General features: G+C 62.8%; 61 protein-coding genes and 1 pseudogene (2 of these 62 cut by a window edge). 26 read left to right on the plus strand and 36 right to left on the minus strand.

Annotation, left to right across the window (positions count from 1 at the left end; genetic code table 11):
* On the plus strand, positions 1 to 179 hold the 3' portion of the coding sequence (locus AC0L3E_RS08835; RefSeq protein WP_127270146.1) for a CcdB family protein. Its footprint begins 121 nt before the window's first position; the window shows 179 of its 300 coding nt (coding positions 122-300); its start codon lies off the left edge, out of view; its stop codon occupies positions 177 to 179.
* A gap of 11 nt (positions 180 to 190) precedes the next feature.
* Here the strand turns inward: AC0L3E_RS08835 and AC0L3E_RS08840 are convergent, their stop codons facing one another.
* On the minus strand, positions 191 to 1,816 hold the full coding sequence (locus AC0L3E_RS08840; protein ID WP_127270144.1) for a hypothetical protein: 1,626 nt from the start codon (positions 1,814 to 1,816) through the stop codon (positions 191 to 193).
* Between the two features lie 75 nt (positions 1,817 to 1,891).
* The gene (locus AC0L3E_RS08845) at positions 1,892 to 3,190 is read right to left on the minus strand and encodes an adenylosuccinate synthase (RefSeq protein ID WP_127267133.1); all 1,299 of its coding nucleotides are present in this window, start codon (positions 3,188 to 3,190) and stop codon (positions 1,892 to 1,894) included.
* A gap of 207 nt (positions 3,191 to 3,397) precedes the next feature.
* Between AC0L3E_RS08845 and AC0L3E_RS08850 the strand changes: the two genes are divergently transcribed.
* Both AC0L3E_RS08850 and AC0L3E_RS08855 read left to right on the plus strand, forming a co-directional pair.
* Positions 3,398 to 4,303, plus strand: a complete 906-nt coding sequence (locus tag AC0L3E_RS08850; protein WP_473604626.1) for a DMT family transporter — start codon at positions 3,398 to 3,400, stop codon at positions 4,301 to 4,303.
* 151 nt (positions 4,304 to 4,454) lie between these two features.
* A complete protein-coding gene (locus AC0L3E_RS08855; protein ID WP_127327665.1) occupies positions 4,455 to 4,919 on the plus strand; it encodes a DUF2231 domain-containing protein in 465 nt (154 codons plus the stop codon).
* 56 nt (positions 4,920 to 4,975) lie between these two features.
* Here AC0L3E_RS08855 and serA read toward each other — a convergent pair whose 3' ends face one another.
* The 5 genes from serA to glmM all read right to left on the minus strand — a co-directional run bounded on the left by serA (position 4,976) and on the right by glmM (position 11,457).
* Positions 4,976 to 6,577 carry a phosphoglycerate dehydrogenase gene (gene serA, locus AC0L3E_RS08860; protein WP_127267135.1) on the minus strand — a complete coding sequence of 534 codons (1,602 nt, stop codon included), beginning with the start codon at positions 6,575 to 6,577 and terminating at the stop codon, positions 4,976 to 4,978.
* A 67-nt stretch (positions 6,578 to 6,644) separates the two neighbouring features.
* Positions 6,645 to 7,820: a phosphoserine transaminase gene (locus tag AC0L3E_RS08865; RefSeq protein ID WP_127267136.1), complete on the minus strand. Its 1,176-nt coding sequence runs from the start codon at positions 7,818 to 7,820 to the stop codon at positions 6,645 to 6,647.
* Positions 7,821 to 8,022: 202 nt separating this feature from the next.
* Positions 8,023 to 8,787 (minus strand): outer membrane protein, encoded by a 765-nt coding sequence (locus tag AC0L3E_RS08870; RefSeq protein ID WP_127267137.1) that lies wholly within the window; start codon positions 8,785 to 8,787, stop codon positions 8,023 to 8,025.
* Positions 8,788 to 8,996: 209 nt separating this feature from the next.
* Positions 8,997 to 9,833, minus strand: coding sequence for an outer membrane protein (locus AC0L3E_RS08875; protein ID WP_127267138.1), 837 nt, complete (start codon positions 9,831 to 9,833; stop codon positions 8,997 to 8,999).
* Positions 9,834 to 10,104: 271 nt separating this feature from the next.
* The gene (gene glmM, locus AC0L3E_RS08880; protein ID WP_127267139.1) at positions 10,105 to 11,457 is read right to left on the minus strand and encodes a phosphoglucosamine mutase; all 1,353 of its coding nucleotides are present in this window, start codon (positions 11,455 to 11,457) and stop codon (positions 10,105 to 10,107) included.
* Positions 11,458 to 11,824: 367 nt separating this feature from the next.
* Here glmM and AC0L3E_RS08885 point away from each other — a divergent pair, with 367 nt between their 5' ends.
* Together AC0L3E_RS08885 and AC0L3E_RS08890 are read left to right on the plus strand one after the other, a co-directional pair.
* Positions 11,825 to 12,661, plus strand: a complete 837-nt coding sequence (locus AC0L3E_RS08885; protein WP_473604627.1) for a hypothetical protein — start codon at positions 11,825 to 11,827, stop codon at positions 12,659 to 12,661.
* A gap of 242 nt (positions 12,662 to 12,903) precedes the next feature.
* A complete protein-coding gene (locus tag AC0L3E_RS08890; protein ID WP_128306858.1) occupies positions 12,904 to 13,356 on the plus strand; it encodes a hypothetical protein in 453 nt (150 codons plus the stop codon).
* Positions 13,357 to 13,604: 248 nt separating this feature from the next.
* Here AC0L3E_RS08890 and ftsH read toward each other — a convergent pair whose 3' ends face one another.
* From ftsH to ybgC, 10 genes and pseudogenes are all read right to left on the minus strand, one after another.
* Positions 13,605 to 15,533 carry an ATP-dependent zinc metalloprotease FtsH gene (gene ftsH / locus AC0L3E_RS08895; protein ID WP_023811859.1) on the minus strand — a complete coding sequence of 643 codons (1,929 nt, stop codon included), beginning with the start codon at positions 15,531 to 15,533 and terminating at the stop codon, positions 13,605 to 13,607.
* Positions 15,534 to 15,658: 125 nt separating this feature from the next.
* A complete protein-coding gene (gene tilS, locus AC0L3E_RS08900; protein ID WP_128306859.1) occupies positions 15,659 to 17,053 on the minus strand; it encodes a tRNA lysidine(34) synthetase TilS in 1,395 nt (464 codons plus the stop codon).
* Positions 17,054 to 17,110: 57 nt separating this feature from the next.
* Positions 17,111 to 18,220 (minus strand): tol-pal system protein YbgF, encoded by a 1,110-nt coding sequence (gene ybgF, locus AC0L3E_RS08905; protein WP_127327632.1) that lies wholly within the window; start codon positions 18,218 to 18,220, stop codon positions 17,111 to 17,113.
* A gap of 224 nt (positions 18,221 to 18,444) precedes the next feature.
* Positions 18,445 to 18,951 (minus strand): peptidoglycan-associated lipoprotein Pal, encoded by a 507-nt coding sequence (gene pal, locus AC0L3E_RS08910; protein WP_013529149.1) that lies wholly within the window; start codon positions 18,949 to 18,951, stop codon positions 18,445 to 18,447.
* A gap of 356 nt (positions 18,952 to 19,307) precedes the next feature.
* A pseudogene (locus tag AC0L3E_RS08915) lies at positions 19,308 to 19,574 on the minus strand (four helix bundle protein); the annotation flags it as partial.
* A gap of 36 nt (positions 19,575 to 19,610) precedes the next feature.
* The gene (gene tolB / locus AC0L3E_RS08920) at positions 19,611 to 20,921 is read right to left on the minus strand and encodes a Tol-Pal system beta propeller repeat protein TolB (protein ID WP_127270138.1); all 1,311 of its coding nucleotides are present in this window, start codon (positions 20,919 to 20,921) and stop codon (positions 19,611 to 19,613) included.
* A gap of 40 nt (positions 20,922 to 20,961) precedes the next feature.
* A complete protein-coding gene (locus AC0L3E_RS08925; RefSeq protein ID WP_127380662.1) occupies positions 20,962 to 22,119 on the minus strand; it encodes a TonB family protein in 1,158 nt (385 codons plus the stop codon).
* Between the two features lie 7 nt (positions 22,120 to 22,126).
* Entirely contained in the window at positions 22,127 to 22,579 is a 453-nt protein-coding gene (gene tolR, locus AC0L3E_RS08930; RefSeq protein ID WP_023811855.1) for a protein TolR, read from the minus strand.
* Positions 22,580 to 22,589: 10 nt separating this feature from the next.
* Positions 22,590 to 23,300, minus strand: coding sequence for a protein TolQ (gene tolQ / locus AC0L3E_RS08935; RefSeq protein WP_013529145.1), 711 nt, complete (start codon positions 23,298 to 23,300; stop codon positions 22,590 to 22,592).
* Positions 23,301 to 23,721: 421 nt separating this feature from the next.
* Positions 23,722 to 24,192 carry a tol-pal system-associated acyl-CoA thioesterase gene (gene ybgC, locus AC0L3E_RS08940; RefSeq protein WP_473604628.1) on the minus strand — a complete coding sequence of 157 codons (471 nt, stop codon included), beginning with the start codon at positions 24,190 to 24,192 and terminating at the stop codon, positions 23,722 to 23,724.
* 57 nt (positions 24,193 to 24,249) lie between these two features.
* Here ybgC and AC0L3E_RS08945 point away from each other — a divergent pair, with 57 nt between their 5' ends.
* Entirely contained in the window at positions 24,250 to 25,500 is a 1,251-nt protein-coding gene (locus tag AC0L3E_RS08945) for a glycoside hydrolase family 5 protein (RefSeq protein WP_128306862.1), read from the plus strand.
* Positions 25,501 to 25,602: 102 nt separating this feature from the next.
* On the opposite strand, the gene ruvB is transcribed toward AC0L3E_RS08945, so the two are convergent.
* The 7 genes from ruvB to AC0L3E_RS08980 all read right to left on the minus strand — a co-directional run bounded on the left by ruvB (position 25,603) and on the right by AC0L3E_RS08980 (position 30,003).
* Positions 25,603 to 26,640 carry a Holliday junction branch migration DNA helicase RuvB gene (gene ruvB / locus AC0L3E_RS08950; RefSeq protein ID WP_128306863.1) on the minus strand — a complete coding sequence of 346 codons (1,038 nt, stop codon included), beginning with the start codon at positions 26,638 to 26,640 and terminating at the stop codon, positions 25,603 to 25,605.
* A gap of 43 nt (positions 26,641 to 26,683) precedes the next feature.
* The gene (gene ruvA, locus AC0L3E_RS08955) at positions 26,684 to 27,304 is read right to left on the minus strand and encodes a Holliday junction branch migration protein RuvA (RefSeq protein WP_013529140.1); all 621 of its coding nucleotides are present in this window, start codon (positions 27,302 to 27,304) and stop codon (positions 26,684 to 26,686) included.
* Between the two features lie 27 nt (positions 27,305 to 27,331).
* On the minus strand, positions 27,332 to 27,751 hold the full coding sequence (locus tag AC0L3E_RS08960; RefSeq protein WP_127320885.1) for a type II toxin-antitoxin system VapC family toxin: 420 nt from the start codon (positions 27,749 to 27,751) through the stop codon (positions 27,332 to 27,334).
* Positions 27,729 to 27,998: an AbrB/MazE/SpoVT family DNA-binding domain-containing protein gene (locus AC0L3E_RS08965; RefSeq protein ID WP_027162524.1), complete on the minus strand. Its 270-nt coding sequence runs from the start codon at positions 27,996 to 27,998 to the stop codon at positions 27,729 to 27,731. The genes AC0L3E_RS08960 and AC0L3E_RS08965 overlap by 23 nt, the downstream gene beginning before the upstream one ends.
* Positions 27,999 to 28,054: 56 nt before the next feature.
* The gene (gene ruvC / locus AC0L3E_RS08970) at positions 28,055 to 28,564 is read right to left on the minus strand and encodes a crossover junction endodeoxyribonuclease RuvC (RefSeq protein WP_127320884.1); all 510 of its coding nucleotides are present in this window, start codon (positions 28,562 to 28,564) and stop codon (positions 28,055 to 28,057) included.
* Positions 28,565 to 28,639: 75 nt separating this feature from the next.
* Complete coding sequence (gene rcdA / locus AC0L3E_RS08975) at positions 28,640 to 29,173, minus strand: protease adaptor protein RcdA (protein ID WP_127320883.1); 534 nt, start codon at positions 29,171 to 29,173, stop codon at positions 28,640 to 28,642.
* A 449-nt stretch (positions 29,174 to 29,622) separates the two neighbouring features.
* Positions 29,623 to 30,003 carry a hypothetical protein gene (locus AC0L3E_RS08980; RefSeq protein ID WP_127268487.1) on the minus strand — a complete coding sequence of 127 codons (381 nt, stop codon included), beginning with the start codon at positions 30,001 to 30,003 and terminating at the stop codon, positions 29,623 to 29,625.
* A 323-nt stretch (positions 30,004 to 30,326) separates the two neighbouring features.
* Between AC0L3E_RS08980 and AC0L3E_RS08985 the strand changes: the two genes are divergently transcribed.
* On the plus strand, positions 30,327 to 30,878 hold the full coding sequence (locus tag AC0L3E_RS08985; protein ID WP_128306864.1) for a DUF2269 family protein: 552 nt from the start codon (positions 30,327 to 30,329) through the stop codon (positions 30,876 to 30,878).
* A gap of 32 nt (positions 30,879 to 30,910) precedes the next feature.
* On the opposite strand, the gene AC0L3E_RS08990 is transcribed toward AC0L3E_RS08985, so the two are convergent.
* The 3 genes from AC0L3E_RS08990 to AC0L3E_RS09000 form a co-directional block, all read right to left on the minus strand.
* Complete coding sequence (locus tag AC0L3E_RS08990) at positions 30,911 to 31,681, minus strand: sulfite exporter TauE/SafE family protein (RefSeq protein WP_473604630.1); 771 nt, start codon at positions 31,679 to 31,681, stop codon at positions 30,911 to 30,913.
* A gap of 119 nt (positions 31,682 to 31,800) precedes the next feature.
* Positions 31,801 to 32,529: a class I SAM-dependent methyltransferase gene (locus tag AC0L3E_RS08995; RefSeq protein WP_128306865.1), complete on the minus strand. Its 729-nt coding sequence runs from the start codon at positions 32,527 to 32,529 to the stop codon at positions 31,801 to 31,803.
* A 63-nt stretch (positions 32,530 to 32,592) separates the two neighbouring features.
* A complete protein-coding gene (locus tag AC0L3E_RS09000) occupies positions 32,593 to 33,072 on the minus strand; it encodes an Lrp/AsnC family transcriptional regulator (RefSeq protein WP_127268483.1) in 480 nt (159 codons plus the stop codon).
* A 134-nt stretch (positions 33,073 to 33,206) separates the two neighbouring features.
* Here AC0L3E_RS09000 and AC0L3E_RS09005 point away from each other — a divergent pair, with 134 nt between their 5' ends.
* The 9 genes from AC0L3E_RS09005 (at position 33,207) to AC0L3E_RS09045 (ending at position 41,184) form a co-directional block, all read left to right on the plus strand.
* Positions 33,207 to 34,112 carry a DMT family transporter gene (locus tag AC0L3E_RS09005; protein ID WP_127268482.1) on the plus strand — a complete coding sequence of 302 codons (906 nt, stop codon included), beginning with the start codon at positions 33,207 to 33,209 and terminating at the stop codon, positions 34,110 to 34,112.
* A gap of 134 nt (positions 34,113 to 34,246) precedes the next feature.
* On the plus strand, positions 34,247 to 34,894 hold the full coding sequence (locus tag AC0L3E_RS09010; protein ID WP_127272276.1) for a thiamine phosphate synthase: 648 nt from the start codon (positions 34,247 to 34,249) through the stop codon (positions 34,892 to 34,894).
* Between the two features lies 1 nt (position 34,895).
* Positions 34,896 to 35,936, plus strand: a complete 1,041-nt coding sequence (locus AC0L3E_RS09015; RefSeq protein ID WP_127270840.1) for a tetratricopeptide repeat protein — start codon at positions 34,896 to 34,898, stop codon at positions 35,934 to 35,936.
* A gap of 173 nt (positions 35,937 to 36,109) precedes the next feature.
* The gene (efp, locus tag AC0L3E_RS09020; protein WP_013529127.1) at positions 36,110 to 36,676 is read left to right on the plus strand and encodes an elongation factor P; all 567 of its coding nucleotides are present in this window, start codon (positions 36,110 to 36,112) and stop codon (positions 36,674 to 36,676) included.
* Positions 36,677 to 36,761: 85 nt separating this feature from the next.
* Positions 36,762 to 37,562 (plus strand): inositol monophosphatase family protein, encoded by an 801-nt coding sequence (locus tag AC0L3E_RS09025; RefSeq protein WP_013529126.1) that lies wholly within the window; start codon positions 36,762 to 36,764, stop codon positions 37,560 to 37,562.
* Positions 37,563 to 37,668: 106 nt separating this feature from the next.
* On the plus strand, positions 37,669 to 38,355 hold the full coding sequence (trhA, locus tag AC0L3E_RS09030; protein WP_164898423.1) for a PAQR family membrane homeostasis protein TrhA: 687 nt from the start codon (positions 37,669 to 37,671) through the stop codon (positions 38,353 to 38,355).
* A 104-nt stretch (positions 38,356 to 38,459) separates the two neighbouring features.
* Complete coding sequence (locus AC0L3E_RS09035; protein WP_027037204.1) at positions 38,460 to 39,485, plus strand: MotA/TolQ/ExbB proton channel family protein; 1,026 nt, start codon at positions 38,460 to 38,462, stop codon at positions 39,483 to 39,485.
* Between the two features lies 1 nt (position 39,486).
* Positions 39,487 to 40,518 carry a peptidoglycan -binding protein gene (locus AC0L3E_RS09040; protein WP_127327624.1) on the plus strand — a complete coding sequence of 344 codons (1,032 nt, stop codon included), beginning with the start codon at positions 39,487 to 39,489 and terminating at the stop codon, positions 40,516 to 40,518.
* Between the two features lie 237 nt (positions 40,519 to 40,755).
* A complete protein-coding gene (locus AC0L3E_RS09045) occupies positions 40,756 to 41,184 on the plus strand; it encodes a hypothetical protein (RefSeq protein WP_127380653.1) in 429 nt (142 codons plus the stop codon).
* Positions 41,185 to 41,259: 75 nt separating this feature from the next.
* Here the strand turns inward: AC0L3E_RS09045 and AC0L3E_RS09050 are convergent, their stop codons facing one another.
* The gene (locus AC0L3E_RS09050) at positions 41,260 to 41,613 is read right to left on the minus strand and encodes a DUF1304 domain-containing protein (RefSeq protein WP_473604631.1); all 354 of its coding nucleotides are present in this window, start codon (positions 41,611 to 41,613) and stop codon (positions 41,260 to 41,262) included.
* A 141-nt stretch (positions 41,614 to 41,754) separates the two neighbouring features.
* Here AC0L3E_RS09050 and AC0L3E_RS09055 point away from each other — a divergent pair, with 141 nt between their 5' ends.
* Complete coding sequence (locus tag AC0L3E_RS09055) at positions 41,755 to 43,242, plus strand: carboxypeptidase M32 (RefSeq protein WP_473604632.1); 1,488 nt, start codon at positions 41,755 to 41,757, stop codon at positions 43,240 to 43,242.
* A 30-nt stretch (positions 43,243 to 43,272) separates the two neighbouring features.
* Here the strand turns inward: AC0L3E_RS09055 and AC0L3E_RS09060 are convergent, their stop codons facing one another.
* Complete coding sequence (locus AC0L3E_RS09060) at positions 43,273 to 45,072, minus strand: ABC transporter transmembrane domain-containing protein (RefSeq protein WP_128306870.1); 1,800 nt, start codon at positions 45,070 to 45,072, stop codon at positions 43,273 to 43,275.
* 206 nt (positions 45,073 to 45,278) lie between these two features.
* Here AC0L3E_RS09060 and rpmE point away from each other — a divergent pair, with 206 nt between their 5' ends.
* Together rpmE and AC0L3E_RS09070 are read left to right on the plus strand one after the other, a co-directional pair.
* Positions 45,279 to 45,500 (plus strand): 50S ribosomal protein L31, encoded by a 222-nt coding sequence (gene rpmE / locus AC0L3E_RS09065; RefSeq protein WP_023811830.1) that lies wholly within the window; start codon positions 45,279 to 45,281, stop codon positions 45,498 to 45,500.
* A gap of 101 nt (positions 45,501 to 45,601) precedes the next feature.
* A complete protein-coding gene (locus AC0L3E_RS09070; protein WP_128306871.1) occupies positions 45,602 to 46,102 on the plus strand; it encodes a hypothetical protein in 501 nt (166 codons plus the stop codon).
* Between the two features lie 9 nt (positions 46,103 to 46,111).
* On the opposite strand, the gene AC0L3E_RS09075 is transcribed toward AC0L3E_RS09070, so the two are convergent.
* Complete coding sequence (locus tag AC0L3E_RS09075; RefSeq protein ID WP_128306872.1) at positions 46,112 to 46,753, minus strand: TetR/AcrR family transcriptional regulator; 642 nt, start codon at positions 46,751 to 46,753, stop codon at positions 46,112 to 46,114.
* A gap of 104 nt (positions 46,754 to 46,857) precedes the next feature.
* Between AC0L3E_RS09075 and AC0L3E_RS09080 the strand changes: the two genes are divergently transcribed.
* From AC0L3E_RS09080 to AC0L3E_RS09090, 3 genes are read left to right on the plus strand one after another with little or no spacing between them, the layout of a single operon-like run.
* Positions 46,858 to 47,691 (plus strand): NAD(P)H-binding protein, encoded by an 834-nt coding sequence (locus AC0L3E_RS09080; protein WP_292334542.1) that lies wholly within the window; start codon positions 46,858 to 46,860, stop codon positions 47,689 to 47,691.
* A 1-nt stretch (position 47,692) separates the two neighbouring features.
* Entirely contained in the window at positions 47,693 to 48,172 is a 480-nt protein-coding gene (locus AC0L3E_RS09085; protein WP_473604633.1) for an anthrone oxygenase family protein, read from the plus strand.
* A gap of 21 nt (positions 48,173 to 48,193) precedes the next feature.
* Complete coding sequence (locus tag AC0L3E_RS09090) at positions 48,194 to 48,343, plus strand: glycine zipper domain-containing protein (RefSeq protein WP_292565232.1); 150 nt, start codon at positions 48,194 to 48,196, stop codon at positions 48,341 to 48,343.
* Between the two features lie 18 nt (positions 48,344 to 48,361).
* Here the strand turns inward: AC0L3E_RS09090 and AC0L3E_RS09095 are convergent, their stop codons facing one another.
* From AC0L3E_RS09095 to AC0L3E_RS09105, 3 genes are all read right to left on the minus strand, one after another.
* Positions 48,362 to 48,700, minus strand: coding sequence for an Rdx family protein (locus AC0L3E_RS09095; protein WP_127269210.1), 339 nt, complete (start codon positions 48,698 to 48,700; stop codon positions 48,362 to 48,364).
* The gene (locus AC0L3E_RS09100) at positions 48,697 to 49,446 is read right to left on the minus strand and encodes a YebC/PmpR family DNA-binding transcriptional regulator (RefSeq protein WP_023811824.1); all 750 of its coding nucleotides are present in this window, start codon (positions 49,444 to 49,446) and stop codon (positions 48,697 to 48,699) included. The genes AC0L3E_RS09095 and AC0L3E_RS09100 overlap by 4 nt, the downstream gene beginning before the upstream one ends.
* A 206-nt stretch (positions 49,447 to 49,652) precedes the next feature.
* Positions 49,653 to 49,976, minus strand: coding sequence for an ArsR/SmtB family transcription factor (locus AC0L3E_RS09105; protein WP_127399198.1), 324 nt, complete (start codon positions 49,974 to 49,976; stop codon positions 49,653 to 49,655).
* A 52-nt stretch (positions 49,977 to 50,028) separates the two neighbouring features.
* On the opposite strand from AC0L3E_RS09105, the gene AC0L3E_RS09110 reads away from it, so the two are divergent.
* The 4 genes from AC0L3E_RS09110 to AC0L3E_RS09125 are packed head-to-tail and all read left to right on the plus strand — an operon-like array spanning position 50,029 to position 51,855.
* The gene (locus tag AC0L3E_RS09110) at positions 50,029 to 50,511 is read left to right on the plus strand and encodes an SRPBCC domain-containing protein (protein ID WP_127411812.1); all 483 of its coding nucleotides are present in this window, start codon (positions 50,029 to 50,031) and stop codon (positions 50,509 to 50,511) included.
* A 45-nt stretch (positions 50,512 to 50,556) separates the two neighbouring features.
* Positions 50,557 to 50,949: a VOC family protein gene (locus AC0L3E_RS09115; protein WP_473604634.1), complete on the plus strand. Its 393-nt coding sequence runs from the start codon at positions 50,557 to 50,559 to the stop codon at positions 50,947 to 50,949.
* A 49-nt stretch (positions 50,950 to 50,998) separates the two neighbouring features.
* Positions 50,999 to 51,361 (plus strand): hypothetical protein, encoded by a 363-nt coding sequence (locus AC0L3E_RS09120; protein WP_292334552.1) that lies wholly within the window; start codon positions 50,999 to 51,001, stop codon positions 51,359 to 51,361.
* Positions 51,362 to 51,387: 26 nt separating this feature from the next.
* A complete protein-coding gene (locus tag AC0L3E_RS09125; protein WP_473604635.1) occupies positions 51,388 to 51,855 on the plus strand; it encodes an SRPBCC family protein in 468 nt (155 codons plus the stop codon).
* Positions 51,856 to 51,871: 16 nt separating this feature from the next.
* Here the strand turns inward: AC0L3E_RS09125 and AC0L3E_RS09130 are convergent, their stop codons facing one another.
* From AC0L3E_RS09130 to AC0L3E_RS09140, 3 genes are all read right to left on the minus strand, one after another.
* Entirely contained in the window at positions 51,872 to 52,633 is a 762-nt protein-coding gene (locus AC0L3E_RS09130; RefSeq protein WP_127269216.1) for a TerC family protein, read from the minus strand.
* A 74-nt stretch (positions 52,634 to 52,707) separates the two neighbouring features.
* A complete protein-coding gene (locus AC0L3E_RS09135; protein ID WP_127270387.1) occupies positions 52,708 to 53,532 on the minus strand; it encodes a TIGR00282 family metallophosphoesterase in 825 nt (274 codons plus the stop codon).
* A gap of 69 nt (positions 53,533 to 53,601) precedes the next feature.
* Positions 53,602 to 53,979, minus strand: partial view of a 5-formyltetrahydrofolate cyclo-ligase gene (locus AC0L3E_RS09140; protein WP_127270386.1) — the 3' portion only. It continues 210 nt past the right edge of the window; only the last 378 of its 588 coding nucleotides appear in the window; its start codon lies beyond the right edge, outside the window; the stop codon is at positions 53,602 to 53,604.

Here is a 53,979-nt window from a genome sequence, read left to right on the forward strand (position 1 = left end):
CCCCGGTTCCTGGTCGCCGATTAAACCCGACCTTCACCATAAACGGCAAAGATCATGTGATGGTCACCCAGTTTATGTCAGCCTTCTCTGCCTCGGAATTGCCGGATCCAGAGGGAAGCCTTTCCAGGCACCACGACGACATCGTCGCCGCGCTCGACATGCTGTTCCAAGGCTTCTGAACTGCTCCTTCTCAGCCAGCCGTCTTGGCCTGCCAGGCCTTGATCGCCTCGTCGAACACCTTCTCGCCGGGAATGCCCTTTTCCATGGTCAGCAGTGCCCGCCGTCCGGTCTTGTAGACGACCGGTACGTCGATCCAGTCCTGGCCGCGAAGCAGGGTCATGTTGGCGTCTTCGTCGGCCTTGGTATCGTTGAGCGCGACGAGGAAGAAGCCGTCGGCGATCTTCGCCGGAATGCCGATCAACGGGCTGCCGGCATCCTGTTCCGAACCCTTCATGGCGACGCGCAGGATGTTGTCGACACCGCCGCCCTCGAAACCGTCGGGCGTCAGGAAGATCATCTCGATGATATGGCTGGCCGGCAGTGTCTGATCGGTGTTGCGGCGGATGGTCATGCGCAACTGGATGTCCTTGCCGGGAATGGTGGCCTCGGCACGGATCGCCGGCTCCGGCGGCAGGTCGCCACCGGGCGATTCCTGCACCAGCGACCAGACGATATTGCCGGGCTCGGCGGAGCCCTGGGCGGTGCTGGTGCGCTCCTCGTAGAAGATCGCCTTCTGGCCGACAGGCAGAGCGGTTTCCGCAGGCGCAGCTGCCGGTGCGGGCGGCGTGCCGGCAGCATCGGGCGGCGCTGCCGGGGCAGCTCCGTTGGCAGGCGGCGTTGCGGGGGCGGCACCTGTAGCGGGGGGCGCTGCCGCGGCAGGTGTGCCTGCGGCCGGAGCGGAAATCGCCGGTGCGTTCGTCGCCGAGGGCGGCGTGGTCAGCGCGGCGACCGATTCGCCTTCGCCGATGCCGCTTTGGCCACCGGCCGGACCCGGGTCGACTTCACTGCCCTGCGGCGTCAGCCGCTGCGTGAATTTCGTGCTTTCGGCCTCCGTGCCGCCAGCCGCGGGCGCCGGAGGCGTTGCCGCGGCATCGGTTGCCGGCTTGGCAGGCGCTGGTTTCACCGGCTCGGTCTTGGCGACCTGATTGCCGCCAAGCCCAAGCATTTTGCCGAAGGCATCCTTGTTCAGCCAGATTCCGTAGCCGCCGCCGGCTACGACCAGAAGAGCGACGACGGCCGCGATCAGCCCACCATAGCTGCGCTTGCGCTCGGCGGGACGCAGGCGCTGGAAGGTGTCCGACACCGGCTCTTCGTCGCTGGAAAAGACATCTGCCTCGTCCTCCGCCTCGTCGGCATCCATACCTGGAAGAGGCGTGTCGGCGCGAGCCGGCTGGGAAGGCGCCGGCGTCGCCCTTTGCCAGCTCGGCTCGACCTTGGCGGCAGGTGGTGGCGCGGGCTGATAAGATTCAGGCTTTGCAGCGGGCGGTGCGGGCCAGGCCGATTCAGCCTTGGCCGGCTGCCGTGTATGGCTCGGCTGATTCTTGTTGCGATCGATCGACGAAAAGATGTGTTCCAGCTCCGCCAGCGGATCGGTCTCCGGCAGGCTCTTGGCATAGTCCCGCTCGACACTCGCGATCGCGTCTTCCAGCGAACGCATCTGCGTGGCTATGGCTTCGGCGGCCGGCGGCGGCGAATATTCCTCAAGCTTCTTCGCCAGCATGGTGCGAACGCTGGCATAGATGCGCGTACGCTTTTCCGGCGTCTCGTCGCCATGCTTGCCGAGCGCCTTTTTCAGAATAGCAACGTAATCTGCCATGCTTCAGTCGACCTGTATTTTGTTTCCGCGCCGGCCCCCGCAAATCGGCCGCGATGCCCGGAAAGGCTTCAGAAACTAGTCTTGAAACGGATCGGTCACAAGTATCGTGTCGTCCCGTTCCGGGCTGGTGGAAAGGAGTGCGACCGGGGCGCCGATCAGCTCTTCGATGTAGCGGACGTATTTGACGGCCTGGGCCGGCAGATCGTTCCAGCTGCGCGCGCCGGCAGTGGTGCCTTTCCAGCCCTCGAGCGTCTCGTAGACCGGTTCGACACGTGCCTGCGCGCCCTGGCTGGCCGGCAGATAATCGATCATTTCGCCGTCGAGACGGTAACCTGTGCAGACCTTGATCTCGTCCAGCCCGTCAAGCACGTCGAGCTTGGTCAGCGCGATTCCCTTGATGCCGTTGACAGCGACGGCCTGGCGTACCAGCACCGCGTCGAACCAGCCGCAGCGGCGCTTGCGGCCGGTGACGACGCCGAATTCATGGCCGCGCGTGCCGAGGAATTCGCCGACTTCGTTCTTCTGCTCGGTCGGGAACGGACCCTCGCCGACGCGTGTCGTATAGGCTTTGGTGATGCCGAGCACATAGCCGATGGCGCCTGGGCCGACGCCGGAGCCGGCGGCAGCCTGTCCGGCAACCGTGTTCGACGAGGTCACGAACGGATAGGTGCCGTGGTCTATGTCAAGCAGCGTGCCCTGCGCGCCCTCGAACAGGATACGCTCGCCAGCCCGGCGCTTGTCGTCGAGGATCTTCCAGACCCGGTCCATATAGGGCAGGATGTCGTCGGCGACCGAGGTCAATTCCTGCATGATCGCGTCATGCGTGACTTCCGCATGGCCAAGCCCCCGACGCAGCGCATTGTGGTGCGTCAGCAGCCTGTCGACCTTCACGGGCAGTGTTTCCAAATCCGCCAAGTCCATCACCCTGACCGCGCGCCGGCCCACCTTGTCCTCATAGGCGGGGCCGATGCCACGACGGGTCGTGCCAATCTTCGTCCCGGAATTGGATGCGGCGTCCTCACGGAATCCGTCCAGCTCCCGATGCAGGGACAGGATAAGCGCTGTGTTTTCGGCTATTTTCAGGCGATCCGGTGCGACTTCGACACCTTGCGCCTTGAGCTTGGCCACCTCGGCGACGAAAGCATGCGGGTCGAACACGACGCCATTGCCGATGATGGACAGCTTGCCCTGGCGCACGACGCCCGACGGAAGCAACGACAGCTTGTAAACCTTGCCGTCGACGACCAGCGTATGGCCGGCATTGTGGCCGCCCTGGAAACGCACCACGACATCGGCCCGCTCCGACAGCCAGTCGACGATCTTGCCCTTGCCTTCGTCACCCCACTGCGAGCCGACGACCACCACATTGGCCATGTTTCTTTTCCCTTGAGACGCCGCCAAGCGGCTTGAATATGGTTCGAAACGACAGGCCTCTATAACGTCAAGACCTCGCGAGCGCGACCTTTCTTTGCCGTCGAAAATGCCCTGAGGCACAACAATTTTCGGCTTTGACATCATTTACTTGGGCGAGCGAGGGCAATAGGCCGGCAAACACCGCAGCTCCGGCGACTGGAATCCCGCATGCATCGAAGCGCCTACATATTCCTGCTGCTCACCACCTTGCTCTGGGGCGGAAATTCGGTGGCCGGCAAGCTGGCGGTCGATCACGTTTCGCCGATGACGCTGGTCTTCCTGCGCTGGGTGCTGGCCGTGGCGATCATGCTGCCCATCGGCTGGAAGACCATCCAGAAGGACTGGCCGGTCGTCCGCAAGCACTGGTTCGTGCTGGTCGCCCTCGGCGCCAGCGGCTTCACCCTGTTCAACACCATCTTCTACACGGCGCTCAACTACACGACAGCAATCAATGTCTCGATCGAACAGGCGGCGATGCCGATCCTGATCATGACTGCCAATTTCGTCTTCTTCCGCCTGCGTGTGAACTGGGCGCAGATTGTCGGCGTCGTGCTGACCATCGCCGGCGTGATCCTCACCGCCTGCCATGGCGACCCGCGCCGGCTGTTGACGCTGGAACTCAATTTCGGCGATGCCATCATGCTGGTCGCCGTGTTTCTCTACAGCGGCTATTCGGTCGGGCTGCGGCTGAAGCCGATCATGCACTGGCAGAGCCTGATGCTGGCCCTGTCGGTTGCGGCACTCGTCACTTCGCTGCCGTTCTTCCTGTGGGAGGTCGTCGCCGGCAAGGTCATCATGCCCGATGCGCGCGGCTGGACCGTCATCGTCTATACGGCGATCGGCGCCTCCGTCGTTTCGCAGATCTTCTACATCAGAGGCAACGAACTGATCGGCGCCAACCGCGCCGGCCTGTTCATCAATCTGGTGCCGATCTTCGGCACGCTGCTGTCGGTGCTGATCGTCGGCGAGACGTTCCACCTCTATCAGGCACTGGCTTTGGTGCTCGTGCTGGGCGGCATCGGGCTTGCCGAATACAGCGGGCGCAAGATGGCGGTGGCGGACCACCGCAGATGACATGTGGCGGCTGACGCTCTCCCCGTTGCAGCGATTCACGCGAACAGCATGGATCTAGCCAATGGCCCGGAAACAGCGGCATAAACCCTGCCGCGTCCTCACTTGGAACATTTCACCTCCAGCGGAGTTTGAACGGCAGGGAGGCGACATGATGAGCCCCAACCCTCGCAGCACGGCAAGCATTGCCGGTCACCCTATCCATCCCATGCTGATTCCGTTTCCGATTGCCTTTTTTGTCGGCACCTTCGTTTGCGATCTTATCTTCTGGCGAACAGCCGATCCCGGATGGGTCACCGGGTCGCTTTGGCTTCTCGGCGCAGGCCTGATCATGGCAGCCCTGGCTGCGCTTGCTGGCCTGACGGATGTTCTCGGCGATGTTCAGATCCGCAATCTCACAACGGCATGGCTCCATGCCGGCGGCAATGTACTCGTCGTGTTGATCGAGCTTTACAACTGGTACTCGCGGTATGCCGGCGGAGCGGCGGCCGTGATGCCAACCGGCATCGTCCTATCGATGATCGTGGTTCTCATCCTGCTGTTTACGGGCTGGAAGGGTTGGGAACTGGTCTACCGACATCGCGTGGCTGTCTCCGATGGATCCGACGAGTTGACCTGAACCGGCCGCCGCGGCGGCCGGCCTCAACGAGGGGGTCGGCGACCGCCTGTCCTCGATCACATCGCGTTGATGTCGAACTGCAGCCGCTTGGCCGAGTCGATCGACTTATGCGCCTTGACCTTTTCCAGCACGGCCTCCGGGAACGGGGCGTCGAGATAGAGCAGCGCTATGGCATCGCCGCCCGGGCGGTTGCGGCCGAGCTGGAAGTTGGCGATGTTGACGCCGTTCTCGCCGCAGACGGTGCCGAGCAGGCCGATGATGCCCGGCGCGTCCGCATTGGTGGTGTAGAGCATGTGCTGGCCGACCTCGGCATCGAGGTTGATGCCCTTGATCTGGATAAAGCGTGGCTTGCCATCCGAGAAGCATGTGCCGGCGATCGAGCGCGTCATGTGCTCGGTCTTCACCGTAAGCTTGATGTAGCCGTCGAACACGCCCGATTTGTCGCGCTTGACCTCGGCGACGATAATGCCGCGCTCCTTCACCATGATCGGCGCCGACACCATGTTGACGTCGGAGACCTGAGGCCGGATCAGCCCGGCGAGTGCGGCGCTGATCAGCGCGCGCGTATTCATCGTCGCGGTCGAGCCGTCGAACAGGATCTCGACCTCCTTGATCGGATCCTCGGTGACCTGGCCAACGAAGGCGCCGAGCACTTCGGCGAGCTTGACGAAGGGCTTCAGCCGCGGTGCTTCCTCGGCGGTGATCGACGGCATGTTGATGGCGTTGGAGACGGCGCCCTTGATCAGATAGTCGGCCATCTGCTCGGCAACCTGCAGCGCGACATTCTCCTGGGCCTCAGTCGTCGAGGCGCCGAGATGCGGCGTCGCCACCACATTCTCCATGCCGAACAGTTCGTTGTTTTCGGCCGGTTCGACCTCGAAGACGTCGACGCCGGCGCCTGCCACCTTGCCGCTCTTCAGCGCCGCGATCAGGTCGGCCTCGACGACCAGCCCGCCACGAGCGCAGTTAATGATGCGCACGCCCTTCTTCATCTTGGCGATCGCCGCGGCATCGATGATGTTGCGCGTCTTGTCGGTCAGCGGCGTGTGCAGGGTGATGAAATCGGCGCGGGCGAACAGTTCGTCGAGCTCGACCTTGTCGACGCCAAGCTCCTCGGCACGGCTGTCCGACAGGAACGGGTCGAACGCGATGACGTGCATCTTGAGGCCAACGCCGCGCGTCGCGACGATCGAACCGATGTTGCCGCAGCCGATGACGCCCAGCGTCTTGCCAGTGATCTCGACGCCCATGAATCGGTTCTTTTCCCATTTGCCGGCATGGGTCGAAGCGTTGGCTTCCGGTATCTGGCGGGCAAGCGCGAAGATCATCGCCACCGCATGTTCGGCTGTCGTGATCGAATTGCCGAACGGCGTGTTCATCACGATGATGCCCTTGCGGCTTGCCGCCGGGATATCGACATTGTCGACGCCGATGCCGGCACGGCCGATGACTTTGAGATTGGTAGCGGCGTTGATCAGTTTTTCGGTGACCTTGGTCGCCGAGCGGATGGCGAGGCCATCATACTGGCCGATCACTTCGGCGAGCTTTTCCTTGTCCTTGCCGAGATCGGGCAGATAGTCGACCTCGACGCCACGATCCTTGAATATCTGCACGGCGGTGGGGGAGAGTTTGTCTGAGACGAGAACGCGGGGCGCCATGGCGGCCTCCTTGAAATGGATTTGATCCTAATGGGAATGGGCGGCCCGAAGGCCGCCGCGAATGATCTCAGGCCGCCGCTTTGAGCGACGCCTTCTGCGCGGCGAAGGCCCAGTCGAGCCAGGGCAGCAGCGCCTCGAGATCCGACGTCTCGACCGTCGCGCCGCACCAGATGCGCAGGCCGGGCGGTGCGTCGCGATAGGCACCGATATCGTAGGCGACGCCTTCCTTGTCGAGCACCGACACCAGCCCCTTGGCGAAAGCCGCCTGCCCCTCGGCGTCGAGCGCGGACACGTCCGGGTCGGTGAAGGACAGGCAGACGGACGTGTTCGACCGTGTCGCCGGCTGGACGGCGAGATGACCGAGCCAGGAGGATTTGCCGACAAAGCGATCGAGGACGGCCGTATTGGCATCCGCCCTGGCGATCAGCGCGTCGAGACCGCCGGTCGACTTCGCCCAGTTGAGCGCATCGAGGTAATCCTCGACGCACAGCATCGAGGGGGTGTTGATGGTCTCGCCCTTGAAGATGCCTTCGATCAGCTTGCCGCCCGAGGTCAGGCGGAAGATTTTCGGCAGCGGCCATGAAGGCTTGTAGGTCTCCAGCCGCTCGACGGCGCGAGGCGACAGGATCAGCATGCCGTGAGCGCCCTCGCCGCCCAGCACCTTCTGCCAGGAGAAGGTGACGACATCGAGTTTTTCGAAGTCGAGCCTCTGCGCGAATGCGGCGGAAGTCGCATCGCAGACGGTCAGGCCCTTGCGGTCCGCGGGAATGAAATCGCCGTTCGGCACGCGCACGCCCGACGTGGTCCCGTTCCAGGTGAAGACCACATCGCGGTCGAAATCGATCTTGGTGAGATCAGGCAGTTCGCCGTAGCCGGCTTCGATCTTGCGCACGTCGGCGAGCTTCAACTGCTTGACCACGTCGGTGACCCAGCCGGAGCCAAAGCTCTCCCAGGCGACCATGTCGACGCCGCGCTCGCCGAGCAGCGACCACAGCGCCATCTCGACGGCGCCGGTGTCCGATGCCGGCACGATGCCGATGCGGTAACCCGCCGGGACCTGGAGAATTTCCCGCGTCAGCTCGATCGCCTGTTCGAGCTTGGTCTTGCCGATCTTGGCGCGGTGGGAACGGCCGAGCGCGGCATTGTTCAGCGCCTCGACCGACCAGCCGGGACGTTTTGCACAGGGACCTGAGGAAAAATTGGGGTTTGCCGGACGGAGTCCGGGCTTCGTATGCGTCGTCATCGTGGTCTATCCTTCCAGATAGTGGCCCCTCGTTGGGGAGGGGTGGCCCACGGACGGCGATATGCGTTCAGACTTCAGGCGTCAAGAGGAAAGTTTTTGTCGCTGTCGGGATACCGGCGATCCCCGATCAGGATGTCGTGACTTCAAACGCAAACGGCGAACCCCGAAAGATCCGCCGTTCTGATCCACATGCTCGCTGCGCCTACCAGAGATCGTAGCGCAGCCCAAGCTTGACCTGATGATTGCTAATCCCCTTGCGGATCGGATAGGAATCTAGGCTCTCGGCGGCTACATATTCGGCGTCCGGGGCGGAGAAATACTGATAGCCCAGGTCGACGGAAACGTTCTTCGATACCTGATAGGCGAGGCCCGCATTCAGCGTGTAGGCCAGCGAGTACTGGGTCTTGCTGTCACTTACAGCAAAATCGTCCGTGTCGTCGCCATTGTCGGTGAAATAGCTTGCCGACAGGGTGCGCTTGCTGCGGACGATGCCGATACCGGCGCCGAGATAGGGTGTGATGCCGACATAGGTGCCAAGATCGACATAGCCGTTGAGTATGCCCGACAAGGCGTAGTTCTTAAGGGATGCCGACGCTACGGTCGGCTCTGCGGCAGTCGCTGAATCGTCATAGCCGACGCCGATCTCGTTGCCGGGCAGATAGCCGAGATTGAGGTCGGCGCGCAGATAGTCGTTGAAATGGTAGCCGAAGCCGATGCTGGCAAAGATCGGATCTTCCTTGTCGCTGAAGGCAGCGGTTTCGGTGGCGAAATCATGATTGTCGAAGCTCTTCTGCGCCAGATAGGAGACGTCGCCGCGCAGATACCAGCCGGAACCGACCTCGACCGGGACGTAGTCGGGCGCCTGGTCGACATAGATCGGCGGATCGTAGTCGGCCGCGTGCACCGGCGTCAGCGGCAGGAAGGCCAGTGCACCGAGCGCCAGCGCCATACGCGATGTAAGTTTCATGGTCCCCGACTCCCGAATTTGGCGCAGCCCGCAATTCGCAGCGGCAGCCATCGTTTCAAGGAGCATTGTTAACCATAGTGGTTAAGTGCCGGTTAAGGCTAACAGAGCGTTAGCGAATTCATTTCCCCTGTCGATTCCAGGCGGCCCAACGAAAAACCGCCCGGCTGAGGCCGGGCGGTTTGTGAAGAATGCAAGTAATGTAGATGCTGTTACTTGGTGTAGATCGGCTCGGGTTCGGGCTGGTAGGCAACGACCGGCGCGGCGCAACCGTTGCTGCCACCGAACTGGTAGCGCAGGCCACCGCGCACTTCGTGCGTGTTGATGCCACGATCGAAGCCGGGACCGGAGCTGGTGATGTTCCAGTCGAACATGCGGCCGCCCTGAATATGGGAGAAGCGGTAGCCGGCATCGAGAATGATCTTGTCGGTCAGGCAGTACGAAGCGCCGGCCATCAGACCGTAGGCGAAACGCCAGCTTGATCTGCCGGGATTGAACTCGGTGGTGTTCGGGTCGTAGACATCATCCCACTTGACGCGGGCGCCGCCGATGCCGGCGCCAACGTAAGGCGTGATGCCATGGTAGGTGCCGAGATCGACATAGGCGTTGGCAAGCAGCAGCAGGGCGCTCATCTTCGAAACTTCGGTCGAAGTACCGTTGATGTCCGAGGTGCCGCCGTTGAAGTTCGACTTGAACCAATAGTCGGCCGTCAGGTCGGTCCGGAAGTGGTCGTTGATCTTGTAACCAACGCCGGCACCGAGCGAGAAACCGCCCTTGAGCTTGCCGAAATCGAAACTTCTGGTGCCGGGCGTGACCGTACAGTTACAGGGATCGACGGTGTAGGTCATATAGTCGATGCCGCGCACGGTCGACTTGTGATAATCGATATCGCCGCGGATATACCAGCCGCCGACCTCGACCGGCTGCTCGTAGATGGCCTGAGGCGGAGCCTCTTCAACCATCGGCTCCGGCAGATCGGCCGCGAACAACGGCCCTGCCAACCCTGCGAACAGGAAGGCGAGCAGGGCCTTTCTTGCTGTCTTGAACATGCTTGTCACCCCTGAGAAGCTCGGAACGGCGAACCCGCCCGAAATGCGATTGGCTTTCAGTCGTGGATAATGAATTGCAAAGGTTAAAAGGCGTTTAACCCTGTTGCTTAACCACGAATCTCGAAACTTCTAGGGATAGGCGCGAGATTTACGGACACCGAACAAAGTGGCGGCTGACAAGAAAAAGCCCGCCGAGGGGCGGGCCTTGGACCGGTTAAGGGAGCGCGGCGCGCCTGGTTGTCAGATCCACGTCCTGCTGGACGCGCTGGGATCAAGCGGCGCTGCGCGTTTCCGAGATGATGTCCACTATGCCATTGACCACGGACTCGACCAGTTGCGGGTCGTCGCCTTCGGCCATCACGCGGATCAGCGGCTCTGTCCCTGATGGCCGGATAACCAGCCGTCCGGTCTTGCCGAGGCGGTTGCGGGCGTCTTCGATGGCGGCCTTGACCGGCGCCTCCTCAAGCGGCTTGCCGCCGGAAATGTGGACGTTCTTCAGGAGTTGCGGCACGGGTTCGAATTTCTTCGACAGTTCGCTGACCGGCCGCCCCTGCCGCTTGATGCAGGCGAGCACCTGCAGCGCCGAGACCAGGCCGTCGCCGGTCGTCGAAAAGTCGGACAGCACGATATGACCCGACTGTTCGCCGCCGACATTCAAGCCATGCGCACGCATATGCTCGACGACATAACGGTCGCCGACCTTGGTGCGGTGCAATTGCAGCTTCATGTCGCCGAGGAAGCGTTCGAGGCCCAGATTGGACATCACGGTTGAGACGACACCACCGCCGGCAAGCCGCCCGCTCTGGTGCCAGGATTCGGCGATCAGCGCCATGATCTGGTCACCATCGACGATCGCGCCGTTTTCATCGACGATAACGACACGATCGGCGTCGCCGTCGAGCGCGATGCCGATGTCGGCGCGCACTTCGTGCACCTTCTTTTGCAGGCCGGCCGGATGGGTCGAGCCGCATTCCTTGTTGATGTTGAAGCCGTTGGGCTCGACATTGATGGCGACGACTTCGGCGCCCAGTTCCCACAGCGCCTCGGGCGCCACCTTGTAGGCCGCGCCATTGGCGCAATCGACAACGATCCTCAAGCCGGCGAGCGACATCGAGCGCGGCAAGGTGCGCTTGGCGAATTCGATGTAGCGGTCATGCACCCCGTCGACGCGCTTGGCGCGGCCAAGCCCGTCGGAATCGGCGAGCGCCAGTTCGATATCCTTGTCGAGCATGCTCTCGATGCGCTCCTCGATTTCGTCGGAGAGCTTGTAGCCGTCGGGTCCGAACAGCTTGATGCCGTTGTCGTAATAGGGGTTGTGCGAGGCCGAGATCATGACGCCGATATCGGCGCGCAGCGAACGCACCAGCATGGCGACAGCCGGCGTCGGGATCGGGCCGAGCAGGAACACGTCCATGCCGGCGGCACAAAGACCGGCGACCATGGCATTCTCGATCATATAGCCGGAAAGCCTGGTGTCCTTGCCGAGCACGACACGATGTCGATGGCTGCCGCGCTGGAAGGAAAGGCCGGCGGCCATGCCGACCCGCATAGCGATTTCAGCCGTCATCGGAAACTTGTTGGCGCGTCCGCGAATGCCGTCCGTGCCGAAATAATTCCCTGCCATGCTAGTCAGCTTCCTCGACGTTTCTTCCCCGGCACGTCATGCCACAATTGGCCAGGGCGCTATGATCACATTGTGTGATTATACGTTACCAATCCTTAGAAAACCATTGTTGTGCACTGCACACATGTGGCCGCAACCTGACATGCCCAGACTGCCATGTTGCAATATACAAGTCATGCGAGCCCTTCAGCGCGGATGCACCAGGAAAATCTTGCTTTGGACCAGGCAACAAACAACGATTTCATCACCTTATCGGGAGAAACCGGTTTTCGGCGATATATACGCCACTTAGCATCTGGCGCAACCGCCCGTTGAGCGATATTGATTTGCAGGGACGTATCATGGGCTGCTGCAACGGAGAAACGCTATGCTCATCCACCGACTTGCCACTTTGACCGGCCTCGCCGTCGCGACCTTGTTCCTGGCCGCGCCAGCCAACGCACTGACGATGGCCGAGTGCAGCACGAAATACAACGCCGCCAAGGATGCGGGGACACTCGCCGGCGCGACCTGGAACCAGTTCCGCAAGGCTCAGTGCGGCACCGACGCCGCCGCGACGACCGCCGCCAAGCCGGCCGATACCACGAAGGCTGCCGAGACGAAGCCGGCCAAGGCGGCCAAGGCTGCCGCCGCTGCGGACGACAGTACGGCCAAGGGCCTGACGGCGAAGGAATGCAGCACCAAATACCAGGCGGCGAAGGCTGCCGGCACGCTGAACGGCATGAAGTGGAACGACTTCCGCAAGTCCGAATGCGCCGCCGGTGCATCCGCCGCTGCCGCCGCCAAGCCGGCAACCACCAAGGCTGCCGCGGCCCCCGCCGACGGCAAGGGTCTGAGCATGGCCGAATGCAGCACCAAGTATCAGGCCGCCAAGACGGCCAACACGCTGAAGGGCATGAAGTGGAACGACTTCCGCAAGACCGAATGCGGCGCCGGCGCATCGGATGACGACACGGTGCCGGCCGCCGACGAGGCCAGCTACACCAAGGAGCCGGCGAAGCCGACGACGGCTGCGCCCAAGGGCGTCAAGTTCCCGTCCGCGATCTCGGCGAAATATGCCAGCGAGACCCCCGGAAAGGGCCGCATGCACACCTGCCTCGACCAGTACTATGTCCTCAAGGACGCCAACGCGCTCGGCGGCCTGAAGTGGATCCAGAAGGGCGGCGGCTTCTACAGCCTGTGCAATGCCAAGCTGAAGGGCTGATCGCTTAGCCATAGTCTCCAAACAAAGGCCCGCGCATCGCAAGATGCGCGGGCCTTTTTTGTTGCGCGAAGACGCACGCTGCCTTGCTCGCATCTGCATGTCGCCGGGCTGCTGGCATCATCAATTCGCCTACACTGCCCACCGCCAAGCTCATCGGTAGTCCGTAAAGATTCTGGTTGAACATATAGAGAACAAACCATATACAAAAAGACGCCAAACTTATTATCAACCAGGAGGGTCTTATGCACACTTTGAAATTGGCGGTATTGGCTGCGACCGCATTTGTCGCTTGGAGCGTCGCCCCCGCAAGCGCACTGACGATGAAGGAATGCGGCGAGACCTATCGAACAGCCAAGGAAGGCGGCACTCTGAACGGCATGGACTGGACGGCTTTTCGCAAGGAGAAGTGCGCGACATCAGCAGCGGACAGTGTCAGCGAGGATACGGTCAAAACCGAGCCGCAGACGAAAAAGGAAACCAGCGCGGCGGTCGCCCCCACTGTAGCGCCCGCGGGCGTGACATTCCCGACCACGCTGGCCGCCGAGTTCAAGACCGAAAAGCCCGCGAAGGCGCGCATGAAGACCTGTCTGCAGGGCTACCATGGCAACAAGGACGCGGGCACGTTGAACGGCCTTCGCTGGATCCAGAAGGGCGGCGGTTATTACAGCCTGTGCAATGCCAAGCTGAAGAGCTGAGCGACAAGGCATCTGAAGAAGAGAAGGCCTGCGAACCGCAGGGTTCGCGGGCCTTTTTGTTGCCTTCGAGGGCACGCCAGCGGCGACGTTGCCAATCTCCCCCCTTGCGGGGGGAGATTGGCTATCACCTAGGCTTTCGCCAATCGTCACCGTCGCAGATGCGAGGTCGCGGACAACTCCTCCTCAACGCCAAAAACAAAAAACGCCGCGGAGCAAGCCGCGGCGTTCGATGAAATCAGTGGTCAAGCTCAACTCGATGGCTGCGGTTCCATGCCGCCTTCGGGCTCAGGACCCTTCTTTCGCCGGCCGCCGGACTTCGGCACGGCCGAGCCACGGCTGGGCGGCGTGTCGTCGCCAAGGTCGCGCGCAGGCTTGTGGCCGGCGATCAACTGCTTGATCTCCTCGCCGGACAGCGTCTCGTATTCCAGCAGGCCCTGCGCCAGCGCGATCCATTCCTTCTTCTTCTTGGTCAGGATGGACTTCGCCGACGAATAGGCCTCATCGATCAGGCGGCGCACTTCGGCATCGATGATCTGCGCCGTTTCTTCCGAGACGTTCTGCGTGCGGGCCACGGAATGCCCAAGGAACACTTCTTCCTGGTTGTCGCCATAGGCGACATGGCCGAGCTTGTCGGAAAAGCCCCAACGCGTGACCATGGCGCGCGCCAGCTTGGTCGCCTGCTCGATATCCGAAGAGGCACCCGAGGTGATGTTTTCCTTGCCGAACTTGAACTCCTCGGCGACGCGGCCGCCCATCATGATGGCGAGACGCGAGATCATGTATTTGTAGCTCATCGAATAGCGGTCGCCTTCGGGCAACTGCATGACCATGCCGAGCGCGCGACCGCGTGGGATGATCGTGGCCTTGTGCAGCGGATCGGCCGATGGCACGTTGAGCGCGAGAATGGCGTGGCCGGCCTCATGGTAGGCGGTCAGTTCCTTCTCGGCCTGGGTCATGGCCGACGAGCGGCGCTCGGCGCCCATCATGATCTTGTCCTTGGCGTCCTCGAATTCGGCCATGGTGACGAGGCGCTTGTTGCGCCGTGCCGCCATCAGCGCGGATTCGTTGACAAGGTTCATCAGGTCGGCGCCGGAAAAGCCCGGCGTACCGCGCGCGATCACCTTGAGGTCGACATTGGGCGCCAGCGGCACGTTGCGCACATGCACCTTGAGGATCTTCTCGCGGCCGACGATGTCAGGGTTCGGCACCACGACCTGGCGGTCGAAGCGGCCTGGCCTCAGGAGTGCCGGGTCGAGCACGTCGGGCCGGTTGGTGGCAGCGATCAGGATGATGCTTTCGTTGGACTCGAAACCGTCCATCTCGACCAGCAGCTGGTTCAGCGTCTGCTCGCGTTCGTCATTGCCGCCGCCGAGGCCGGCGCCGCGATGACGGCCGACAGCGTCGATTTCGTCGATGAAGATGATGCAGGGCGCGTTCTTCTTGGCCTGGTCGAACATGTCGCGGACGCGGCTTGCGCCGACGCCGACGAACATCTCGACGAAGTCAGAACCGGAAATGGTGAAGAACGGCACATTGGCTTCGCCGGCAACCGAGCGGGCGAGCAGCGTCTTGCCGGTTCCCGGAGGGCCGACGAGCAGCACGCCGCGCGGAATCTTGCCGCCGAGCCGCTGGAATTTCTGCGGATCGCGCAGGAACTCGACGATCTCCTCCAGATCTTCCTTGGCTTCGTCGACGCCGGCAACGTCCTGGAAGGTGACGCGACCATGGGCTTCGGTGAGCAACTTGGCCTTCGACTTGCCAAAGCCCATCGCGCGGCCGGAGCCGGACTGCATCTGGCGCATGAAGAATATCCAGACGCCGAGGATTAGGATCATCGGCAGCCAAGAGATCAAATAGCCGAACAGCGAATTGGAACCGTCTGTTTCAGGCCGCGCATTGATGGTGACGTTCTTGTCCTGCAGCCGCGAGACCAGCGAAGGATCGCCGGGCGAATAGGTCTGGAAGCCGCTGGCATTGTCGGTGTAGGTGCCGCTGATGCGGGCGCCCGCGATGGTTACCGTCTTGACCCGGCCCGCCGCGACATCCTGCAGGAACTGCGAATAAGGCACATCGCTGGAAGCCCCTCGCGTCTGCGGCGTCTGGAACAGATTGAACAGGGCTATGAGCAGGACCGCTATGATCGCCCAGAGCGCGAGGTTGCGATAGTTCGGATTCATCAATTGTCCCGTTGGCGTCCGCGGGGCGGACACGCGTCATAAGAGGAAACTTGCGCCTAACATAGGGAGAGCACCTCCCCTTGCCAAGCATAACAGCACGTCTGGGTTAAGCTTTCGCGCAACCATCAGCCGGCACTATGGCCGCTGAAAGGCAAGGGCGGGACCGGGGCCGCGCCAATCAGCCCGGCGACGGCCTGCGCCGGCGCCAGGTCGAACGAAGGCAGGAAGCGGGCAAAGGGGGTAACGACCGGCCGCACTTCCATCATCGCAGACTTCAGTCCATATCCAGGCAAACCAAGGCATTCCCCGGCGTGCCACAACGCCGGTTCGGCCGCGAGCGCGGCGCGCATCAGGCTCGGCGGGGCTTTTCCTTGGCCCGTCGCCAGCCGCTTCGCCGCTGCCATGCCTAGCGGGGCAATCAACAATGCGCTGCTGCTGTCGTTCAATGTGATGCGCCGGCGGCCATCCCACATGGTGCTGCCAGTAAGGGTTGCGGCGGCGGGCAGGCCGCGCGCCTCGCGGCGCAGGAAGATGCCGGAGCGCCGGGAATCGACAACCGTCCGCGACAATGTGGCGCAAAGAAATCCAGCCCTCAGCCGACCGAACAGAGCCTCGCTGCGGGCCTGATCCGGCAAGAAGGCAATTCCGCCGGTCATGGCCAGCAGGATACGCAACGCATAGACGGCCGCTCGCTCGTCGCCTGTGTTCAGCAAGAGCGGATCAAGACGAATGAGCCCGCAGGACAGCCTGGTCGCGAAATCGCCGATCAAACTTGCGGCGGCGAGGCCGAGTTGACTGCGCGCGCGGCCCTCATGCGCGGCCAGCGCCAGTGCATCGTCGATGCGCTGCGCACCGTTGCTGTCGGCAAGGGCGGCCCGCACACGCGGCCGCTCGAAGGCCGCGTCGATATTGGTGGGGTCGTCGGCCCAGCCGACATTCTCACGCCGCAGGACGTCGCGCAGCGCCTCGCGCCGCAACCCGAGAAGCGGCCGAACGATCCACTCGCGCCAGTCATACAAGGTGGCCGGCGCCATGCCGGCAAGTCCCCGGCCTGCCATTTCGGCATGGCCTTGGCCCCCGTCCCGCGCCAATCCTTCTTCGCGCGCTTGCCGCATCAGCACCGTCTCTGCCTGGTCATCGGCGGTATGGCCGGTGAGGATCAGGCCGATGCCTTCGGCTTGTGCCGCCTCGGCCAGCAGCCGGTAGCGCGCCTCGCGAGCAGCCGCGGGCAGGCCGGTCGATGGCTTGGGGCCCGACCATGTCAGGATGCGGTGTGAAATTCCGAGTCTGGCGCACAGCTTCGCCACTGTTTGCGCTTCCGCAGCCGAACCGGACCGCAAACCGTGGTCGATCGTCACCGCAAGCAGCCTGGTTGCCGGCGCCGTGCAGTCGAGATGGTGCTTGAGAAGAAGGAGCAGGGCGGTCGAGTCGCTGCCGCCGGACACGGCCGCAACAGCGCCGCTGGTAAAATCGATATGCGAAAAAGGGTTAGTCGAAAGGTCCGGCTCGTTGTCGAGCATAATGCATGTCGCCCAAAAGTGATCCCGGTTTCAGGACAACGACATGTAGGACAAGGATCAGCAGGCAGCCAGAGCCTTCTCCTGCTTGACGCGTTCCTTGAGCGCACTGGAAATATCGGGGTAGCGCTTGCCGACCTCGCTGAAGGTGGCGCAGGCAACGTCATGCTGCTTGAGGCCGACCAGCGACACGCCGAGCTTCAGCAACATGTCGGGAGCTTTCTTGGCCTTGGGGTAGTCCTTGCTGGCGGCAAGGAACGTCTCGGCCGCGTCGCGGTATTTCTGCTGGCCGAGCAATGACTCGCCCAGCCAGTAATGCGCGTCCGCCGCCTTCGCATCCTTGGGGAAGCGGGCGATGTGATCGCGAAAACCTTGCTCGGCGGTGCCGTAGTCGCCCGAGAGGATGAACTGGTAGGAGTTGCGGTAAAGCTCTTCCGGGTTGTTGGTGGCGGGCAACGCCGCGACCACCGTATCGGATTTTCCGGCCTTGGGCGCCGCCCCGGCGACTGGCGCGGTGTCCTGCGCCGGCGCGGTCGATTGCGTGTTGCCGCCGGCATCGATCACATTGCCGTTCTTGTCGACGGTGATGGTGCCGAAATTCTTTTCCGGCGCTCCCGTACCGGGAATAACCTTTCCGGGGTCGCCGTCGGGAGATTCGACGATGACATCCTCGACCGTCTTGCCGCCTGCCGATTGATCGTTGGCGGGCGCGGCGCCGGCATCGGCCGGCGCCCGTATTGCCGGGGCCGCCGCCACATCGTTGTCGGTGCCGGTGGTGGCGTCCGATTTCTTCTGCGCCGGCGGCTGCCCGCCTTGCGTGCCGCCGCCTTCCAGCTGCTGGAAGCGGAATTCATTGTCTTCCTGCTGCTTGCGGATCTGCTCCTGCATCTGCAGGACCTGGAAATTGAGTTCCTCGATCTTGCCGTTCATCTGCCGCAGCTGCTCTTCCAGGCTGGTGACAGCGGCAGGATCGGATTGCACCAGCTGAACCTGGTCTGGTTTCTTCTTTTGACCGAAAAGGCTGGGCAATTCGATACTGGGAAGATGGAAGGTAAAGCCGCTGTCGGTTGATTGCCCCGTGCCGCTCGCCCCGGTGCCGCTGGCCAGGGCGGTGACGCCTGATAGGAGCAGCAGCGCAAGCGTGCCGCTCAGAACCGATCTCAAATGCATGTGCCTCTCGCAGTGATTTCGTTAGCTTGTTCGCGCCTTCCAATCAGCATGGGACCAGCCAAGCGCCCTCGGCTCATAGCAGGAGCCGAGACTTCGGCCAAATTTTGTTTCGGGCATCCGGATGTGAAAAAGGCGGCCCCCAGGGCCGCCTTTCGCACAGGTATGTTGCATTTTTACCGCTAGACGGCCGCCGTTCTTGACGCGCCGGTCGGCTGCATGATGCTTCAGGAGCCAGCGCCGCTAAGCGTGGTGACCGCGCGGCGGTTCTGCGACCAGCAGGAGATGTCGTCGCACACCGCGACCGGACGTTCCTTGCCGTAGGAAATGGTCTTGAGACGGCTGGCCGAAACGCCCTTGGCAACGAGGAAGTCGCGGGTGGCGGCGGCGCGGCGGGCGCCGAGCGCCAAATTGTATTCACGTGTGCCGCGTTCGTCGGCATGGCCTTCGACGACGATGGCATACTGCTTGTACTGGTTCAGCCACTGCGCCTGGCGCGAGAGCGTCGTCTGCGCGTCGGCACGGATCGAGGTCGAGTCCGTATCGAAGAAGATGCGGTCGCCAATGTTGACGGTGAAGTCCTGCGCCGATCCGGGCGTCGCCGCGCCGGCGCCGTTAAGGCCAAGATCGGCCGCGTTGTTCGGCGTCTTCTTCGAGGCGCAACCTGCGATGGCGAGCATCGCCACCAGCGCGATCATGACCGGGTTTCTGGTAAGTGCTGCAATACGGCCCATGCCGCCTCTCCTTCGTATTTCGAGTGATCTAATTTGAGTGATTTCGTTGATCACCCAGTAACCACGTTTGGGTTAACCGGCATTCAAGAAACACGGTTAATTTTGCTTTAAGCTGCCCGTCCGCAGCCCGTTGGCCTGAAGCCACATTTCACGCGGACCCTAGGCGTAAATACGGCCAAAACGCGACAAAGAGATGGAAATGAGGAATTGAAGAGTTGGGGAATTGAGGAACTGAAGAGAGAATTCACTTCAGCTTTTCTCTCAGATTGATCAGCATGCCGTAGATATGGGGCATAGGATCGCAGCCAATCGTCGTGTTGTGCCTGGCTGATGTATCCAAGGTCGAACGCATAGGAAATCCACGTCTCCACCTCGCTGCATGACCCCATTGCCATCGAAATGAACCGCGCGAATTCGGGTTTGGAGTGAGTCTGCTTGGCAAATCCCTCAGCCAAATTGGCGCAGATTCCTTTGCTGGAGCGACGCAACTGATCAGCCAGTGCGTATTGCTCCATTTTCGGGAAAGCGAGCGTAGCTTTATGGACGTCAAGAGAAATCACATAAGCGCGTTTGTATACCTCTAGATCCTTCGCGCGATTAATGTAGCCGCCCGCCTTCTCCATTCTTCAGTTCTTCAATTCCCCAGTTCCTCAATTCCTCTATTCAAGCAGCGGCGACCAGGCCGGGTCCGAAGCGAAGTTCGCCGTCGGGATCGATTGCTCGTTGCGTCCGGTCAGATCGACCGAAACCAGTTTGGGGCCGCCGGCGGAATCGCGGAAGAACATCAGCACGCGGCCATTCGGCGCCCAGGTCGGCCCCTCCTGCTGGAAGCCGGAGGACAGGATGCGCTCGCCCGAGCCGTCGGTCTTCATGACGCCGATCTGGAATTCGCCGCCGGTCTGCTTGGTGAAAGCGATGAGGTCCCCGCGCGGCGACCATACCGGCGTCGAATAGACGCCGTCGCCAAAGGAAATGCGGGTCTGGCCCGAGCCGTCGGCTCCCATCACGTAGATCTGCGCGCGGCCGCCACGGTCGGAGGTGAACACCACCTTGCTGCCATCGGGCGAATAGGACGGCGAGGTGTCAATGGCGGTCGAGTTGGTCAGCCTCGTCGTCGAGCGGCTGCGCAGGTCCATGGCGAAGATGTTGGAATTGCCGTCGTCGCGCAGCAGGCTCATGATCACCTTCTGGCCGTCGGGCGAAAAGCGCGGCGCAAAGGTCATGCCCGGAAAGTTGCCGACCAGTTCGCGCTGCCCCGTTTCGATCTGCAGCAGGTAGACCCGCGGCTGGCCGCTTTCATAGGACATGTAGGTGATTTCCTGCCGGTTCGGCGAGAAACGCGGCGTCAGCACGATCGACCTGCCGTCCGAGAGATAGCGCACATTGGCGCCGTCCTGGTCCATGATCGCGAGGCGCTTCTTGCGCGCATTCTTGGCGCCGGATTCGTCGATGAAGACGACGCGGGTGTCGAAATAGCCTTTTTCGCCGGTCAGCCGCTCATAGATGGCGTCGGCGATGATGTGGGCGACGCGCCGCTGATTGGCGTCGTTGGCGAAGAACTGCTCGCCAGCCATCTGCTGGCCGGCAAAGGTATCCCACAACCGATACTGGGCGCGGATGCGGCCGTCGGCTTCCTTGCTGACGCTGCCGGTGACCAGCGCCTGCGCGTTGATCACCTTCCAGTCGTCGAAGCGCGGTGCTGCATCGGGGTTGGTGATCTTCTCGATAAAGGCGCTCTTGTCGATCGGCGCGAACAGACCCGAACGCTTCAAATCGGCGGTGACGATCTGCGAAATCTGCGCCCCAAGCGCGTCGCCGCCCTGGAAATCCGTGATGGCGATCGGCAGCGGCTCGACATTGCCCTTGTTGACGTTGAGCTCGACCAGCGCCAGCGCCGGCAATGTGCTGGCAGCGGTCATGCCCATCGCCATTGCTGCGACCATCAGGAGCGGCTTGAGGATTGATTTCATGTCTTCTCGCTTCTCGTACTGATTTCCGGATACCCGGGCCTTAGAGGCCCAGCATCTCCCTTGGATCGAAGGTGACGCGGACGTCGGCCCAGATGTCCTGCTTGCCGGCGGGAACTTGCAGGCCAGTGACATCGCATTTTTGCACCGCACGAACGGCACTTTCGTCAAACTGGCGGTTTCCGCTCGACGTTTCGACCGCCGGGCGTCCATCCAGCTTGCCGGAGCCATCCAGGTTGAACCGCACCACGACGACGAAGTTCTCGGAACCTTCAAGGCCCGCGGGAAGGGTCCAGCAGCCGCCAAGCTGGCTTTCCAGAGCACCCATTTCGGACCTGGAAAGCTTCTGGCCCTGATCCTTGTCGCCGCCGAGCGACGCCTGCTGGGTCGAGCGCTTGGCGCCACCGCCGGATGGTTTCTGCTTGTCGAGGAGCGCGGAGATCTCGTCGGCGTTGAATTGCTTGTCATCGGACTTCGGCTTCGACGACGCTTCCTTGACCGGCTTGTCGGCGTTCTTGCGTTCCGGCGCCTTGGCGCTTTCGGCCTGCGCCGGCTGCGGCTTCGGCCGCGCTTCCGGCGCGGGAGCGGAATCCGGCAGCTGCGTCGCCTCGGCGGGCGGCTCCTGCGCTATGGCTTCAGCGACGGCGTCAGGCTTGACCTCGGGCGTCGGATCGATGGCAGCAGTCTTGTCCTGCGGTGGCGGGGTTGGCGCCGGCTTGGCCGGTGTCGGCTTGGGGTCGGCCTGCTTGACCGGCTCGGGCTTGACCTCTTCCTTGGGCGTCGGCGCCGGCGCCACTTCCGTTGCCGGGGTGGGCTTGGGCTTCTCCTGCGGCTTCGGCACGTCCTCGGGCTTCGGCTTTTCGATCGGGGTCGGCGCGGGCGGCGGAGCCGAGGTCATGTCGACGGGCTTCGGCTTGGCTTCCGGCGTTATCGGCTTGTCGGTGTCGACGCTGTTCTCGCCGACCTTCTGCGCGTCCGGAACGATGTCCGGGCGCTGCGTCGGCACAGGTGCCGGCTTTTCATGCATCACGGCCTTCTTGTCGCCCTGCAACGTCTGCGCAATGGCTTCCATGGGCACGATATCGACCGCCACCGACTCGACGTCGGACGACGGAAGTGCCGCCGGCGCCGTCAGCGTGAACAGGCCGAAGGTCAGCGCCGCCGTATGCAAGATCACCGATGTGGTGAGGCCGGTCTTCATCGCGCGTCTATTGGTCCTGTTCCTGCAGTGAAACCAAGCCGATGTTCTTGTAGCCAGCGGCCGAAATGCGGGCCATTACCTTCATCGCCGTGCCATAGTCGGTGGACTTGTCGCCGCGGATGAAGATGCGCTCCTCATAGCCGGTCTTCGAGATCGCCTGCAGCTTGGCCACCAGCTCCTCGATCGGGATCTCGGTTTCCTGCAGATAGATCTGGCCGGCGGCGTTGATCGAGACGGTGATCGGCTGCGTGTCGGCATTCATCGCCTTGGCCTGCGTATCCGGCAGGTCGATCGGCACGCCGACCGTCAGCATCGGTGCGGCGACCATGAAGATGATCAGCAGCACCAGCATCACGTCGACCATCGGCGTGACGTTGATCTCGGACATCAGCGCATGGTGACGGCCGCGCCGCCTGTGGCCGCGCCCGCCGCGTCCTCCCATGCCCATGGACATACCCATCTGCTACTCCTCAGGCCTTGGGGGCCACTTTTTCATCGATTTGGCGCGAGAGTATGGCGGAGAACTCGTCGGAGAACCCTTCCATGCGCACGGCTATCTTGCTCGCGTCGGACGACAACTTGTTGTAGGCGATGACGGCCGGAATGGCGGCCAGCAGGCCGATGGCCGTCGCCAGCAGCGCTTCGGCAATGCCGGGCGCAACCACGGCGAGACTGGTGTTCTTGGAGCCGGCGATCGCCTGGAACGAGGTCATGATGCCGATGACGGTGCCGAACAGGCCGATGAAAGGTGCCGCCGAGCCGGTGGTGGCGAGGAAACCGAGGCGGCCTTCCAGCTTTTCCATCTCGCGGGTCAGCGCCAGGTCCATCGCCTTGTCGATGCGGGTCTGCAGGCCGAGCGGCGACTTGGCGCCCTTCTCGAAACTCTTCTTCCACTCGCGCATGGCCGCGACGAAAATGGCGCCCATGCCGGTGGTCTTGCGGTCGGCGAGCGTGCGGTAGAGCTCCTCCAGCGACTGCCCCGACCAGAACACCTGTTCGAACCGGTTGAGCGCCAGCCGCATGCGGGCATAGGAAACCAGCTTGTCGACGATGATCGCCCAGGTCCAGACCGAGGCGCAGAGCAGGCCGATCATGACCAGCTTGACAACCCAGCTGGCCGAAACGAACAGCGACCAAACCGACAATTGCGCGCCCGGGTCGGCGAGTGCGATATTTTCCATCGTTACGTCCTTAAGATTTTCCGGGCGAAGCTGGCGGCTGGCCCCTGGCATCCCTTGTGGTCGGTTCGCACGAAGCTACCGGAACAACCCCAAACTGTGCCGTTATCGGCCTTTTCGGGGCAAATATTGGTGAAAGGAAGGCGTTCGATAACGCCAATCTTCACCAATCTCTTCATGAACCGTTATGGTTAAGGATGGGTTAGTATATAAGGCGCGGCGCATTGCCACGCCCAATGGCAAGGCCATCAATTCAATGGCTGCGCCTAGGGTGTGCTGAGATTCAGGTCAGGCCAAGCCGAAAACGGTAGATCCCGAGAACCGGAGCGGAGCGTACTTTTCGTACGTGAGCACAGTTCTACCGCGATGCGGTAGAACGGGGAAGCGCAGGAGCTGCTGTTTGCAGGTCGGCATCACCTGAATCTCAGCACACCCTAGGCATGAATGCCGCCACCCATTCTCTGGGAAAACGCCTTGGGCGGCCATTCTCACCGATGATCGCCGCTTCGACCTTGGCCTCGACCAGCAGTTCGTCGCCACGCTTGAGCTGCTGCGCCATGAAGATGCGCGCGCCGGAAATCTCCTCGGTGCGGGTGTCGACCGTCAGGATGTCATCGATGCGGGCGGGGCCGCGAAAGTCGATCTCCATGCGGCGCACCACCCAGACTATTCTTTCGCCATGCCTGCCATCGGCAAGCTCTGTGTGGTGCACGCCGGTCAGCCGGAGATAGTCGGAGCGACCGCGTTCGAAGAATTCGAGATAGCGCGCATGGTAGACGACGCCGGAGAAATCGGTGTCGGCATAATAGACCCGCACCATCAGCCGGTGGCCGAACGCCGTCAGCGCGCCGGAAAGCCCGGCCAGCAGCGTCGCCGATTCACCATGATCGCCCATTGCACTTCCTTTTTCAGCCCCGACGAGGCACCAGTTTCCCGCGGAACATAACATCGGATGGCACTGTTGACGGCGATGATCAAGAGTTTGACGGCGGCGCTGTTCGTGCTCGTGGCTTCGGCGCTGCCTGGCCAGGCCGCGACATTCTCGATGAAGCGCGGCCTCAACCTCGACCAATGGGTCACATGGCCCGGCGAAGACCAGTGGGGCGACGCCAAAGCCATCCTGCCCTATCCGGAATGGCGGAAATTCCTTGGGGAGAACGACCTCAAGGCGCTGAAGGATGCCGGCCTCGATTTCCTGCGCATGCCGGTCGATCCTTCGCCTTTCCTATCCGACCAGACCGTGGCCTTGCGTGACGACCTCTATGCCAGCGTGCTGGACTCCGTGCGCATGATCAACCGCGCCGGCCTGAAGGTCGTCGTCGACATGCACCTGATCCCTGCCGGCGGCAGCCGCAAGATCGGCATGGCGCAAGTGATGGACGACCCGCGGACCTTCGACGCCTATGTCGAGATGGTCCGCAAGATGGCCCGCACGCTGGCCGGCGAAGACCCCACCCAGGTTGCCTTCGAGCCGATGAACGAACCGATCGTCGACTGCGACAGCGACGGCACCAGCCTGTGGCCGGACCGCCAGCGCAAACTGTTCGCCGCGGCGCGATCCTCGGCGACGAAACTGACACTAGTGCTGACCGGCGCATGCTATTCCGCGGCGAACTCGCTGGAAAAGATAGATCCGAAGACGATCCCTGATGACAATGTCATCTGGACATTCCATTCCTACGATCCGTTCCTGCTCACCCATCAGGGAGCGACCTGGGCCGGCGACTTCATCCCCTACGTGACCGGCCTGCCTTACCCGCTGAGCGCGGTGCCCAAGGCACAGCTCGACGTGACGCTCGACACCATCCGCGCCAGGATCAAGGCCGAGGCGCCGTGGACACGGCAGAGCGGCCTGCTTGCCTATCTCGACGAACAGGTCGCCAGCATGGACAGCCTCGACAAGCTGCTCGGCTTGATGGATGCGCCGTTCAAAAAGGTCGAGGCATGGGCGAAGGCCAACGGCGTCAAGCCGGAAAACATCTCGCTGGGCGAGTTCGGCATGATCCGCCAGGAATATGGCAATTCCTATGTGATGCCCGCCGAGTACCGGGCCGCCTATATCAGGGACATGATCGGGCGTGCCGAAGCACATGGCTTCTCATGGTCGGTGTGGAGTTATGGCGGCGCCTTCGGCATCGTCGACGCCTTCAATGACGACAAGGCCGAGCCGGATGTGATGGACGTGATCCGCGGGCTGCATTGATCGCTCAGCCAAGATCGACCGAGAAGATTCCGGGCGCATTCAAAAAACGTACCGACGCAATGCTGAGCCAATACCCGAGACGACGGGCGGCGCACTGGAAAATTACTCTTCCTGGAACAGGTTGATCTGCTGCTGTGCCAGATCCTTCGGCGCGTCGATGCCGAGATGGCGCCAGGCATTGGCCGTCAGCATGCGGCCGCGCGGTGTACGCTGGATGAAGCCCTGCTGGATCAGATAGGGCTCGATGATGTCCTCGATGGCGTCGCGCGGCTCGGACAGGCCGGCGGCGATCGTCTCGATGCCGACCGGCCCGCCGCCGAAATTGCGCGCGATCATGCTGAGATACCGCCGGTCGAGCGCGTCGAGGCCGAGCGCATCGACTTCCAGCCGGGTCAACGCCTCGTCGGCGATCTTGCGGTCGACATGGCCGTCGCCGGCCACCGAGGCGAAATCGCGCACGCGGCGTAAGAGCCGGCCGGCGATGCGTGGCGTGCCGCGCGCACGCCGCGCGATTTCCAGCGCACCGTCGTCGCCGAGCGGCATCTGCAGGATGCGCGCGCCGCGCCGCACGATCTGCTCCAGTTCCTCGACCGTGTAAAAGTTGAGCCGCACCGGAATGCCGAAACGGTCGCGCAGCGGATTGGTGAGCAGGCCGAGCCGCGTGGTGGCAGCGACGAGCGTGAAGCGGGCAAGGTCGATCTTGACCGAACGCGCCGCCGGTCCTTCGCCGATGATCAGGTCGAGCTGGAAATCCTCCATCGCCGGATAAAGGATCTCCTCCACCGCCGGGCTCAGCCGGTGGATCTCGTCGATGAACAGCACGTCGCCTTCCTCGAGATTGGTCAGCAGGGCGGCAAGATCGCCCGCCTTGGCGATGACCGGACCCGAGGTCGAGCGGAAATTGACGCCGAGTTCGCGCGCCATGATCTGCGCCAGCGTCGTCTTGCCGAGACCGGGCGGCCCGACGAACAGCACATGGTCGAGCGCCTCGTTGCGGCCCTTGGCGGCCTCGATGAACACTTTGAGATTGGCCCGCACCGCCGCCTGGCCGACGAAATCGTCGAGCGTCTGCGGCCGCAAGGTCTGCTCGGCATCCTCACCGCGTTTTTCCGGCGCAATCAGGCGGGGCGACAGGCTCATGACGCCTTCCTTGCACACGGCAAGGAGCTGAACAAGCGACGGTTCACCGCGCCAGTTCCTTCAGCCCGAAGCGGATCAGCTTTGGCGCATCGGCATCCTCGCCCGCCGTCTTCAGCGCCGCCGCCACAGCATTGGCGGCGGTGTCGCGCGAATAGCCGAGATTGACCAGCGCCGAGACCGCGTCGGTGATGGGCGCGGATGCCACGCCGTCACCGAGTTCCTGTTTCAGGCCGATGGTGCCCGAGGCGGTGCCGGCGTAGGCCGGCGCCTTGTTCTTCAACTCGGTGACGATGCGCTCGGCCACTTTCTTGCCGACGCCGGGCGCGCGCGAAACCATGGCAATGTCGCGCAGCGCAATGGCGTTGGCGAGATCCGCCGGCGCCAGCGTCGACAGGATGGCCAGCGCCACCTTGGCGCCGACGCCCGGAACATTGTTCATCAGCAGCCGGAACCACTCGCGTTCCAGCACCGACTGGAAGCCGTAGAGGCGCAGCATGTCCTCGCGGACATAGGTCTCGATAAACAGCACCACCGCTTCGCCCGGCGAAGGCAACGCCGCCAGCGTGCGCGCCGAGCAATAGGCGACGTAGCCGACGCCATGGATGTCCACGAGGCAATGATCCTCGTCGACCTCGTCGAGCGTGCCCTTGAGCTTGCCGATCATGCCAGATCTTTCATGGAAGATAGGCCCTCATGGGTGCGTTTCAGGAGAGATGATGTCGAGGTCGGGAAAATAGCTGCGGTAGCGAGCAGCGTCGCGGGTCAAAAGACGATGTCCAGCGACGGTCGCGTGAGCGCCGATAAAGAAATCAGGCAAGGTTCTTTCCCTGACGCCACCGGCCCGGCGATAGCGGGAATGCGTGACGCCCGCAAGGAATGCCGCGTCCCAAGGTACAAGTTCGCGATCCATCCCAAGCATGTCGACTGCTTTTCGAAGCGCCGTTTCCGTCGCGATCAACGGCGCCAACTCGGACCAGACGATCGTATTGACCACCAACGCGCCGTCGCGGCGGCAGGAGGCGATTGCCGATGCCGACCATCCTTTCAGCGGTCCGGCTGGACCCCAAACGTCGATCAGGACATTTGTGTCAATCAACGTCGAGATCTTCACGCGGCCCCCTCAACCACTCCATGTACTGATCGGTGGTCATGCCTCCCAGATCCAACGTCCCCTCCATCCGGTCGAGGACATCGCTGAACCTGCGCAATTTCTCTTCCTGGGAGAGGTTCTCGTTGACGGCAACCAGCCGAACGCCCTCGTCGGTGGCCACGAACTCCACCTCGGAGCCCGGGGCGATGCCCAGACGGTCCCTTATCGGCTTGGGGATTGTGACTTGCCCCTTGGTGGTCACGCGCATGGTAATACCTCTGCGGTATTACTTATCCCTGCAGCGTGAACAAGTCAAGAACGTAGCTAGCCGGCCAGCGCCATCCTGTAGGCCACGCTCTGCCGGTGATGCGCGTGGCAGATGGCGATGGCGAGCGCATCAGCGGCATGTTCGGTATCGAAGACGGCTTTTGGCAACAGCACCTTCACCATCATGTGGATCTGCTTCTTGTCGCCATGGCCGACGCCGATCACTGCCTTCTTGACCGCGTTGGGCGCATATTCGGCAACGACGAGACCCGCACGCGCCGGCACCAGCATGGCGATGCCGCGCGCCTGGCCGAGCTTCAGCGTTGCCACCGCGTCCTTGTTGACGAAGGTCTGTTCAACCGCCGCCTCGTGCGGCATCGCGCTGTGCAGGATTTCGGCGAGCCCGTCATGCAGCTGGCACAGCCGCGTTGCCAGCGCCGCCTTATCCTCGGACTTCACGGTCCCGGAAGCAATGAAGCGCAGCGAATTGCCGAGGCTTTCGACGATGCCCCAGCCGGTGCGTCGAAGCCCAGGATCGATACCGATGATGCGAATCGCTTCCGCCATTTGCCGACTTTACCTCCGGCCCACAGCGATGCCAGCGAAATGTGAACAAACCGGAAACAGAAGACAGACCGTGGTCTAACCCCGAGCGAAAGCCGTGTTGAGCAGGCTGATCTGGTCGGAAACTGGATTGAGGCGGCGAGCCATCGGTTGCATGTCGACCAAGGCGCCCGAGCCATAGATCTCCTCGTCCATGCGGCGCACCAGTGCTTGCAGGCGCAGCGAGCGGGTGACGAGATCGAGGAAATCCTCGGGCAACTCGGCCCAGCCGGCGGCTTCGTCATGGGCGGAAGCGGTGTCGAGACGCACCTTGGACTTTTCCGACGCGACCTGGTCGCGGGTCATCTCGCCGGAATTGGCGGCGCGCTGCAAAAGCAGCCAGGACGCAACCTGCATCAGCCTGGTGGTCAGCCGCATCGATTCGGCCGCATAGAGCGTGGCGCCCAGCCGCGACAGTTTCTTTGCCTCGGCCCGGCCCTTGCCGTCGAGATATTCGGCGGCCTGTTCGACCAGGCCCATGCCTTCCTGGTAAAGCGGCTTGAAGGATTGCGAGAACACCCGGCGCTCCGCCAACTTGACGGTTTTTGCACTGCCCTTCGAAGGCTCGTTCATTGATACGCCCCTGCACTTGCAACCGGCCGATTCGGCTCCCTGCCGATACACCCGGAACCCTATCTGACTGAAGCTTGAAAATGCGCTTCGTCACCGGCGAAGGCAAGCACATGTTTAACAGAAGGTTAACGGCGAGCCGCCATTGGGCGGCCCCGCTGAGACGCGGACAAAAAGGGAAATGAAGACAAAAAAAGAGCCGCGGATAAGGCGGCTCTCAGGAGTTTAACAGGGAGGCGTCAAACAAAGTGGCTCCAACCACTCGGTAAGAATCCAGATCACTGGATGAACATAGTAAACACCTGTAAAGCTTAATGAAGCCTTAACGGCGCGGATGTTTTTTGACCGAACGCCGCCATACTGTGCCGTAACAGGACAGCATCTCCTGCGTCAGGCTAGCTCAGGCTGTCCTCCAGATCGCCGGCACAGCCTCACCTTACCCCAGGTCCAGCTCAGGCCGTCTTCCAGATCGCCGGCAAGGCGATGAAGGCGAACAGCAGCATGGCTGCGTAGAAGCCCATCGAGGAGGCCGCCACCAGCGGTTCGATCGCGGCATTGCCGGCAAGCAGGAAATAGAGGCCGATCAGCAGGCCGATGCCGCTGATTGCGGTCAGCCAGAAATGAACGGTGGCGAGCGTCTTCTGCCCGATGGCAGGGAACAAATGGTAGAAGAAGGCGAAGACCGCCGACATCAGCCATCCGGCCACCATCGTGTGGGCGTGAGTCGGCATCTGACCGTGATCCTGGCTGATCGACATGTGCAGGCCGAGCGCCATGCCGCACAGCGAATAGATGACGGCCAGTGTGAAGAAATTCCGTGCTACCCCTTGCATGCCTGTCCCCCGAATTGCCTTTTCCCGTTGTGGGAATGGGTTGATCGTCAGGCGATTGTTGTCGCCACCGGGCTCCCGGCGTTAGCGCGCTAGCATCGGCGATGTTTCCGGACGATGTCGCGCCGACCCCCCTGACGATTCGTACATTAGCAGGAAATCAGATAGCGCGTTCACTATCTCAGCCGCTTCTTCATTGCCTGAAACAGATCCGGTTTTTTCGCGACATCGTTCCGAAACAGGCGCCACGCTAAACGCCCGCTCCTCTGACGGCCGGCGCAAATCAGCGCCGCCGCAACCTGACCGGAACACTGCAGGAGCAACCCATGGACTGGTACTCGATCGTCAAATTCCTCCACGTCACTACCGCCATTCTGTGGGTCGGAGGCGGCTTCGTGCTGTTCCTGCTGGGAATGCTTGCCGAGCGGGCGGGCAACATAGAGGAAAAACTGCAGGCAATGCGCGCCAGCGGTCAGCTGGGCGGCAGGTTCTTCGCGCCGATGTCGATGCTGACGCTGATTTTTGGCCTCATCATGTGCTGGTTCTGGGTCGGCTTCTCCGACCTGTGGATCCTCATCGGCCTGGCCGGCTACGCCACGACCTTTTCGATCGGCATGTTCATCTTCAAACCGACCGGCGAGCGCATGGGCGCAATGATCGCCAAGGAGGGCGTCACACCAGAGGTTCTTGCCATCGGCCAGCGTATGATGAGCGCGGCGCGCTTCGACTATGCCGTGATGGTGGTCATCATTGCCGACATGGTGCTCAAGCCGACCGTGCATGACATCGGCATCCTTGCCGGGATGGTGCTGGCCGTCTTGATCGGCGCCACACTGGCCTTTGGCGCCAACCGCCGTCTCGTGCCGAGCGCTGCCTGACCCTGATGACGGGCGGCGGCGCAGCCGCCTTTCTACATCAGACCTGCGATGCCATCCCACAGCAGCTTCAGTGCAACGACCGCGACGGTTGCATAGGTGAAGGGATAGAAGGTTTCCGGCCGCATCCGCCGCACCAGCCAGGCCCCGGCAATGGTCGACAGCGGCGCCAGCGGCATCAGCACCGCCGATGCCGTCAGATTGGCGGTGTCGAACTGGCCGAGCGCGAAATAGGGCACCAGCTTCAGCGCATTGGTGGCGGCAAAGAAGATCGCGGCGGTGCCCGACAGAACCTTCGGATCGAGCCGGATCGGCAAGGCATAGACCTGGAAGGGCGGGCCGCCGACATGGGCGACGAAACTGGTGAACCCGGCGACCGTGCCCCAGACGGCGGCGGCCACGCGGTTGGGCACGGCAGCGTGATCGGCGCCATGGCGGAACTGCAGATAGAGCCAGCGCAGGACGAAGATGATGGCGACGGCGCCGACGATCAGCCGCACCGCCTCTTCGGTCACCAGTGCCGCCGTCAGCCAGCCAAGGCCGATGCCGATGACGGCGCCCGGCATCATGTCGACCAGCATCTTGCGGTCGTAAACGCCCCACCATGTCCATACCGAGACGATGTCCATCAGGCACAGGATCGGCAGCAGGATGGCCGCCGCCTGCACCGGCGGCATGGTCAGCGCCATCAGCGGCACGCCGACGAAACCGACGGCGCCGCCAAAGCCGCCCTTGGACAGGCCGACCAGAATGACCGCCGGAATGGCAGCCGCATAGAACCACGGATCGAGAAGCAGGCCTGACATGGGAGGGGGGACTGGTCCGGAGGGAAAGCGGGTCGACGCTTGAATAGCCCAGAATGCCCGGCGGAGCGACAGCAAATATGAGCGTGGCGGCGGCACACTCGGCCGACGCCGGCCAGTGCCTAGCGCCGAGCCGAGACCAGCAGGAACATCGGCCGCTCGAGCTCTTCCGCCAGTTCCGGCTTGGCTGCGATTTGCGCATCGGTCGGCCGGAATTCCTCGACATGGCCGATGGTGAAGCCGGACCGGATCAGTGCGTTAAGGGTGGTGCCGATCGTGCGGTGATGTTTCACCACGCCCTTGGCCAGCCAGTCGGTGCTGCGCGGTCCTTCCACCAGATATTGGTCGACAGGCCACGTCTTGCGGCCTTCGCTATCGATCACCCAGCCGGGTTTGGTCGGCGCCATGAAGATCGGATGTTCCGTCGAAAAGACGAAACGCCCGCCAGGCGCCAGGGCCCGATGCACGGTCCCGAACAGACGCGACACATCCTCGACATAGTGCAAGGCGAGCGAGCTGTAGACGAGATCGAAGCTGGCTTCCGGCAGGCTGAGCCGATCGAGATCGGCCGTCTCATAGCTTATGCCAGCATCGGGACCGGCGGCCCTTGCCCGGGCAAGCATCTTCTCCGACAGATCCAGGCCAAGCACCTGCGCCGCCCCATGCTCGCGAGCCCAGCGGCAGAACCAGCCGAAGCCGCAGCCGAGATCGACGACCCTCAAGCCGCCGACATCGGGCAGCATGGCGCGCAGGGCCGGCCACTCGGCGGCACCCTCCAGCCCCGCGACCGAACGGCCGAGCTGGCTATAGCCTGCGAAGAAATCCTCACGATCGTATATATTCTGCGCCATGGTTCCGGCCTCGTTTGGGCCGGCACACTAACCAACCGGCCACCGGCTTTCCACCCAACTCGATCAGGAGGCCTGCAAGACCTTTGCCCTATCCCGAGAGGCGGTTGCGTCAAGCGGCGGCGGCCGCCGCCGGATCGGCTGCGCCTTGATGATGGCGGTGCTGGTCTCGGCCTTGTCGGCGATACGGTCCAAAATCCCGTCGAGATCGCCGATCGAACGCACGAACAGTCGGGCGACGAAACAGTCATCGCCCGTCACCTTGTCGCATTCGCCGAATTCGGGAATCTCCTCGATCAGCTTCTGGACAATGTGCAGCTTGCCCGGCAAAGGCCGGATGCGCACGATCGCCTGCAGGGTATAGCCGAGCGCCAGCGGATCGATCTCGACAGTGAACGCCCGGATGACGCCGCGCTCCTCGAGCCGTCGCAGCCGCTCCGAAACGCTTGGCGACGACAGCCCGACCTGGGCGGCCAGTTCCTTCAGCGAGGTCCGTGCATCCTTGACCAGGATTTCAAGGAGATTTCGGTCGAGATCGTCCAGCATCTTTTTCTTTCCCCGATAGTTTGGAGTTTTCTCCTAATATAATTAGGCCAACCGGCCATACACCCTTTCCAATCAGATGGAAAGCTTCGCGGCAGCATGAGATTATGGCGGCTCAACCGATATGGAGGTTTGTTGTGAACGAAACGGTGCGCGGCACGGTCGAAATGTCAGCCGCAATGGCCATCCTGGGAACGATCGGATGGTTCGTCGTCCTGTCCGGCCAGCCGATCATGGATGTGGTGTTCTGGCGTTGCGCTTTCGGTGCGCTGACGCTGCTCATCATCTGCGCCGGGCTGGGATTGCTGCGCAACAGGCTGTCGCTGCGCATCATCGGCATCGCCGCGCTCGGCGGCGTCGCCATCGTCGTCAACTGGTTGCTGCTGTTCAGCGCCTTCTCGCGCGCGTCGATTTCGATCGCCACCGCCGTCTACAACACGCAGCCTTTCATGCTGGTCGGCTTCGGTGCGCTTTTCTTCGCCGAGCGGCTGACCCTGACCAAGCTGACCTGGCTGGCCATCGCCTTCGCCGGCATGGTTCTGATAGTGCAGTCGGCTCCCGATGCCGGCGATATCGGCACGGATTATTTCACCGGCATCGTCATGGCGTTGGGCGCGGCTTTCTTCTGGGCCGTCGCCGCCATCGTCACCAAGAAGCTCAAGGGCACGCCGCCGCACCTCATCGCGCTGATCCAGGTCTGCGTCGGCGTCGTCATGCTGGCGCCTTTCGCCAATCTTGCAGAGCTTCCGGCCGATGCCTGGAGCTGGACCATGCTGGCGACGCTCGGCATCGTCCATACCGGCCTGATGTACATACTGATGTACGGCGCCATCCAGAAGCTGCCGACGCATCTGCAGGGATCGCTGTCCTTCATCTATCCGGTCGTCGCCATCCTGGTCGATGTCGTCGCCTTCGGCCATCGGCTGCATCTGAGTCAGGTCGTCGGCGCCACCGCCATCCTGATCGCCGCCGCCGGCATGAATCTCGGCTGGACGCTGTGGAAGGGCAAACCGCCCGTGGCGAGCCCGCACCCGATCAAATGAAGCGCCCCGCCGGATGCCCGGCGGGTCAAACATCGCGATCCCGGCTGCCCGCCTGTTCAAAGCGGGCACTTTGCTCTATGCCGCAATCCAACCATCTTCGCCCGGCATAGGCGAAACGCGGGACCCGAAGAACCATGAATGAAGCAACGCCCCCCAATCGCTGTCGCATCGTGCTGATCGCGCCGTCCGGCGTGCCGGCGGCCCGTATTGTCGCGGCATTCGATGGCGGCGATGTCGCTTCGCTGATCCTGCCCGAGAACGGCATGGATGAAGCCTCCTTCCAGGCTTTCGCCGAACAGATCGTGCCGGCAGCGCAAGCCGCCGGCGTTGCTGTCATCATCGCCGGCGACACCCGCATAGCCGGCCGCGTCCAGGCCGACGGCATCCATGTCGAGGTCTCCAAGGCCGAACTTGCCGAGACGATCGAGCATTTCCAGGCAAAGATGATGGTCGGCACCGGCGGCGCCAAGACACGTGACGACGCGCTCGAGCTTGGCGAGACGCGGCCAGACTACATCTTCTTCGGCCGCTTCGGTTACGACAACAAGCCCGAACCGCACCCGCGCAACCTGTCGCTCGGCGCATGGTGGGCGGACATGATCCAGATCCCTTGCATCGTCATGGCCGGATCCGACATCGCCTCGGTCGAAGCCGTGGGCGCCACCGGCGCTGAATTCGTGGCGCTGTCGAGCGCCGTGTTCGCCGACGGCACCGATCCCAGGACAGCGGTCGCCACCGCCAACGCGCTGCTCGACGAGACCGCGCCGCGCTTCGAGGACTGAAATGTCCTCGGCGACGCTTCCCCTCCAGGCTCTGCTTGCGGTGCTGATGGTCCAGGCTGCCGCCGCGGAGACCATTCCCCTGCCGCAGCCCAAGCCGGAAATCGGCGTCCACACCGACAAGCCGATCGACAAGCCGTTGCCGCAGCCCGCTACCACGGCCGAGCCCGCGCCGCTGCCGTCGGCCGACACGGTCAATCCCGACCGCTTCGGCGCAAAACCTGCCGACGCGGCCTATGGCGCCTTCCAGCGCGGTCTCTACAAGACAGCTTACAATCTGGCATTGGTCCGGGCGCAAAACGGCGATCCGGCGGCGCAGACCTTGGTGGCCGAGATCCTGTCGCGGGGGCTCGGTGTGCCGGTCAATTCGGCGCAAGCGGCGAAATGGTACGCGCTGGCCGCCGAACAGGGTGTGCCGGAATCGCAGTTCCAGTATGCGCTGATGCTGCTCGACGGCCGCTACGTCAAAAAGGATGGAAAAGAGGCCTACGCCTTGATGCAGGCCGCCGCCGAAGCCGGCAACCGGCTGGCGCAATTCAATTTCGCGCAGATGCTGGTCCAGCAGGACCCCGGCGACGCCGGCATGGCCAAGGCGGTTTCCTACTATGAGCGCGCCGCCGCGACCGGCCTCGCGGACGCGCAATATGCAATGTCGCAGATCTACGCCAACGGTGTCGGTGGCAAGCCACGTGACGACGCCCAGGCAAGGCGCCTGCTGGCGCAGGCCGCAAGGCAGAACTACGACACCGCGCAGATCGATCTCGCCGCCTGGATGATCGAAGGCCGCGGCGGTGCGCGCGACCTGAAATCCGCCTTCGGCTGGATGAAGCAGGCGGCGGAGGGCGGCAATGTCGCCGCCCAGAACCGCCTGGCCAAGCTCTATATGCAAGGCATCGGCACCGATCCGGACCTTGTGCTTGCCGGCGCCTGGTACGTCGTCGCCCGCCGTGCCGGCCTCATCGACCCACAGATGGACGACTTCCTGCAGGGGCTGGACGACGACCAGACCAAGCAGGCGCTGCAGAAGGCCAACCGGCTGCCTTGACGGCGGTTCTCGCGGTCATTCCAAGTGTAACCTCGGCTCCCCTCGCCTGGCACCGACCTGCCCGCTCCCTTGCCTCTTCTGGCGATTTGTGGTCTTGGGAGCCCGAAATCGCTTTCCCAGCGAACATCCATACCGACGGCGTGGCCGTTGGCATCATTCCGGATCATCTCATCATGGCCAAGATCAATGGCAACGAAATCCGTCCCGGCTATGTCATCGAGCATGATGGCGGGCTTTGGGTGGCGGTCAGGACCAACACCGTCAAGCCCGGCAAGGGCGGCGCCTACAATCAGGTCGAACTGAAGAACCTCATCAACGGCACCAAGCTCAACGAGCGCTTCCGCTCGGCCGAGACCGTCGAACAGATCCGGCTCGACCTGAAGGATTTTTCCTTCCTTTACGCGCAGGAAGACGCACTGGTGTTCATGGACACCCAGAGCTACGAGCAGCTCGAATTGAACAAAGACTTCGTCGGCGATCGCGCCGCCTTCCTGCAGGACGGCATGATGGTGACGGTCCAGCTCTACGAAGAGCGGCCGATCGGCATTTCGCTGCCCGACTATGTGACGCTGACCATCACCGAGGCCGACCCGGTGGTGAAGGGTCAGACGGCGGCATCGTCCTACAAGCCGGCGATCCTGGAGAACGGCATCCGCGTCCTGGTGCCGCCCTTCATCGGCGCCGGCGAGCGCATCATCGTCGACACCAACGAAATCACTTACGTGCGCCGCGCCGACTGACGCATGTCGCCCAAAAGTGGCCGGGTTCCGGGTCACCGACATGCATCGAGGCAGAATTTAAAGCGCAGCACCGGGAAAAAGCACTATGGCACGCTCAGCCCTTCTCAACGTCATGGTCCAGGCCGCAATGAAGGCCGGCCGCTCGCTGTCGCGCGACTTCGGCGAGGTGCAGAACCTGCAGGTCTCGATGAAGGGCCCCGGCGATTATGTCAGCCAGGCCGACCGCAAGGCAGAGGACATCGTCTTTGCCGAATTGTCCAAGGCTCGGCCCGGCTATTCCTTCCTGATGGAAGAGCGCGGCGTGGTTGAAGGCGACGACGGCCAGCATCGCTGGATCGTCGACCCGCTCGACGGCACCACCAATTTCCTGCACGGCATTCCGCTCTTTGCCGTTTCGATCGCGCTGGAGCGCCAGGGCCAGATCGTCGCCGGCGTCATCTACAATCCGGCGATGGACGAACTCTACACCTGCGAACGCGGGGGCGGCGCCTTCATGAACGACCGCCGCTTGCGCGTCGCCGGCCGCATCAAGCTGGTCGACACCGTGATCGGCTGCGGCATGCCGCATCTCGGCCGCGGCCACCACGGCAATTTCCTGGTCGAACTGCGCAATGTCATGGCCGAGGTTTCCGGCGTCCGCCGCCTCGGCTCCGCATCGCTCGATCTCGCCTATGTCGCCGCCGGCCGCATGGATGGCTTCTGGGAAACCGGCCTGTCGGCCTGGGACATCGCCGCCGGGCTGCTTTTGATCCGCGAGGCGGGCGGCTTCGTCTCCGACATGGATGGCGGCCAGGACATGCTCGACAACGGCTCGGTCGTCGCCGGCAACGAGATCATCCAGCGCGCTTTGCTGAAGGTCGTGAAGAAGCCGCTCTCCTCCCGCTGACAGCCACGCCGCGCTGATGCGCCGCAGTCGCAAAACCGCAATGGAAGCTTGAAATACTGCCCGGCATGCGCCCAAATTGAAGGGCGCGGTGCAGGAACCCGGCTTAGTGAGAGACAACCAACCCTACCCCGATATCCCGTTCATCGGACGCTGGCACTATTCGCGTGCCGAGATGATCGCAGACGGTGTTGTCCACGCGATCGGCATCGTGCTGGCGATCGCGGCAGGGTCGGCACTGCTGGCGCTTGCCGCCTTTCGTGTCGGACCTGGCGAATACATCGCCGCCGCCTTCTACGTGGTTTCGCTGCTCACCGTGCTCTCGGTGTCGATGACCTACAATCTGTGGCCGGTGTCGTCGCCGTTGAAATGGGTGTTGCGGCGTTTCGACCACGCCGCGATCTATCTGCTGATCGCCGCGACCTATACGCCTTTCCTGGCGCAGCTCGAAGGCTCGCCGCTGGCGCGCTGGATGATCGTGCTGGTCTGGACCGCGGCAGTGCTGGGTATTGCCATCAAGGTGTTCTTTCCCGGCCGTTTCGACCGGCTGGCGATCGGTTTCTATCTCGCCATCGGCTGGAGCGGCATCATCCTGGTCAAGCCGCTTGTCCAGACGCTGCCGACGACATCGATAGCGCTGATCGTCGCAGGCGGCATCGTCTACTCCTGCGGCGTCATCTTCTTCGCCTGGAAGGGGCTGCGCTTCCACAACGCGCTGTGGCACGGTTTCGTCGTCACCGGTGCTGGCCTGCATCTGGCCGCCATGGTCGACTGTCTGGTCATCAATCGCTTCTGACATTCTCGACGCGGCAATATTGCCAAGCGCCATTCAATTTGGTCACAATTCCGTTTAGAGTCGCGGTTTACGTGATCGGCGGCGGCATCGGAAACGGGGCACGGATGGCTTTTCTCAGATCCTTCGGCATGGGCAGACGTTCTGATGTCCTGATCTACGACCCGCATAAATTATCGAGCCCGCAGGTCTTTTTGCTCACCATGGTGATCTTCCTGGTCATCGTCGCCTTCATCGCCGCCATCCTCACCCGACAGATCTCAACCGCTTTTGGCAGCAATCCCGGCCTCAATGGCCTGATCGTCGGCGTGCTGGTGGTCGGCATCCTTTTGGCCTTCGCCCAGGTCGGGCGACTGTTTCGCGAAGTGCGCTGGGTCAACTCCTTCCGTGCCGGCTCGGAAACGACAGAACCAGTGCTTCTGGCGCCGATGAAGGCGATGATCGGCCGCTCCTCGGCGACGGCCTTCTCGACCAGTTCGATGCGCACCATGCTCGATTCCATCGCCACCCGCCTCGACGAAAGCCGCGACACCTCGCGCTATCTCGTCGGCCTGCTGGTGTTCCTCGGCCTGCTCGGCACTTTCTGGGGACTGTTGAACACCATCGGTTCGATCCGCGAGACCATCGAATCGCTCGATCCCGGCACCGGTGACGCCGCCGCGGTGCTCGATTCCCTGAAGCAGGGGCTTTCGGCGCCGCTGGCCGGCATGGGCACCGCCTTCTCGTCCTCGCTGTTCGGCCTCTCCGGCTCGCTGGTGCTCGGCTTCCTCGACCTGCAGGCCGGTCGCGCCCAGACACGCTTCTACACCGAACTGGAAAACTGGCTGTCCTCGGTGACCGACCTGTCGTCGGACATCGTCGTCGCCGACCCAGCCAAGACCGAATCCTCCGACGAGATCCGGGTGCTGTCGGAACGGCTGCGCTCGATGCAGGAGAATGGCGGCGGCTCCAACCCGCGCGTCGCCACCGCCATGGCCAATCTCGCCGACGGCATTTCCGGCCTGGTCAAGAACATGCGCTCGGAACAGCAGATCATGCGCGACTGGGTCGAAGCCCAGTCCGACGAGCAGAAGGCGATGCGCAACACGCTGGAAAAGATCGCCGATGCCCTGAAGAAGCCCGGAGTTCACTGAAGTGGCACTCGCCAGGGGCCGGCGCACCGATCGCCGCATCGACTACTGGCCGGGTTTCGTCGACGCGCTGTCGACGCTGCTTTTGGCCATCATGTTCCTGCTCACGGTCTTCGTGCTGGCGCAGTTCCTGCTGGGACGCGAAATCTCCGGCAAGGATACGGCACTCTCGCGCCTCAACTCGCAGATCAACGAGCTGACCCAGTTGCTGGCGCTGGAGCGCTCGACGGCGCAGGACAAGGATGATTCACTGGCCAATCTGCAGGCGTCGCTGTCAGCCGCGCAAGCGGAAAGGAGCCGGCTCCAACAGTTGCTGGCGCAAGGCGCCGGTGCCGGCGACGCCGCCAACCAGCGCGCCGCGGCGCTCGGCGGCGAACTCGACAGCCAGCGCCAGATCAGCCAGCAGGCGCTGAGCCAGGTCGAGATCCTCAACCAGCAGATCGCGGCACTGCGCAAGCAGATCGGCGCGCTCGAGGATGCGCTCAACGTCTCCGAAATCCGCGACCGCGATTCAAACACCAAGATCGCCGACCTCGGCCGTCGCCTCAACGTCGCACTGGCACAGCGCGTGCAGGAGTTGAACCGCTACCGCTCCGACTTCTTCGGCCGCTTGCGCGAAATCCTCGCCGACCGCGAGAACATCCGTATCGTCGGCGATCGCTTCGTCTTCCAGTCGGAAGTGCTGTTCCCGACCGGCTCCGAGGTGATCAACGATGCCGGCAAGGTCGAGATGAAGAAGCTCGCCGACGCCATCATCGAGTTGCAGAAGGAAATCCCGCCCGAGATCAACTGGGTGCTGCGCGTCGACGGCCACACCGACAACAAGCCGCTCTCCGGCGCCGGCCGCTACCGCGACAATTGGGAGCTGTCGACGGCGCGTTCGACCTCGGTGGTGAAATTCCTGATCGAGAACGGCGTGCCTGCCAACCGGCTCGTAGCCGCCGGTTTCGGTGAGTTCCAGCCGCTCGACCCCGCCGACACTGAAGAGGCGCGCAATAAGAACCGCCGTATTGAACTGAAGCTCACCGAACGTTGATCTAAAATCACGCGAACTTGTTCGCCGGCTCAACTCTAGGGCGCAGATAGAGGCCGACAAGGCCTGAAAAGATTATCTTTTTTTAATTACACATTGTCGCAGGGCGATCCTAGCTTGCCGACCGGGCCGAGAACCGCCGGCGATGAACCCCCTCATCGCGACGCGACGGAACCGGACGGCCCAAGGCCGGAAGGCAGGCGGACAACCGCCGCCTTCCTCTACAAGAGGAGACGCGTGATGCGCTCTTTCAAGACCTCGCTTAGAACTGCTACACTCACGGCGTTCCTCATCGCCGTTCCGCTTGCCGGCGCCTATGCCGCGGGCCATCACAAGGGCGCTCTCGACGCGGCCGATCCGACCGACATGACTGGCCCGCGTGTCGAGGCGCTTATCGCACAGGTGCAGGGCGTCCGGCAGGGCATCGTGGATGCAAGACAGGCCAACAACATCACCCCGGCCGTGGCGGAACGCCTGGAAATGCGCACGGCCCACATCGGTCAGGCGGCAGAGAAAGTCGCCGCGTCCGATCACGGCAGGATACCGGCCGCGCAATATCATGACCTGCTGCGCCGGCTCGACAATGTCGACCAGCGCCTGAGGGTCGATACCGGCAGCGGTTTCCTGATGGGCGACGGCGACGACGGCGGCAACTACCCGAACGGCTGAGGCCATAGCGCCCGAAACGGTCCAAGAGGAAGGGATCACCTGACGCTTTCGGGAGCCATCCCGCGGGCGTCCTTTTTACCAGCCCAGCCAGACCGCGATCAGCGCGGCAATCGCCGGCACGGTCTGGATAAACAGGATTTTGCGGCCAACCGTTGCCGCGCCATAGAGGCCGGCAATAGCCACGCACAGCAGGAAAAACACCTTGACCTGGAAACCGGCCGCCCCGAGGTAAAGCCCCCAGATGAAGCCGGCGGCGAGGAAACCGTTGTAGAGCCCCTGATTGGCGGCGAGCATCTTGGAGGCGCTGGCGAATTCCGGGGTCAGGTTGAAAGCCTTGTGTCCGCGCGGCGTGTCCCACAGCACCATCTCCAGATAGACGATGTAGGCATGGATCAAGGCCACCAGCCCAACCAGGATGTTGCCGATCATTTCGTCCCCCTTGCGTTGTCGCCGGCAGCATTCCATGCGCGGCATCGCCTGCGCAAGATGCATTTGCCCGACGGCATCCGAGGGTTGCCAACGCATTTGTGTTGGTGTCTTTTCGCGCCGTCCCCAATCACGGAAGCCGCCATGTCCTTTCAGAAACTCGATGACCTCTGCCACAAGCTCGAAGCGCTCGAGCATGCACTGGCCATCCTCGGCGCCGACGAGGCCACCCACATGGCTGTCGGCGGTGGCGAGAAACGTGCCGAGGCGATGTCGGCACTGGCCGGCATGTATCACACCAGGGCAACGGCGCCGGAGATAGCGGACTGGATCGCCGCGGCCGAGCAGGAAGCGTTGGGTGAAGAGCAGCGCACTGCGGTCTCGGAACTGCGGCGGCAATACACCAACCTGACCTGCCTGCCGGTCGAATTTGTCGAACGCCAGACGACCGCGCGCATGCGTTGCGAGCAGCTGTGGCGCGGCCTGCGCGCCAAGAACGACTGGGCGAGCTTCCAGCCCGCGCTGGAGGGCGTCGTGGCGCTGGTGCGCGAGGAGGCGGCGCTGCGTGCCGATGTGCTCGGCCTCGCCCCCTATGACGCGCTGATGGAGCAATACGACCCCGGCAACCGCACCGCCGACATCACGCCTGTGTTCACCGACCTGAAGGCTTTCCTTAAAGGTTTCGTGCCGGAGGCGCTGGCTATCCAGGACGCACGGCTGCGCAAGCGCCCGCTGAAGCCGCTCTCAGGCACCTATGCGATCGACCGGCAGCGCGAGCTCGGCCTTGCGATGATGGCGGCGGTCGGCTTCGACCTGACACACGGGTCGCTGTCGGTGTCGCACCATCCTTTCTGCGGCGGCGTGCCGAGCGACGTGCGCATCACCACCCGCTACAAGACTACAGACTTCCTGTCGGCGCTGATGGGCGTACTGCACGAGACCGGCCATGCGCTCTACGAACAGAACCTGCCGAAGGCATGGTCGCACTGGCCGCTCGGCAAGGCGCGCGGCATGGCCGTGCATGAAAGCCAGAGCCTGTTCGTCGAAAAACAGCTCGGCCGCAACCCGGCCTTCTGGAACTGGGCGCTGACGGTGGTTGAAAAGCATCTCGGTGAGGCCTGGTCGCTCGAGGATATCCTGCCGCATGTACATCGCGTCGAGCGCGGCCTGATCCGTGTCGATGCCGACGAGGTGACCTACCCCCTGCATGTCATCCTGCGCTACGAACTGGAGCAGGAGCTCGTCGCGGGCCGGCTGGAGGTCGCCGACCTGCCCGAAGCCTGGGACGCCAAGATGCGCGATTACCTCGGTCTTTCCACCATCGACAATCCGGCCGACGGGCCGATGCAGGACGTGCATTGGCCAGGGGCCGCCTTCGGCTATTTCCCCTCCTATACGCTGGGCGCGATGATGGCGGCGCAGCAATGGGCGGCGCTGACGCGGGATCATCCTGCCGCCGATGACGATCTCGCCAAAGGCAATTTCGAGGCGATCAACGAGTGGCGCCGCGAAAAAATCTGGTCGCAGGGATCGCGCTGGTCGACGCCGGATCTGCTCGAACGCGCTACCGGCGAAAAGCTCAACGCCACCTATTTCGTGAACCATCTGAAGCAGCGATACGGAGCCGTATAGCGGCTGCCGGCACGGCGGAAATGTTTCTGCCTACTCCGCCGCGCCCCTGAAAGCACTGGCGCCGGTTTCGAACTGCAGCTTGGCCAGCCGCGCATAGATGCCGCCCTTGGCGACAAGGCTTTGATGCGTGCCTTCCTCGACGATCGAGCCGCCATCCATGACCAGGATCCTGTCGGCCTTCAGCACCGTTGCCAGGCGGTGGGCGATGACGATCGTGGTGCGGCCCTGCATCAGACGTTCCAGCGCCGTCTGCACCAGCGTCTCGCTTTCGGCGTCGAGTGCCGAGGTGGCCTCGTCGAGCAGCAGGATCGGGGCGTCGCGCAGGATGGCGCGGGCGATCGCCACCCGCTGGCGCTGGCCACCTGACAGCGTCACGCCGCGCTCACCGACCTGGCTGTCATAGCCTTTTTCCAGCTTGAGGATGAATTCATCGGCAAGTGCATCCTTCGCGGCCGTCTCGATTTCGGCCTTGCTGGCTCCCGGCCGGCCGAAACCGATATTGTCACGCGCGCTTGCCGCGAAGATGGTGACGTCCTGCGGCACGATCGCGATGCGCTGGCGGACCGAAACGGGATCGGCCTCGCGCACGTCGACGCCATCGATCAGGATCTTGCCCGTTTCGGGATCGTAGAAGCGCAGGATCAGTGAAAACACCGTGCTCTTGCCGGCTCCTGACGGCCCGACGATCGCCACCGTCTCGCCCGGCATGACCTGAAAGCTCAAGCCATGCACGGCGGCACGGTCCGGCCTTGCCGGGTAGGAGAAGGAGACATTGTCGAAGGCGATCGCGCCCTTGGCGACGGCCGGCAGCGGCTTCGGATCGGCGGGAGCCTGGATCGCCGGCTTCTCGGCCAGGATCTCGGTCAGCCGTTCGGCGGCGCCCGCCGCTTGCGCAAGCTCGCCCCAGACTTCCGACAGGGCGCCCAGCGCGCCGGCGGCGAACACCGAATAGAGCAGGAACTGACCGAGCGTACCGGGCGATATCGAACCTTCGAGCACGTCGCGCGAGCCGAACCACAGCACCGCCACGACGGACGAGAAGATGGTGAAAATAGCGAAGAAGGTAAGGAAGGAGCGCGCGAAGATCGACGAGCGTGCCGCCTCGAAAGCGGCTTCCACCGCGGCCGAGAAATGTCCGGTGACCAGCTTTTCATTGGTGAAGGCCTGCAGCGTGCGCACGGCGCCGATCTGTTCGCTGGCATAGGCGGTGGCATCGGCAAGCGTATCTTGCGCCTGGCGTGATTTGCGCCGCACCGAACGGCCGAAGGCGACCAGCGGCAGGACGATCACGGGTATCGCTGCAATGACCAGGCCCGACAGTTTCGGACTGGTGATGACCATCATCCCCACCGCGCCAAGGCCGAGGATGACGTTGCGTAGCGCCACCGAGGCCGTCGCTCCGACCGCCGACTTGACCTGCGTCGTGTCGGCGGCAAGCCGCGACACGATCTCGCCCGACTGGGCGGTATCGAAGAAGGCAGGCGAAAGCGTCGTCACATGGGCGAAGACATCGCGCCGGATGTCGGCGACGACGCGCTCGCCCAGCGTGATGACGAAATAGTAGCGACCGGCCGATGCGGCCGCCAGCACGGCGGCCATCGCCACCAGGGCGGCGAAATATTCGGCAATGAAGGTGGTGCTGGACGACGAGAAACCATGATCGATCATGCGTCGCACCGCCAGCGGCAGCGCCAGCGTGGTTGCCGCCGCGATGACCAGCGAGATGATGGCGCCGACGACCAGTGTGCGATAGTGCGTGATGTAGGGGAACAGGCGCCGGAGCGGCTTGAGCGAGCGCCGGCGCTCGTCTGCGCTGCTGATTTGCGCCATCCCGATGTTTCCTCCAGCCGCCCTTGGGGTCTGCGCCTCAATATGCGCTTGCCGCGGCCTTGTGATTCAATTCCGGCTGATGTATAGGCTCGCCGACCGTTTTAGAAGCCGTGGCTCCTCAATAGCTGCGGCTTCGAGTTTTAAAAAGAGGCGCATCGACGCAGGCTTATGCCCGTCAGCCGCGCCGGCAAGCCAGGAACCGAGCCATGAAGAGCGCTATTCATCCCGACTACCACACCATCAAGGTCGTCATGACCGACGGCACCGAATACACGACCCGTTCGACCTGGGGCAAGGAAGGCGATACGATGAACCTCGATATCGACCCGACCACCCACCCGGCCTGGACCGGCGGCCAGCAGACCCTGCTCGACCGCGGCGGCCGCCTGTCGAAGTTCAAGAAGCGTTTCGAAGGTTTCGGCATCTAAGCCTGACAATCGTTTAGCAGATCAAAAACCCGCCCTCGTGGCGGGTTTTTTTGTTGACCACGGGCAGCCTTGGTGGAACGCAATGGTTCTCGGAGGGCAAGATGTTTATTCTCGACGACGAGCGATGGTCCGGCCTTAAAGGCGGATACAAGGTGGCCTACGATCCTCGACCGGCATTGCGAACACTGACCCTTCGCTATGATGACAAAACGGTCTGGGACGAACTTTGGAATGAGTTGCATCATCAGGGGGACGTTGGAGACGCGTCTTACGCTGCGGTCGTTGAAATCGTTCGCATCTCCGAAGGTCACGCTCCGGCTTACTGGGGAGCCTATGGTCTGGCCGCAACCATCGAAGAAGCGCGACTGCTCGACGACCGGAACCCGAAGATTCCTGCTTGGATCGAACCGCATTACAAGGCAGCGTGGCGAACGCTTCTGCATTTGGCATTGCGGGATCTGGCAACTTCCACCGATGACGAGACGGTGAAATGCGCATTGTCCGTCATCGCGCTCTATCGCGGCCAGTTCAACCTCGGCCGCATGGCGATGTGCACAGAGGATGAACGCGCGGAAATGCTGAAGGACTATTTTGGCCGCTAGTGCGCGTTGCTACTCGGCCAGCAATTCCCTCAGCGCCATGCGCTTGTAGGCGGCGACCAGCCTGTCGCCCTCCTGGCGCTCGACGGAAATCGCCAGCCGCATGGCGGCCTCGCCCATTTGCCAGATGAGGAACGCCGTCGTTTCCAACGCCACCGGATCGGCGGCTGGCCGCAGCCGTTTCAGCACCGCGGTGAGAAATTCCGCGTTAGCGCGGCTGTCGGCGAGTTCGAGTTGGCGCAGCGCCTTGTCGGCTTGCGTGCCCGACCAGATGTCGCGCATCACCGGTTCGGCCAGGAACAGCCGGTAATAGATATCGACCAGTTCCGAAAACGCCCGGCCCAGCCCTTCGGCGTCGCTGACACCAGCCAGTGCGGCTGAGATGCAGGCCTGGCTTTCGGCGGTGTAGCGCTCGGCCAGCGCCCAGATGATCGCCCGCTTGTCCGGAAAGAACTGGTAGAGCGACCCGATCGACACCCCTGCCCGTTCCGCCACCTCCCCCATGCGCATGGCATCGCTGCCTTGCTCGGCGATCAGCGCCGAGGCAGCCGCCAGCATGCGCTCGACCCGCTCGCGGCTGCGTTGCTGGCTCGGCGCCCGGCGCGGCGAAGCAATCTGCTCCCGCGGGGAAACCGGCGCGGCCGTGTCTTCCATGACTGACTCCAATGCCAGCAAAATCGCTTGACTCGCAAAATACGAGGGTTTATCACATTTTGCAAATGTGAGGATTATTCATATTTTAAACAGAGGAAACGGTTATGACTGACCCGACAACCAAACCAATTCTGATCCTCGGCGGCACCGGCAAGACCGGCCGCCGTCTCGCCGAGCGGCTGACGGCGCACGACCTGCCGGTGCGGATCGGCTCGCGCTCCGGTACACCGCGCTTCGACTGGGAAGTCCCAGCGACCTGGGGACCGGCAATGCAAGGCGTCAGCGCCGTCTACATCAGCTACTATCCCGACATCGCCGTGCCGGGCGCCGCTGAAACCGTCGACGCCTTCGCCAGGCTTGCGGTGCAAAACGGTGTCACCCGACTGGTGCTGCTGTCGGGGCGCGGCGAAACGGAAGCCCAGCGCGCCGAAGAGATGCTGAAGGCCTCGGGCGCCGACTGGACCATCCTGCGCTGCGCTTGGTTCTCGCAGAACTTCAGCGAAGGCTTCTTCACCGAGTCCCTGGCTGAAGGCGAAGTGGCGTTGCCGGTCGGCAATGTCGGCGAGCCCTTTGTCGATGCCGACGACATCGCCGACGCCGCCTTTGCGGTCCTGACTGAGCCACGGCATGTCGGCCAGCTCTATGAATTGACCGGGCCGCGGCTGCTGAGCTTTGCAGACGCGGTCGCCGAGATCGGCAAGGCAGCCGGGCGCGACATCCGCTTTGTCAGAATCTCGCATGACGAATTCACTACCGCAGTAGCCGCGCATGAGCTGCCGCCCGAATTCGGCTGGCTGCTCAATGAGCTGTTCACCCAGGTGCTCGACGGCCGCAACGAGTCGCTCACCGACGGCGTCCAGCGCGTGCTTGGTCGCCAGCCAAGAGACTTCTCCGCCTACGCAACGCAAACCGCCGCAACCGGCATCTGGAGCAACTGACATGATCGCGAAGCTTCTCCCCACCCTCATCTTCATCGCCGCAATCGGCTCGGGCATCGTCGGTGGCGTCTTCTTTGCTTTCTCCAGCTTCGTCATGCCGGGCCTCGCCCGCCTGCCAGCCGCAAGCGGCATTGCCGCGATGAATTCCATCAACGTCACAGCGGTGACGCCGCTGTTCATGACGGCGCTGTTCGGCACGACGCTGGTCTGCATTGTTGTCGCCATCGGTGCGGCGATCGGCTGGAGCCAGCCGGGCTCGCTCTGGCTGATTGTCGGCAGCCTGCTCTATCTCATCGGCATCGTGGTGGTGACGATGATCTTCAACGTCCCGCTGAACGATGCGCTCGCCGCCGTCGATCCGGCCAGCAGCAATGGCGCAGGCCTGTGGTCGCGCTACCTCAATGAATGGGTGATGTGGAACCATGTCCGCACCATCAGCGGCATAGCCGCGCTGGCATCCTTCTGGTTCGCCACGCGTTGACGACGATGGATGGAGCGACCGATGAAGGATCAATACGCAAATATGGCCTTCGGCATGGCCATCGGAGTTGGTGTCGGTTCCGCGATCGGCACCGCTCTGGATGATCTGCCGATGGGCGTTGCCGTGGGTATTGCGATTGGCGCCGCCGTCGGTGCGTGGCGACGCAAGTGACGGCAGCGCTGGCGACCCCTATGCCTTTGTCTTCCGGTCGGAATGGCCGAGGTCGCGGTCAGGATCAATGACATCGCGGACCAGTTGCTTCAGTTTGGCCGCGTCCGGAAAGCCGCCGTCGCGCTTGCGATCCCAGACAAGCACGTCATTGCAGGAAATGGTGAAGATGCCGCCGGTGCCGGGCACCAGCGTCACTTCGCCAAGGTCCGTGCCGAAGGTCGACAGCAGCTCCTGCGCCATCCAGCCGGCGCGCAGCAGCCACTGACACTGCGTGCAATAGGTGATGCGGATGACCGGCAACGGCTTTTCGCTCGTGGCGGGTATAGCTCCGCTCATTTCGGACTGAGCTTCGCTCATGCCGCGCTGAGCTTGGCCATGGTCTCGTCGTCGACTTCGAAGTTGGCGTAGACGCTCTGCACGTCGTCGTCATCCTCGAGCGTGGCGACCAGCTTCATCAGCGACTGTGCCCGCTCCTCATCGACCGGAACATTGTTTTGCGGCCGCCAGATCGGCTTGACCGATTCAGCCTCGCCGAGCGCGCCTTCCAGCGCCTTCGACACTTCGCCCATGTTCTCAAAGCCGCAATAGATGGTGTGGCCTTCCTCGTCGGATTCGACATCGTCGGCGCCGGCTTCGATCGCCGCATCCATGATCTTGTCGGCGCTGCCGGCCGATGCCGGATAGTAGATCTCGCCGGCACGGTCCCACATGAACGACACCGAACCCGTTTCACCCATCGCGCCGCCGGCCTTGGTGAAGGCAGCACGCACATTGGATGCCGAACGGTTGCGGTTGTCGGTCAGCGCCTCGACAATGACGGCGACGCCGCCCGGGCCATAGCCCTCGTAGCGCACGGCTTCGTAGTTCTCGGCATCGCCCATCGAGGCCTTGTTGACGGCGCGTTGGATGTTGTCCTTCGGCATCGACACCGCCTTGGCGTTCTGGATCGCCAGCCGCAAGCGAGGGTTCATCGATGGATCGGGCGTCCCGCTTTTGGCGGCGACGGTGATTTCGCGCGCCAGCTTGGAAAACATTTTAGACCGCACCGCATCCTGGCGGCCCTTGCGGTGCATGATGTTCTTGAACTGTGAATGGCCAGCCATGGTGTCGTCTTCTCGGCTAGAGCATCCCGAAGCGAAGTGATCTGACCTCGTTTCCGCAATGCCCGAATTCAAAATTTCAGAGCGTCTCAGGTGCAACTCGTGGAAGCACGGCGTTCTCTGTCGGAATGGCCGGCTTATAGATAAATCGGCTCAATTCGTCCAGCCGCACCGCGCATGCGGCGTAAGACATGACCTGCTGCGGCCGCTCATGCCTCGAGGTCCGACTTCAGCCGGTCGATGATGCTGAGGGCATGCCCGGCATACTGGCTGATCCACCGGTCGTGGATCTGCTTGATCGGCAGCGCGTTGAGATGGTTCCAGCGCTCGCGGCCGTCGCGCCGCGCAACGATCAGGTCGGCCTCCTCCAACACCTTGAGATGCAGCATCACGGTGCAGCGATCGATGTCGGGAAAGGCCTCGCACAGCATGCCGGTCGTCTTCGGCGTGTCCTTCAGCTGATCCAGCATTTCACGCCGGCGCGGATGCGCCAGCGCCTTGAAAACATTGTCGTCTTGCGATTGGCTTGACATGTTATGTTTCTATAACATATTGTTGAGCCGATCAAGGGAAGGAGTTGTGGATATGTCACTTGGATTCAGTGTTTCCGGACGCATCGGCAAGCCGGTCGCCGACGTCTTCGACGCCGTCGTCAATCCGAAGAAACTGAGCGGCTATTTCACCACGATCGGCGGCGCCAGCGCCCCGCTGGAAGCCGGTGCCGGCGTCGTTTGGTGGGGCAAGGTGCCGGTCGAGGTCGACGAAGTGGTCAAGGACCGCCGCATCGTGCTGCGCTGGGATGCCACCGACGCCGACGGCAAGCCGGCCTACAAGACCCGCATCGAGATGAATTTCGAACCGCTGGACGATGGCGGCACCTTCGTCACCATCGCCGAGAGCGGCTGGCAGGAAGGTGCGGTCGGCCTGAAGAAGTCCTACCTCAATTGCGAGGGCTGGTCGCAGATGCTGGCCTGCATGAAGGCCTATGTCGAATACGGCATCAATTTGCGCGACGGCTACTATCGCAGCGAGATGAAGGGCGAACCCGCCAACGAGACCAATATCTGAGCGGCCCTCATATCTGAGCGCCAGGGAGCAAGACGGAGGTCAACGATGAAGAAAGTAACGCCATTCCTGATGTTCGAGGGCAAGGCCGAAGAGGCAATGGCCCTCTATTGCGAGACCATTCCCGGCAGCAGCGTGCTTGACGTCACGAATTACGGCCCCGGCGAAGACGGCCCGCAAGGAACGGTCAAGCTGGCGCGGGTGTCGATCGCTGGGCTGGAAGTCATAGTCTTCAACAGCCCCGTGCACCACGCCTTCACGTTCACGCCATCGGCCTCGCTCTATGTGGACTGTTCCTCAGAAGAAGAGCTGAACCGAATTGTCGGGACGCTGGGCAAGGACGGCGCGTTCCTGATGCCACCGGACAATTACGGCTTCAGCCGCCGTTTCGCATGGCTCAACGACAAGTTCGGGGTCTCCTGGCAGATCAATCTCGCATGACCAGCCTGAGCAAAGGCGACAACAGCAGAACACGACAACGGAGCCAGCTATGACCACGAAAATCACCGGCGGCATCAACATCGCCATGAAGGTACCGCCGCACCAATATAAGGCGACGATCGCCTTCTACCGCGACGTCGTCGGCCTGAAGCCGTTTACAGACAAAGCACCGGCCATCGGCTTCGAGCTTGGCCCCAACCGCCTGTGGATCGATGAGGCGCCGATGATGAGCCAGGCCGAGGTGTGGCTGGAGCTGTTCACCAAGGATTTCCTCATGGCTGCGGATCATTTCGCCAAGGCCGGTGTTGTGCGTTGCGACGCCATTGAGCCCTTGGGCGAGGGCTTCCGCGGCGGCTGGATCACCAACCCTGCCAACATTATTCACATGCTGCGCGAACCGGACGCCTGGTGAGCGCCGAATCCCGAAAGGAGCATCCGATGGACATCCGCGAAAAACCATTCGCCGAAGCCGGCATGCTGATCCGGCGGCCTGTCGCCGATGTATTCGAGGCCATCGTCGATCCGGCCATCACCACGAAATTCTGGTTCACGCATGGCAGCGGCCGGCTGGACAGCGGCAAGCAGGTCCTCTGGGAGTGGCGCATGTACGGTGTCTCGACGACCGTCGACGTCAGCGAGATCGTCGCGAATGAAAAGATCGTCATGCAATGGAGCGATCCGCCGACCACGGTGGTCTGGACCTTCACCGAAATGCCCGACGAGATGACCTTTCTTGAGGTTCGCAATTTTGGCTTCGCCGGGGATGGCGACGAGCAGGTGAAAGAAGCCGTCGGCTCAACCGGCGGCTTCACGCTGGTGCTGGCCGGCGCCAAGGCGTGGCTGGAACAGGGCCTGACGCTCGGCCTGATCGGCGACCGTCACCCGAAGGGCGTGCCAGGACATTAGGTATTCAGGGTCTGCCTCAATGCCCGCCGCCCGACTTCTTACGTCGCCGCGCCAGCATGTTGAGCCCCTCGACCAATGCCGAAAAGCCCATCGCCGCATAGATGTAGCCCTTGGGCACATGGTAGCCCATGCCGTCTGCGATCAGCGTCATGCCGATCATCAGAAGGAAGCCCAGCGCCAGCATGACGATGCTCGGGTTCTTGGCGATGAAGTTGGCCAGCGGCCCGGCCGCCAGCATCATCACGGTGACCGCGACGATCACGGCGATGTACATGATGGCGATCTCGTCGGTCATGCCGACGGCGGTGATGATCGAGTCGATCGAGAAGACCAGGTCGAGCAGCAGGATCTGGAAGATCGCGCCGGCAAGGCTGATCTGCAGCGTCTCGCCCATCATCGTATCCTTGTGGTCGTCGGGATCGACGGTGTGATGGATCTCCTTGGTCGCCTTCCAGACCAGGAACAGGCCGCCGGCGATCAGGATCAGGTCGCGCCAGGAAAAACCGTGACCGAAGGCCGTGAACACCGGCGTGGTAAGCTGGACGATGATCGAAATGGTGGCCAGCAGCACCAGCCGCATGATCAGGGCCGCCGAGATGCCGAGCCGGCGGGCACGGGCCCGTTGTGCTTCCGGCAGCTTGTTGGTCAGGATCGAGATGAAGATCAGATTGTCGATGCCGAGCACGACCTCGAGCACAATCAGCGTCAGCAGCGCGACCCAAGCCGTCGGGTCGGAAACAAATTGAAAATGCGGCGCCAGGAATTCGATGAGCTGCATGGAGGTCGTCCCCTCTTTTAACGATCTAGAGCAGTGTCGCCGGCAGTTAGGTATTAAGCGTGCCTATATCAATGTCACGACCAGAAGGACGGTGCGGTTTCCTCCAGCCGTGGCCCGCGACGAAACGGCGCAATCCGCTCGGTCAGCCCTGTGCGGTCTGAAATATCGACGCCGACGCCGCACAAGGTCGCCGGTCCGGTCGCCGCCTCGAAGCGGCCTTTCGGCACCTTCGACAGGAACCGGTTGAGCGGCTCCTCCTTGTCCATGCCGAGCGAGGAATCATAGTCGCCGCACATGCCGGCGTCGGACATATAGCCGGTACCGCCGTTGAGGATCTGGTGATCGCCCGTCGGCTGGTGGGTGTGGGTGCCGATGACGAGGCTGGCGCGGCCGTCGACGAAATGCGCGAAGCACATCTTTTCCGAGGTCGCCTCGGCGTGGAAGTCGATAATCACGGCATCCGCCTGCTCGCCGAGCGGACAGGCGGCAAGCTCGCGTTCGCCGGCCTGGAACGGATCGTCGAGCTCGGGATGCATGAACACCCGGCCCATGATGTTGGCGACCAGCACGCGCGCGCCGCTCCTGGCGATATAGACACCGGAGCCGCGCCCGGGCGTGCCCTTGGGAAAGTTGGAGGGACGCAGGAAGCGCTCTTCGCGCGGCGCGAAGGCCAGCGCATCACGCTGGTCCCAGACATGGTTGCCGGTGGTGACGACATCGGCACCGGCCGCGATCGTCTCGCGAAAGATGTCTTCGGTGATGCCGAAGCCGCCGGCGGCGTTCTCGCCGTTGACGATGACGAAATCGAGTTTGAAGTCGGAGATCAGGCCGGGCAGCTGTTCCCACACCGCCGTGCGTCCTGTCTTTCCAACCATGTCACCGAGGAAGAGAAGTCTCATATGATCCCGCACCGAAGGTCAGCGAAAGCTGCATGACGCCAGTGAAGATCATGCGCCCCTTGTACTTATCTACAATTTTGGCGCGAAGCGGCGCAACCCGCTCTCGGTGAGTATTTCCGCAATGACGACGTCATGTTCCTCATCCGGCACCATTGCCACCTCCTGGCAGTCGAAGGCGATGCCGACCAGCCGCGGCGGCTCTCCCTTGTCGATCAGCTTGGCGATGGCGCGGTCGTAATAGCCGGCACCATAGCCGATGCGATGGCCGCGTGCATCGAAAGCGGCAAGCGGCACCAGCATCACAGAGGGGTCGAGCACCTCGGCTTCCTCGTGAGGGCCGACCGTGCCGAAACCCATCTCGACCATCGGCGCGCCGCGCACCAGTTCGCGAAAGACAATGGTGGTCTTGTCGAGAATGGCCGGCAGGCAAAGCCGCGCGCCCTTTTC

This window comes from Mesorhizobium sp. WSM4822 (assembly GCF_055811155.1).

Bases quoted from the DNA above. Each gene is read 5' to 3' on its own strand.
- tolR (WP_023811855.1), bottom strand. From the start codon at position 22,579: ATGGGTATGTCCATGGGCATGGGAGGACGCGGCGGGCGCGGCCACAGG.
- AC0L3E_RS08965 (WP_027162524.1), bottom strand. From the start codon at position 27,998: ATGCGCGTGACCACCAAGGGGCAAGTCACAATCCCCAAGCCGATAAGG.
- AC0L3E_RS09090 (WP_292565232.1), top strand. From the start codon at position 48,194: ATGAAGGATCAATACGCAAATATGGCCTTCGGCATGGCCATCGGAGTT.
- ftsH (WP_023811859.1), bottom strand. From the start codon at position 15,533: ATGAATCCGAACTATCGCAACCTCGCGCTCTGGGCGATCATAGCGGTC.
- AC0L3E_RS09135 (WP_127270387.1), bottom strand. From the start codon at position 53,532: ATGAGACTTCTCTTCCTCGGTGACATGGTTGGAAAGACAGGACGCACG.
- AC0L3E_RS09080 (WP_292334542.1), top strand. From the start codon at position 46,858: ATGACTGACCCGACAACCAAACCAATTCTGATCCTCGGCGGCACCGGC.
- glmM (WP_127267139.1), bottom strand. From the start codon at position 11,457: ATGGCAGGGAATTATTTCGGCACGGACGGCATTCGCGGACGCGCCAAC.
- AC0L3E_RS09095 (WP_127269210.1), bottom strand. From the start codon at position 48,700: ATGAGCGAAGCTCAGTCCGAAATGAGCGGAGCTATACCCGCCACGAGC.
- AC0L3E_RS09100 (WP_023811824.1), bottom strand. From the start codon at position 49,446: ATGGCTGGCCATTCACAGTTCAAGAACATCATGCACCGCAAGGGCCGC.
- AC0L3E_RS09035 (WP_027037204.1), top strand. From the start codon at position 38,460: ATGGCTTTTCTCAGATCCTTCGGCATGGGCAGACGTTCTGATGTCCTG.
- AC0L3E_RS08875 (WP_127267138.1), bottom strand. From the start codon at position 9,833: ATGTTCAAGACAGCAAGAAAGGCCCTGCTCGCCTTCCTGTTCGCAGGG.
- AC0L3E_RS08990 (WP_473604630.1), bottom strand. From the start codon at position 31,681: ATGTCAGGCCTGCTTCTCGATCCGTGGTTCTATGCGGCTGCCATTCCG.
- AC0L3E_RS09045 (WP_127380653.1), top strand. From the start codon at position 40,756: ATGCGCTCTTTCAAGACCTCGCTTAGAACTGCTACACTCACGGCGTTC.
- AC0L3E_RS08945 (WP_128306862.1), top strand. From the start codon at position 24,250: ATGGCACTGTTGACGGCGATGATCAAGAGTTTGACGGCGGCGCTGTTC.
- AC0L3E_RS09060 (WP_128306870.1), bottom strand. From the start codon at position 45,072: ATGGCGCAAATCAGCAGCGCAGACGAGCGCCGGCGCTCGCTCAAGCCG.
- tolQ (WP_013529145.1), bottom strand. From the start codon at position 23,300: ATGGAAAATATCGCACTCGCCGACCCGGGCGCGCAATTGTCGGTTTGG.
- tolB (WP_127270138.1), bottom strand. From the start codon at position 20,921: ATGAAATCAATCCTCAAGCCGCTCCTGATGGTCGCAGCAATGGCGATG.
- AC0L3E_RS09025 (WP_013529126.1), top strand. From the start codon at position 36,762: ATGGCACGCTCAGCCCTTCTCAACGTCATGGTCCAGGCCGCAATGAAG.
- AC0L3E_RS08870 (WP_127267137.1), bottom strand. From the start codon at position 8,787: ATGAAACTTACATCGCGTATGGCGCTGGCGCTCGGTGCACTGGCCTTC.
- AC0L3E_RS09015 (WP_127270840.1), top strand. From the start codon at position 34,896: ATGTCCTCGGCGACGCTTCCCCTCCAGGCTCTGCTTGCGGTGCTGATG.
- AC0L3E_RS08985 (WP_128306864.1), top strand. From the start codon at position 30,327: ATGGACTGGTACTCGATCGTCAAATTCCTCCACGTCACTACCGCCATT.
- ruvC (WP_127320884.1), bottom strand. From the start codon at position 28,564: ATGGCGGAAGCGATTCGCATCATCGGTATCGATCCTGGGCTTCGACGC.
- ybgF (WP_127327632.1), bottom strand. From the start codon at position 18,220: ATGCATTTGAGATCGGTTCTGAGCGGCACGCTTGCGCTGCTGCTCCTA.
- AC0L3E_RS08925 (WP_127380662.1), bottom strand. From the start codon at position 22,119: ATGAAGACCGGCCTCACCACATCGGTGATCTTGCATACGGCGGCGCTG.
- AC0L3E_RS08890 (WP_128306858.1), top strand. From the start codon at position 12,904: ATGCACACTTTGAAATTGGCGGTATTGGCTGCGACCGCATTTGTCGCT.
- ruvA (WP_013529140.1), bottom strand. From the start codon at position 27,304: ATGATCGGCAAGCTCAAGGGCACGCTCGACGAGGTCGACGAGGATCAT.
- rpmE (WP_023811830.1), top strand. From the start codon at position 45,279: ATGAAGAGCGCTATTCATCCCGACTACCACACCATCAAGGTCGTCATG.
- AC0L3E_RS08840 (WP_127270144.1), bottom strand. From the start codon at position 1,816: ATGGCAGATTACGTTGCTATTCTGAAAAAGGCGCTCGGCAAGCATGGC.
- AC0L3E_RS08865 (WP_127267136.1), bottom strand. From the start codon at position 7,820: ATGACGACGCATACGAAGCCCGGACTCCGTCCGGCAAACCCCAATTTT.
- AC0L3E_RS09115 (WP_473604634.1), top strand. From the start codon at position 50,557: ATGAAGAAAGTAACGCCATTCCTGATGTTCGAGGGCAAGGCCGAAGAG.
- AC0L3E_RS08845 (WP_127267133.1), bottom strand. From the start codon at position 3,190: ATGGCCAATGTGGTGGTCGTCGGCTCGCAGTGGGGTGACGAAGGCAAG.
- pal (WP_013529149.1), bottom strand. From the start codon at position 18,951: ATGGGCCGTATTGCAGCACTTACCAGAAACCCGGTCATGATCGCGCTG.
- AC0L3E_RS08885 (WP_473604627.1), top strand. From the start codon at position 11,825: ATGCTCATCCACCGACTTGCCACTTTGACCGGCCTCGCCGTCGCGACC.
- AC0L3E_RS08995 (WP_128306865.1), bottom strand. From the start codon at position 32,529: ATGGCGCAGAATATATACGATCGTGAGGATTTCTTCGCAGGCTATAGC.
- serA (WP_127267135.1), bottom strand. From the start codon at position 6,577: ATGGCGCCCCGCGTTCTCGTCTCAGACAAACTCTCCCCCACCGCCGTG.
- ybgC (WP_473604628.1), bottom strand. From the start codon at position 24,192: ATGGGCGATCATGGTGAATCGGCGACGCTGCTGGCCGGGCTTTCCGGC.
- AC0L3E_RS09010 (WP_127272276.1), top strand. From the start codon at position 34,247: ATGAATGAAGCAACGCCCCCCAATCGCTGTCGCATCGTGCTGATCGCG.
- AC0L3E_RS09110 (WP_127411812.1), top strand. From the start codon at position 50,029: ATGTCACTTGGATTCAGTGTTTCCGGACGCATCGGCAAGCCGGTCGCC.
- AC0L3E_RS09085 (WP_473604633.1), top strand. From the start codon at position 47,693: ATGATCGCGAAGCTTCTCCCCACCCTCATCTTCATCGCCGCAATCGGC.
- AC0L3E_RS09055 (WP_473604632.1), top strand. From the start codon at position 41,755: ATGTCCTTTCAGAAACTCGATGACCTCTGCCACAAGCTCGAAGCGCTC.
- AC0L3E_RS08855 (WP_127327665.1), top strand. From the start codon at position 4,455: ATGAGCCCCAACCCTCGCAGCACGGCAAGCATTGCCGGTCACCCTATC.
- tilS (WP_128306859.1), bottom strand. From the start codon at position 17,053: ATGCTCGACAACGAGCCGGACCTTTCGACTAACCCTTTTTCGCATATC.
- AC0L3E_RS09070 (WP_128306871.1), top strand. From the start codon at position 45,602: ATGTTTATTCTCGACGACGAGCGATGGTCCGGCCTTAAAGGCGGATAC.
- AC0L3E_RS09125 (WP_473604635.1), top strand. From the start codon at position 51,388: ATGGACATCCGCGAAAAACCATTCGCCGAAGCCGGCATGCTGATCCGG.
- AC0L3E_RS09105 (WP_127399198.1), bottom strand. From the start codon at position 49,976: ATGTCAAGCCAATCGCAAGACGACAATGTTTTCAAGGCGCTGGCGCAT.
- efp (WP_013529127.1), top strand. From the start codon at position 36,110: ATGGCCAAGATCAATGGCAACGAAATCCGTCCCGGCTATGTCATCGAG.
- AC0L3E_RS09120 (WP_292334552.1), top strand. From the start codon at position 50,999: ATGACCACGAAAATCACCGGCGGCATCAACATCGCCATGAAGGTACCG.
- AC0L3E_RS08850 (WP_473604626.1), top strand. From the start codon at position 3,398: ATGCATCGAAGCGCCTACATATTCCTGCTGCTCACCACCTTGCTCTGG.
- ruvB (WP_128306863.1), bottom strand. From the start codon at position 26,640: ATGAGCCTGTCGCCCCGCCTGATTGCGCCGGAAAAACGCGGTGAGGAT.
- AC0L3E_RS09130 (WP_127269216.1), bottom strand. From the start codon at position 52,633: ATGCAGCTCATCGAATTCCTGGCGCCGCATTTTCAATTTGTTTCCGAC.
- rcdA (WP_127320883.1), bottom strand. From the start codon at position 29,173: ATGAACGAGCCTTCGAAGGGCAGTGCAAAAACCGTCAAGTTGGCGGAG.
- AC0L3E_RS09000 (WP_127268483.1), bottom strand. From the start codon at position 33,072: ATGCTGGACGATCTCGACCGAAATCTCCTTGAAATCCTGGTCAAGGAT.
- AC0L3E_RS08980 (WP_127268487.1), bottom strand. From the start codon at position 30,003: ATGCAAGGGGTAGCACGGAATTTCTTCACACTGGCCGTCATCTATTCG.
- AC0L3E_RS09050 (WP_473604631.1), bottom strand. From the start codon at position 41,613: ATGATCGGCAACATCCTGGTTGGGCTGGTGGCCTTGATCCATGCCTAC.
- AC0L3E_RS09075 (WP_128306872.1), bottom strand. From the start codon at position 46,753: ATGGAAGACACGGCCGCGCCGGTTTCCCCGCGGGAGCAGATTGCTTCG.